Origin of the sequence: Roseibium sp. FZY0029, from assembly GCF_036350355.1 — a bacterium.
In the GTDB taxonomy this organism is placed as follows: domain Bacteria; phylum Pseudomonadota; class Alphaproteobacteria; order Rhizobiales; family Stappiaceae; genus Roseibium.
This window is the reverse complement of record NZ_JAZDVZ010000009.1, coordinates 230,447-283,434: the sequence shown is the minus strand read 5'-3', so window position 1 is coordinate 283,434 and position 52,988 is coordinate 230,447. Positions and strand designations below refer to the sequence as shown.

General features: G+C 60.4%; 43 protein-coding genes and 1 pseudogene (1 of these 44 cut by a window edge). 14 read left to right on the top strand and 30 right to left on the bottom strand.

Annotated features, from left to right (window positions below):
* A pseudogene (locus tag V1T76_RS24095) lies at nt 1-951 on the bottom strand (hypothetical protein); the annotation flags it as partial.
* Nucleotides 952-1,319: 368 nt separating this feature from the next.
* Here V1T76_RS24095 and V1T76_RS24090 point away from each other — a divergent pair.
* Nucleotides 1,320-2,858, top strand: coding sequence for a phospholipase D family protein (locus V1T76_RS24090; RefSeq protein ID WP_330563227.1), 1,539 nt, complete (start codon nt 1,320-1,322; stop codon nt 2,856-2,858).
* Between the two features lie 165 nt (nt 2,859-3,023).
* Here V1T76_RS24090 and V1T76_RS24085 read toward each other — a convergent pair whose 3' ends face one another.
* The 13 genes from V1T76_RS24085 to V1T76_RS24025 form a co-directional block, all read right to left on the bottom strand.
* Nucleotides 3,024-3,797, bottom strand: a complete 774-nt coding sequence (locus V1T76_RS24085; protein ID WP_330563226.1) for an SDR family oxidoreductase — start codon at nt 3,795-3,797, stop codon at nt 3,024-3,026.
* Nucleotides 3,797-4,720, bottom strand: a complete 924-nt coding sequence (locus V1T76_RS24080; protein ID WP_330563225.1) for a dihydrodipicolinate synthase family protein — start codon at nt 4,718-4,720, stop codon at nt 3,797-3,799. Before V1T76_RS24080 ends, V1T76_RS24085 begins: the two co-directional genes overlap by 1 nt.
* Nucleotides 4,717-5,397: an aspartate/glutamate racemase family protein gene (locus tag V1T76_RS24075; RefSeq protein ID WP_330563224.1), complete on the bottom strand. Its 681-nt coding sequence runs from the start codon at nt 5,395-5,397 to the stop codon at nt 4,717-4,719. Before V1T76_RS24075 ends, V1T76_RS24080 begins: the two co-directional genes overlap by 4 nt.
* Entirely contained in the window at nt 5,394-6,818 is a 1,425-nt protein-coding gene (locus V1T76_RS24070; RefSeq protein WP_330563223.1) for an amidohydrolase family protein, read from the bottom strand. Before V1T76_RS24070 ends, V1T76_RS24075 begins: the two co-directional genes overlap by 4 nt.
* On the bottom strand, nt 6,815-8,254 hold the full coding sequence (locus tag V1T76_RS24065) for an amidohydrolase family protein (RefSeq protein ID WP_330563222.1): 1,440 nt from the start codon (nt 8,252-8,254) through the stop codon (nt 6,815-6,817). Before V1T76_RS24065 ends, V1T76_RS24070 begins: the two co-directional genes overlap by 4 nt.
* The gene (locus tag V1T76_RS24060; protein WP_330563221.1) at nt 8,247-9,698 is read right to left on the bottom strand and encodes an ABC transporter substrate-binding protein; all 1,452 of its coding nucleotides are present in this window, start codon (nt 9,696-9,698) and stop codon (nt 8,247-8,249) included. The genes V1T76_RS24065 and V1T76_RS24060 overlap by 8 nt, the downstream gene beginning before the upstream one ends.
* Complete coding sequence (locus V1T76_RS24055) at nt 9,695-10,708, bottom strand: ABC transporter ATP-binding protein (RefSeq protein ID WP_330563220.1); 1,014 nt, start codon at nt 10,706-10,708, stop codon at nt 9,695-9,697. The genes V1T76_RS24060 and V1T76_RS24055 overlap by 4 nt, the downstream gene beginning before the upstream one ends.
* On the bottom strand, nt 10,705-11,694 hold the full coding sequence (locus tag V1T76_RS24050) for an ABC transporter ATP-binding protein (RefSeq protein WP_330563219.1): 990 nt from the start codon (nt 11,692-11,694) through the stop codon (nt 10,705-10,707). Before V1T76_RS24050 ends, V1T76_RS24055 begins: the two co-directional genes overlap by 4 nt.
* A complete protein-coding gene (locus tag V1T76_RS24045) occupies nt 11,694-12,569 on the bottom strand; it encodes an ABC transporter permease (RefSeq protein WP_330563218.1) in 876 nt (291 codons plus the stop codon). The genes V1T76_RS24050 and V1T76_RS24045 overlap by 1 nt, the downstream gene beginning before the upstream one ends.
* A gap of 1 nt (nt 12,570) precedes the next feature.
* A complete protein-coding gene (locus V1T76_RS24040) occupies nt 12,571-13,536 on the bottom strand; it encodes an ABC transporter permease (protein ID WP_330563217.1) in 966 nt (321 codons plus the stop codon).
* A gap of 65 nt (nt 13,537-13,601) precedes the next feature.
* Nucleotides 13,602-15,155, bottom strand: coding sequence for an ABC transporter substrate-binding protein (locus tag V1T76_RS24035; protein WP_330563216.1), 1,554 nt, complete (start codon nt 15,153-15,155; stop codon nt 13,602-13,604).
* Between the two features lie 56 nt (nt 15,156-15,211).
* A complete protein-coding gene (locus V1T76_RS24030; RefSeq protein WP_330563215.1) occupies nt 15,212-15,613 on the bottom strand; it encodes a VOC family protein in 402 nt (133 codons plus the stop codon).
* A 114-nt stretch (nt 15,614-15,727) separates the two neighbouring features.
* Nucleotides 15,728-16,384 (bottom strand): GntR family transcriptional regulator, encoded by a 657-nt coding sequence (locus V1T76_RS24025; RefSeq protein ID WP_330563214.1) that lies wholly within the window; start codon nt 16,382-16,384, stop codon nt 15,728-15,730.
* A 90-nt stretch (nt 16,385-16,474) separates the two neighbouring features.
* Between V1T76_RS24025 and hydA (V1T76_RS24020) the strand changes: the two genes are divergently transcribed.
* Nucleotides 16,475-17,857 (top strand): dihydropyrimidinase, encoded by a 1,383-nt coding sequence (hydA, locus tag V1T76_RS24020; protein WP_330563213.1) that lies wholly within the window; start codon nt 16,475-16,477, stop codon nt 17,855-17,857.
* Between the two features lie 42 nt (nt 17,858-17,899).
* Here the strand turns inward: hydA (V1T76_RS24020) and V1T76_RS24015 are convergent, their stop codons facing one another.
* Nucleotides 17,900-18,586, bottom strand: coding sequence for a FadR/GntR family transcriptional regulator (locus V1T76_RS24015; protein ID WP_330563212.1), 687 nt, complete (start codon nt 18,584-18,586; stop codon nt 17,900-17,902).
* A 173-nt stretch (nt 18,587-18,759) separates the two neighbouring features.
* Here V1T76_RS24015 and V1T76_RS24010 point away from each other — a divergent pair, with 173 nt between their 5' ends.
* From V1T76_RS24010 to V1T76_RS23985, 6 genes are all read left to right on the top strand, one after another.
* Nucleotides 18,760-19,554 (top strand): ABC transporter substrate-binding protein, encoded by a 795-nt coding sequence (locus V1T76_RS24010; protein ID WP_330563211.1) that lies wholly within the window; start codon nt 18,760-18,762, stop codon nt 19,552-19,554.
* A 74-nt stretch (nt 19,555-19,628) separates the two neighbouring features.
* Complete coding sequence (locus V1T76_RS24005) at nt 19,629-20,300, top strand: amino acid ABC transporter permease (RefSeq protein ID WP_330563210.1); 672 nt, start codon at nt 19,629-19,631, stop codon at nt 20,298-20,300.
* Nucleotides 20,300-21,037: an amino acid ABC transporter ATP-binding protein gene (locus tag V1T76_RS24000; protein WP_330563236.1), complete on the top strand. Its 738-nt coding sequence runs from the start codon at nt 20,300-20,302 to the stop codon at nt 21,035-21,037. The genes V1T76_RS24005 and V1T76_RS24000 overlap by 1 nt, the downstream gene beginning before the upstream one ends.
* A 27-nt stretch (nt 21,038-21,064) precedes the next feature.
* Nucleotides 21,065-22,348 (top strand): cysteine desulfurase-like protein, encoded by a 1,284-nt coding sequence (locus V1T76_RS23995; RefSeq protein ID WP_330563209.1) that lies wholly within the window; start codon nt 21,065-21,067, stop codon nt 22,346-22,348.
* Nucleotides 22,345-23,772, top strand: coding sequence for a dihydropyrimidinase (gene hydA, locus V1T76_RS23990; protein WP_330563208.1), 1,428 nt, complete (start codon nt 22,345-22,347; stop codon nt 23,770-23,772). Before V1T76_RS23995 ends, hydA (V1T76_RS23990) begins: the two co-directional genes overlap by 4 nt.
* Before the next feature lie 307 nt (nt 23,773-24,079).
* On the top strand, nt 24,080-24,313 hold the full coding sequence (locus V1T76_RS23985; protein WP_330563207.1) for a hypothetical protein: 234 nt from the start codon (nt 24,080-24,082) through the stop codon (nt 24,311-24,313).
* A 95-nt stretch (nt 24,314-24,408) separates the two neighbouring features.
* Here V1T76_RS23985 and V1T76_RS23980 read toward each other — a convergent pair whose 3' ends face one another.
* The gene (locus V1T76_RS23980) at nt 24,409-24,876 is read right to left on the bottom strand and encodes an ABZJ_00895 family protein (protein WP_330563206.1); all 468 of its coding nucleotides are present in this window, start codon (nt 24,874-24,876) and stop codon (nt 24,409-24,411) included.
* Between the two features lie 345 nt (nt 24,877-25,221).
* Here V1T76_RS23980 and galE point away from each other — a divergent pair, with 345 nt between their 5' ends.
* Nucleotides 25,222-26,250: a UDP-glucose 4-epimerase GalE gene (gene galE / locus V1T76_RS23975; RefSeq protein ID WP_330563205.1), complete on the top strand. Its 1,029-nt coding sequence runs from the start codon at nt 25,222-25,224 to the stop codon at nt 26,248-26,250.
* Between the two features lie 75 nt (nt 26,251-26,325).
* Here the strand turns inward: galE and V1T76_RS23970 are convergent, their stop codons facing one another.
* The 12 genes from V1T76_RS23970 to V1T76_RS23915 form a co-directional block, all read right to left on the bottom strand.
* Nucleotides 26,326-27,135, bottom strand: coding sequence for a glycoside hydrolase family 16 protein (locus V1T76_RS23970; RefSeq protein WP_330563204.1), 810 nt, complete (start codon nt 27,133-27,135; stop codon nt 26,326-26,328).
* A gap of 15 nt (nt 27,136-27,150) precedes the next feature.
* Nucleotides 27,151-28,494, bottom strand: coding sequence for a polysaccharide pyruvyl transferase family protein (locus V1T76_RS23965; protein WP_330563203.1), 1,344 nt, complete (start codon nt 28,492-28,494; stop codon nt 27,151-27,153).
* A 41-nt stretch (nt 28,495-28,535) separates the two neighbouring features.
* Complete coding sequence (locus tag V1T76_RS23960) at nt 28,536-31,337, bottom strand: glycosyltransferase (protein ID WP_330563202.1); 2,802 nt, start codon at nt 31,335-31,337, stop codon at nt 28,536-28,538.
* Nucleotides 31,338-31,343: 6 nt separating this feature from the next.
* Nucleotides 31,344-32,873 carry a DUF6212 domain-containing protein gene (locus tag V1T76_RS23955; protein WP_330563201.1) on the bottom strand — a complete coding sequence of 510 codons (1,530 nt, stop codon included), beginning with the start codon at nt 32,871-32,873 and terminating at the stop codon, nt 31,344-31,346.
* A 233-nt stretch (nt 32,874-33,106) separates the two neighbouring features.
* The gene (locus V1T76_RS23950; RefSeq protein ID WP_330563200.1) at nt 33,107-34,294 is read right to left on the bottom strand and encodes a polysaccharide pyruvyl transferase family protein; all 1,188 of its coding nucleotides are present in this window, start codon (nt 34,292-34,294) and stop codon (nt 33,107-33,109) included.
* Between the two features lie 19 nt (nt 34,295-34,313).
* On the bottom strand, nt 34,314-35,651 hold the full coding sequence (locus V1T76_RS23945; RefSeq protein ID WP_330563199.1) for a glycosyltransferase family 4 protein: 1,338 nt from the start codon (nt 35,649-35,651) through the stop codon (nt 34,314-34,316).
* Nucleotides 35,648-37,909: a hypothetical protein gene (locus tag V1T76_RS23940; RefSeq protein WP_330563198.1), complete on the bottom strand. Its 2,262-nt coding sequence runs from the start codon at nt 37,907-37,909 to the stop codon at nt 35,648-35,650. Before V1T76_RS23940 ends, V1T76_RS23945 begins: the two co-directional genes overlap by 4 nt.
* Before the next feature lie 6 nt (nt 37,910-37,915).
* Nucleotides 37,916-38,710 carry a hypothetical protein gene (locus tag V1T76_RS23935; protein ID WP_330563197.1) on the bottom strand — a complete coding sequence of 265 codons (795 nt, stop codon included), beginning with the start codon at nt 38,708-38,710 and terminating at the stop codon, nt 37,916-37,918.
* A 10-nt stretch (nt 38,711-38,720) separates the two neighbouring features.
* Nucleotides 38,721-39,977, bottom strand: coding sequence for a glycosyltransferase family 4 protein (locus V1T76_RS23930; protein ID WP_330563196.1), 1,257 nt, complete (start codon nt 39,975-39,977; stop codon nt 38,721-38,723).
* Entirely contained in the window at nt 39,977-40,816 is an 840-nt protein-coding gene (locus tag V1T76_RS23925; protein WP_330563195.1) for a class I SAM-dependent methyltransferase, read from the bottom strand. The genes V1T76_RS23930 and V1T76_RS23925 overlap by 1 nt, the downstream gene beginning before the upstream one ends.
* The gene (locus V1T76_RS23920; RefSeq protein WP_330563194.1) at nt 40,813-43,023 is read right to left on the bottom strand and encodes a glycosyltransferase family 2 protein; all 2,211 of its coding nucleotides are present in this window, start codon (nt 43,021-43,023) and stop codon (nt 40,813-40,815) included. Before V1T76_RS23920 ends, V1T76_RS23925 begins: the two co-directional genes overlap by 4 nt.
* Before the next feature lie 108 nt (nt 43,024-43,131).
* On the bottom strand, nt 43,132-43,734 hold the full coding sequence (locus V1T76_RS23915) for a calcium-binding protein (protein WP_330563193.1): 603 nt from the start codon (nt 43,732-43,734) through the stop codon (nt 43,132-43,134).
* 308 nt (nt 43,735-44,042) lie between these two features.
* Here V1T76_RS23915 and V1T76_RS23910 point away from each other — a divergent pair, with 308 nt between their 5' ends.
* The gene (locus tag V1T76_RS23910) at nt 44,043-44,249 is read left to right on the top strand and encodes a hypothetical protein (RefSeq protein ID WP_330563192.1); all 207 of its coding nucleotides are present in this window, start codon (nt 44,043-44,045) and stop codon (nt 44,247-44,249) included.
* Nucleotides 44,250-44,264: 15 nt separating this feature from the next.
* Here the strand turns inward: V1T76_RS23910 and V1T76_RS23905 are convergent, their stop codons facing one another.
* Both V1T76_RS23905 and V1T76_RS23900 read right to left on the bottom strand, forming a co-directional pair.
* Nucleotides 44,265-45,659 (bottom strand): HlyD family type I secretion periplasmic adaptor subunit, encoded by a 1,395-nt coding sequence (locus V1T76_RS23905; RefSeq protein ID WP_330563191.1) that lies wholly within the window; start codon nt 45,657-45,659, stop codon nt 44,265-44,267.
* Nucleotides 45,656-47,404 (bottom strand): type I secretion system permease/ATPase, encoded by a 1,749-nt coding sequence (locus V1T76_RS23900; RefSeq protein WP_330563190.1) that lies wholly within the window; start codon nt 47,402-47,404, stop codon nt 45,656-45,658. The genes V1T76_RS23905 and V1T76_RS23900 overlap by 4 nt, the downstream gene beginning before the upstream one ends.
* Before the next feature lie 335 nt (nt 47,405-47,739).
* Here V1T76_RS23900 and V1T76_RS23895 point away from each other — a divergent pair, with 335 nt between their 5' ends.
* The 4 genes from V1T76_RS23895 to V1T76_RS23880 form a co-directional block, all read left to right on the top strand.
* Entirely contained in the window at nt 47,740-48,279 is a 540-nt protein-coding gene (locus tag V1T76_RS23895; RefSeq protein ID WP_330563189.1) for a MarR family winged helix-turn-helix transcriptional regulator, read from the top strand.
* Nucleotides 48,280-48,294: 15 nt separating this feature from the next.
* Nucleotides 48,295-49,599 carry a glycosyltransferase gene (locus V1T76_RS23890; RefSeq protein WP_330563188.1) on the top strand — a complete coding sequence of 435 codons (1,305 nt, stop codon included), beginning with the start codon at nt 48,295-48,297 and terminating at the stop codon, nt 49,597-49,599.
* Between the two features lie 392 nt (nt 49,600-49,991).
* Nucleotides 49,992-51,878 (top strand): sensor histidine kinase, encoded by a 1,887-nt coding sequence (locus tag V1T76_RS23885; RefSeq protein ID WP_330563187.1) that lies wholly within the window; start codon nt 49,992-49,994, stop codon nt 51,876-51,878.
* Nucleotides 51,853-52,988, top strand: the 5' portion of a protein-coding gene (locus V1T76_RS23880; protein WP_330563186.1) for an EAL domain-containing protein. It continues 1,057 nt past the right edge of the window; only the first 1,136 of its 2,193 coding nucleotides appear in the window; its start codon is at nt 51,853-51,855; the stop codon falls past the right edge of the window. The genes V1T76_RS23885 and V1T76_RS23880 overlap by 26 nt, the downstream gene beginning before the upstream one ends.

Sequence of the window (52,988 nt, the reverse complement as noted above, 5' to 3'; positions counted from 1 at the left end):
AACAAGCGTGTCGCTGGTGCCGCCCGCGACGACATTGCCGATGATCGTCGAACCCGTTCTCAGCTCCAGAATGTTGGTGCCTGAGGTGAATTCGATGGCATTGGCGCGGGTGCTGCCACTGTGGGAGAGCCCGCCGGAAATCGCGCCGCTGTTGACGATGGTGAGGCCAGCGCCCCTGACGCCGGCACCGCCTGCGGCGTCCGCCTGGCCGGCGCCGCCGTTGCCGCCCGTGATTGTGGACGTTGTGGTGTTGATCACCGTCACGCCGGACACCGAGGTGGAGAGGCCGACCCCGCCGCCGCCGCCAAAGCCGACGGATCCTTGGCCGCCGCCGCCGGCTCCGGCTCCACCCTGCCCGCCCTGACCGCCCGTGCCACCCGTGATATCTGTGTTGTTGGTTATCGTCACGGCGGCGTCCACGGCGACGCCATGGCCACCCTCACCGCCGCCGCCGCCGCCACCGCCACCGGAGGGGCTTGCAGTGCCCGCCTCGCCATCGGTTCCATCGCCGCCGTTATTGCCCGTGGTGGGGCTTGTAATCGTTGTCGAAGTTGAGACCGTCTGCCCGTGCGTGCCGCCCGCACCGCCATCGCCGCCAGCACCCCCAGGGGTGCTGCTGGCCCCGGCTCCGCCAGCAAAGCCGCCGGCACCGCCACCGCCGCCACCGCCGTTGCCCGGCTGCGATGACCCCATCTGAGTGGTTCCGTTGTTTCCGGCGCTCCCGGTTAAACCGCCCGCGCCGCCGAGCCCGGGCCTGTAAAAGATACCGCCGTAGGCACCGCCGTTGCCGCCCTTGCCTCCCCTGGCCTGAGCGGTTCCGGAACTCATGGCGGCTGCGGCAACCAGCGCCGTACCGAGCAGGAGAGCGGTCCTGAGAGCGTGTGACGCGCCCGCTCGCTCCGGGTTTGTCGTGTTGCGAGACCCGCAAGCCATTGTGTCGTTGGTGTCCATCGGTCCCCCTCGTCGCGGCGCCGTGTGGCCAGGCGCCGGGATTTCGATACGGAAGCCGGGCGCGGCTCTCTCGCGGCGCAAGTTGTTTCAGCAGCCGTTTTTTGCCGCTGTCGGGGGGGAGCGCTATCCCCTGTTTAGGGGTTATTGTGTGAAATCAATTCTTTGCCGAGCCTGACGCGCTCATGAAGACAAAGGCCGCAATCCGGGCATCCAGGCACGCCTGTCAATGCATACAATGGACCCGCGTGCGATCATGAAGTAACAATTCAAGGTAGAGTTTGCCGATAGCCCCGGTCATTGCCCCAGTCTCCAGCGTCGATCCTTGACGTGGGGTATGAACGCGGGGCTGTTGGCAACGGGTGTCTGTCATGCGGGAAACGATGAGAACCTGGGCCAGCCTTCTCTGTCTTGCAATGCTGCTTCTGACAGCCTGTTCGACGTTGAACCCGGATTATCCACGCGTCGAGACGACCGCTTTCACGGCCTATCGAAGCACCTATCTGGGCCGTCTTTTCCAGGCAGCGGAAAAAAGCCATCCTGGCAGATCGGGCGTCTCGCTCGTCACGACGGGGCGAAACGCGTTCGCCATCCGGGTTGCCATGACGGAACTCGCGGAGCACAGCCTCGATCTGCAATACTACATCTGGGATGCGGACCAGAGTGGGCGCATCCTTGCCCAGGCTTTGTTGCGATGCGCGGATCGCGGTGTGCGCGTGCGCCTTCTCATCGACGATATCAACGTCAACGGACGCGATGAAATCCTCGCCAGTCTGGACGCCCATCCGAACATCGAGATCCGGCTCTTCAACCCCTTCGTCAACCGGTCCTCGCGGGTCTTCAACCTGATCGGAGATTTCGATCGCCTGAACCACCGCATGCACAACAAGCTGATGGTGGCCGACAACGCAGTTGCGCTTCTCGGCGGGCGCAATATCGGCGATCACTATTTCGACGTCTCAGAGGAATCCAACTATCGCGACCTGGATATTGCCGCGGTCGGCCCGGTGGTGCGGGATGCCTCGAGCGTCTTCGACTATTTCTGGAACAGGGACTGGTCGGCACCTGTCGCCGCCAGCGTCAACCGGACCTTCGGTGAAACCGACCTGGAAAATGCCCGGGCAAAACTGGAAGAGACCATCGATACCGAAGGATACCCTTATCCTTTCCGGCAGAGGGTCGCTGCCGTCCGTCAATCGATGTCGGCGCTCACCAGACAATTGGTCTGGGCACCCGCCTTTGTCGTCTGGGACGATCCGGCCGATTTCATCGCGGGGAAAAGCGGTGGCAAGATCCTCAAGGCGCTTGCCGGCAAGGTGGACGGGCTCAAACGCGAACTCCTGATGGAAAACGCCTATTTCGTCCCCACCCAGGCAGGCGCGGACAAACTGAAGCAGCTCACGGCGCGAGGCTTCAAGGTTCGCGTTCTCACCAACTCGCTCAGTTCAAACGACGTGGTTGCCGTTCACGCAGGCTATTCGAAATACCGTGTCGAACTTCTGGAAGCCGGGATAGAATTGCATGAAGTCAGAGCCGATTCCGCGAAGGTCCAGCAGACGCTCTTTTCCACGGAGTCGAAGGCCGGACTGCACACCAAGGCCGCGGTCTTTGACGGTGCCTCGATATTCGTCGGCAGCTTCAATCTGGATCCGCGATCAGCAAACCTCAACACGGAAATCGGTCTCTACGTGGAAAGCCCGGAACTGGCCCGCCGGCTGACAGTGTTCCTGAACGAAGGTGTTTCGCTGAAAAACAGCTACCGGCTCGAACTCGACGAAAACGGCAGGATTATCTGGAAGAGCGAACAGGACGGCGAGATCGTCACCTTCGCCTCGGACCCTGGGTCGACACTGGGTCAGCGTGTCACCTCCGGCATCATCGCAACGCTTCCTGTCGAAGGTCAGTTGTAGGTTGGAAGGCAACCGGTCTGCATCCGATGCCGGAGAAGAAGCGCCAAGCGCATGCTCAACGTCACTTTCCAGCATCGGACGGCACAGTCGAAACCTGCGCGCTTCTGGAATGAAGCCGCGAAGTGCCCTGTTTAACTGCGCCTTTGCGGACCTTCAGACAGTCGCCTAGACCGACCGGATACTTCCACCATCGATGCGGATCTTGCTTCCGGTGACATAGGACGCGCGGGCCGAACACAGGAAGGTCACGACATCGGCGAATTCGTCTGGGCGGCCATAGCGGCCGGCGGGAATTCCGGCAGCAGACTGCGCCGCGACTTCGTCCACCGGTTTGCCGAGACGTTTGGCGGCGGCTGCATCCAGTTCGTCCACACGGGCCGTATGGATGCGGCCCGGCATGGCGATGTTCACCGTGATGCCCTTGGATGCGACTTCGCTTGAAAGCGTCTTCGACCATCCAACCAGAGCAGCCCTCAAACCATTGGAAAGCGCCAGGTTGGGGATCGGTTGTTCAACGCCGGAAGACGAGATTGTCACGATCCGTCCCCAGCCCGCCTTTTCCATGCCGGGCAGGCAGCGGTTGGCGATGTGGATCAGGTTGGCCACCATGGTTTCGAAATTCGCCGTCCAGTCGCCCCTTGCCGGATCGGTCGCCTTCCCGGGAGGCGGCCCACCGGCATTATTGACCAGAATGTCGATGGGGCCTTCGGCCAGAAGCGTATCGAGAAACCGGTCGATGGCGTCCGCGTCCGACACGTCGAGTTTCCGGGCGGTAATCGAGCCTTCGGCGTCCTTCGCCCAATCGGCAATTGCAGTTTCATTGCGCGCTGCCGCGATGACCTCGGCTCCCTCCGCTGCAAGGCTTTTCGCAATTGCAGCGCCAAGGCCGCGGCTTGCCCCGAGCACCAGCGCGCGTTTTCCCTTGATCCCCAGGTCCATCAGTCAAGCTCCTTCAAACGTTGTTCCTGCCGCGCAAGCAGCATATTCACTTCCCGTTGCGCCGCCTGTGTCAGGCCTGCACCCGGCCGCCGCAAGGCGGCACTGGCAATCACGCCGCGTTTGGCCAGCACGTATTTGCGCACGGCTAACCCCAGCCCGGGCTGCTGTTCATAGCGAGCCAGGGGCAGATAGGCATTGAAGAGATCGCGCGCACGGTCGCCCTCGTCCTTCGAACAGTGGTGCACGACGTCGCGCATCATTTCCGGATAGCAGAAGCCGGTCATTGCGCCATCAGCGCCCCGGTCCATTTCTTCCGGCAAAAACACCCCGCCATTGCCACACAGGATCGAAATCCGGCGGTTCAACGTCCCCGCTGCACGCAGGGCAGTGATTTTTTCCAGCCCCGGCCAGTCTTCGTGCTTCAGGCAGACGCAGGTCGGCACCTCTTCCACAACCCTGGCAATTGCAGAAACGGGAATGTGAACGCCGGTCGCTAGCGGGAAATCCTGAAGCACGAAAGGCGTGTCGCCGATGAACTCGGCCGCCTGCCGATAATAATTGACGACTTGCTCGTCGGTCTTGAGGCTGCCCGGCGGGGCGATCATGACACCGCCGGCGCCAAGATCCATGGAAGCCCTGGTGAGTTCGGCCATCTGGGCAAAACCGGGTGCTGACACACCGACGACCATGGGTATGCGGCCATCCAGCCGCGCCAGGATCCGCTTGACGACCTGAAGGGATTCCGCGCCTGTGAGCTTGGGCGCCTCGCCCATCATGCCAAGCGCCGTCAGACCAGTGGCTCCGGCCTCAAGATAGAAGTCCACCATCTTGTCGATGCTTTGCAGGTCCAGCGCGCCGTCCTCCGTAAACGGCGTCACGGCAATCACATAGACGCCCCGCGCCTTTTCCGTCAGTCGGGTCATACCCGTTTCTCCCTTTTATCGTTGCAGGCCGAAAGCATCACCTGGCCGACGGCAGCGGCAGCCGCGGCCTGACACGGGTCGACGACTGGCAGGCCCGTCATGTTTTCCAGTCGTGCCCGGTATTGCGCCATACCGGCGCAACCGGTGATGAGAACATCCGCCCCGAACCGGTCGCGCAGGGTAGTACCGACTTCGCCCAGCCGCGCCAGCGTCCGCTCCTCATCGGCCAGTTCCAGCACGCCCAGCCCAAGCGGCAGATCGGCAGCCAGCCGGTCCGAAATCCCCAGGGCGCCCAGATAACGGATATGTCTCTGGATGGAAGCCCTGCCGAGCGACAGGATGCCGAAACGCTGGCCCATCAGCATTGCCTGCATGTAGGCGCTTTCGGCGATGCCAAGCACCGGCACGTCATGGGCTTCACGCATCGCCGCCAGACCTGGATCGGAAAAACAGGCGACGACAAATGCAGAGGCCCCGTCCCTGAGCGTGTCCGAAAAGGCCAGAAGCGGCTGGACCACACCGTCGACATGGGCCTGCGTTTCAATGCCTGGCGGGCCTTCGTGCAGGGTGTGGCAGGCCAGCGCGACCGGCGACTTTGCCGTGATCGGCGCAATCGCTTCCGCCATATGAGCCGTCACATGTGCCGAGCTGTTCGGATTGATGATGTGTATGGTCATTCCGGCATCTCCAGACTGCGCGGCGCGATGACGCTGAACGCCTGAGCACGCGCGCTTTCCGCAACCTTGATGGCCCGCGTCTGGGCGGCATCGATTTCTGCAAGAGCTCCGTCCGTATCAAGCCCCAGCGCCTTGCCTTCTGCCAGCACCTTGCGCCCGGCAACCCAGACATCGCGAACAGCCCGTTCAGCGGCCGCATAGATCAGGCTGCGCAGGGGGTCGTGCACGGGACGCATCGACGGCGCGCTCAGATCCACGCAAACCACATCGGACCGGGCACCGGGGAAGAGCCGGCCAAGATCCGGCCGCCCCAGCGCCTGAGCGCCGCGAACAGTCGCCGCATGAAAGACCGCCGCCGTGTCGATGTCGGCAAAATCCCCCGACCGGCAACGGGACTGGATAATCGCTTCACGCATTTCTTCCAGCATGTTGAAGGGAATGGTGTCCGTCCCGATGCCGACATTGACGCCCGCGCGCAGGTAGCGGCCGAGGCTCTCCATGCCCTGGCCCGATCGGGCGAAGGTCACCGGACAATGGGCGACATTCGTCCCGCTCGTTGCCAGTGTTTCGAGGTCCATGGCCGTTCGCTCGCGCGTCAACGGATGGTGATCCAGGCAAATGCCGTGCCCCAGGATCACCTCCGGCCCGAGAACGCCGATGTCCTTCAACAGCGCGACCGCGCCCTTGCCGTGCCGGCGATGAAGCTCTGTCACTTCCGCCATGGTCTGCGCCGCATGAACGGTCATCGGCACTTTGCGCGATCTTGCCTCATCAAGTGCAGCGGCCAGAAAATCGGGATGGCAGGTATCGATCTGTGAGGGGGCAACCACCCCGGTCAGCCGGCCTGTCGTGTCGGCGGCAACCCGGTTCAGAACCGACAAGGCCGCTTCTCTTGCCGCCTCGCCCGCAGCCTCGTTCCAGTCGTATTCTAGAGCCTTTTGCGGGCTGAGCCGCCATCTGGCCTGTCGGAAACCGGGGGCAAGCCAGACCCGCATGCCGCTTTGCGCGGCGATACCCAGCCAGTGTTCGTGGTCGCCAGCGATGTCCAGACAGGATGTAACGCCGGACTTCAGCAGCTCCGACAGCATCAGGGTCTGGCAGGCTGCCTTGGCATCCGCATCGGAGTCGATCAGTGTCGAAAACTCGTAAAGCGCGTTGCCCCAGAGTTCGGGCGTACCAACATCGTCGAACAGCCCCTTTGCAAGCGGTTCATCCCCGGAATGGCAATGGATGTTCACCAGACCGGGCATGACCAGCCGATTTCGTCCGTCCACCTCCTGATCGGCCCGCCCCTGCCATTCCGGTCCAACATGCAGGATGCCGTCATGATCGAAGGTCACATCGATGTCGCGCGCATAAACATGCCTACCGCCCTCCCAGCGGATGACCCAGGACGCGCGGCGGATAACGGTAATGCTCATGCGCGGCTCCCATAGCGCTGTGCTTTCCAGAAGTTTTCAGGCACGTCCAGGCCAGCCGCGCTGCCCGTCCGCTCGATCATTCGTTCGGTCTCCAGCGCCGCCTCCCGCAGGATAGTCTCTTCGCGAGCCTTCATTGCCTTGCCGCCTTCCAGGACAACGTCCCCACGGACAAGAACCGTATCGACATCGTTGCCGTTGGCGAAACAGACTAGGCGATGCGTCGTCATGTTGGGCGGATAAAGGTGGGGTCGCATCATGTCGACCAGAACGATATCCGCATCCTTGCCCGGCTCCAGCGAACCGATGGTGCGGTCCATGCCAAGCGCGCGCGCTCCCTCGATAGTCGCCATCTCCAGCGTCCGGCCCGGTGGCAATATCCCCGGGTTGCGATAGTGCCGGCGGTGGTAATGCATGGCCTGCTGCATGTGACGGAACATGTCGGCGGACCTGTCAGGCGCCGTCGCGTCCGAACCGAGCGCAACCGTTACGCCCTTGTCCATCAGTTCGATAGCCGGGCAATAGCCGTTTATCGAAGCAACCGCGGATGGATTGTGGGCGATCCTTGTGCCGGTCTGCGCACAGATATCGATTTCGTCATCATGCAGATTGATGGCATGGGACAGAAGCGCGTTCGGCCCCAGAAGGCCCAGCTTTTCCGCCCTGCGAATAGACCCGCCCTGATGGCCATCCTGGGTAAACACCACTTGCGCAGCCCGCGCTTCCTCCGCAAGACGGCGCGCCTGGGTACAGGCCGCGTCATAATCATGTGCGGACATGGTGTCTTCATGCTCGTCACGCAGCACCGGATAGAGCAAAGCAATGTTCAGACGGCCTTCGTCCTGGCCGTGCCAGCGTCCAAGAAGATCCAGGCATGTGGAGAGCTGGGTCTGAAAGTCGACCTTGCGTGCAGACTTGCCGCCGTCGGCATAGGTCCGCGGATGCGGCGCGCGCGTTGGGCCCACCGCCATGACCGTGCGTCCGCCGAGGGCCCGCACCCCTTCCATATGCGCATCGCCGTAAACGGGGTCGTCCGTGCGCATGATGGTGTCGCCGCCGCCTAGCAGCGATACACCGCAGGTCACGCCGAACCTGATGCGTTCCAGGGCGGCAAGGCTTGCTTCCGCCTTCCAGAATTCCGGAGTCGAACCGGTGGTATAGACTTCACCGCAGAGCGCTTCCCAAGCGTCGCCGTCATGCATGAACATGGTCTTGATAAGCGCATGCCCGGCATGGGCATGAACGTCGACAAGACCCGGAATGATGGCCTTGCCGGTGCCGTCAATCCGCCGAGGCGCATCATGATCCTTGAGGATTTCAGCCGATGGGCCAACCGCCAGAATCCGGCCGTCTTCAATCGCAATCGCACCATCTTCGATGATGCGACGGTCCGGATCCATGGGGATGATCGTACCGCCTACGATCAGGAGATCAGCCATTTTGTGTCCCTTCGAATTTAGGCAGGCCACGCATGTCCGGCACCCCGTCAAGAGGCATGGAAACCCCGGGATGATCTCCGGCAAAAGCAATGGCGCGCATGGGATTGTAGAGCGTCAGCCAGGGCGGATCCTGCTGCAGCAGGTGATAGGCGTCGCGGTAAAGCGCCTCGCGCTCCTGCGTGTCGACAGTTTTCCGGCTTTTGTCGATCAAGGCTTCAACGTTCTCGTTGCGATATCCCTGCCACCATGCTCCGGCGACCCGGCTGTCGATCTTTTCGTAAAGAACCCGGAATGTTGACATCGGACTGGAGTCGAAGACGCAAAGATCCCGAATGTCCTTTCGGCGCACCATATGGGCGTAGTCTTCGCGTTCTTCGTGAATATGCACCTTTAACGTCACGCCAACCGAAGCCAGTTGGCGGGCAAGCACCTCTGTCAGGCGCTGCGCTTCATCGGGAAGCCGGGTCGGGCAATCGACGTCAAGGGTCAGGCCACCGGCATACCCCACCTCTGCAAGAAGCTGCCGGGCTGTCTCCGGATCATAAGAAATACCATCCCCGTTTCCGGCTCCTTCGCCGGCACCAAAATGGGCCGGGCTGACAAACCCGCGCAGCGGTTCGCCTTTGCCGTCAAGGACGTCGCGGACAATGGCCTCCCGGTCCACGGCGAGTGTCAGCGCCTTGCGCACCCGGGCATCGCGAAGCGGCCCTTTCGCCGCGTTCAGAAGATAGATGATTGCAACAGGTGCGCGGTACCTCAGCACCGTCATGCCAGGCCTCGTCACCGCCGCCGGATCGACATTGGCCGCGATCTGGGCGTGACCTTCGGCAACCGCGCAAAGGCGCTTTCCCGCATCCGGTTCGCGCACCCATGTCAGCTCGCTGTTGCCCGGGCGCGGCCAATGCGGAACACCGGATGCGGACACCTGAATGCTGTCGTCCGAACGCGCCGCCAGTTTGTACGGGCCGGTGCCGCAATGTGCCAGCGGGTCTCCCTTATCCAGAGCCTCGAAGGCACTTGGAGCAACGATGAAACCCTGCACCAGCACGTCTGCGAAATCGGCCATCGGTTCGGCCAGACTAACTGTCAGATCAAGACCGTCGGACTGATAGTCCGCCCCGCCGAGATATTGCCTCCAGACAGCGGGAGAGCCGAGGGTGTAGCCCTTGTCTTCCCGTGCCATCCGCTCCAGAGAAGTCTGAACGGCTGTCGCATCGCAGGGCGACCCGTCGTGAAAAACCACGCCCGGGCGAATGGAAAAACGCCAGGTTCGGCCTTCGTCTGAGACGGTCCAGGCCTCGGCGAGTGCAGGGACGAAACCCGTTCCCTCCCTGCGCATCAACGTGTCGTAGATCGCGCCCTGCACGCACAGTTCATCGGCTGCATCGGTACAGTCATGAGGATCACCAAGCATGATGCGCGGCTGAAGAATGCGAATACTCATGTTGTCTCCCGCTGTGGTTCGTCCAGCAGATGGCAGGCGACCTCCTGGCCGCCTCCTGTGTCCTGCAACACTGGACGCTCAACCGCACAGCGCTCCCAGGCGAATGGACATCTGGTGTGAAAACAGCATCCCGACGGCAGGTTCAGCGCCGAGGGAACTTCCCCGCTCAGCTCAAGCTGCTTCGGTTTTTTCGCAGGGTCGAGAGAAGGCGCTGCCGACAGCAGCGCGCGCGTATAAGGATGACGCGGTTTGGCGAAGATCCTGTCGCACGGCGCGGTTTCGACGATCGAGCCCAGATACATGACCGCAACCCTGTCGGCGATGTGATGCACCACGCTGAGGTCATGGCTGATGAAGAGATACGCAAGACCGAATTCGTCCCGCAGATCCATCATCAGGTTGAGGATCTGCGCCTGGATCGACACATCGAGCGCCGACACCGGCTCATCCGCGATGATCAGCTTGGGATTGACCGATAGCGCCCGCGCGATGCCGATGCGCTGACGCTGACCGCCGGAAAACTGGTGCGGATACCGCCCGCCCTGCTCGGCATTCAGGCCGACACGCGCTAGCAGGGCCTCGGTTTTCTCATGCGCCTGTTGCCAACTGCCGGTCTGTTCGGCAAGCGGTTCCGCCACAATGTCGCGCACCTTCTGGCGCGGGTTCAACGAGGCGTAAGGGTCCTGAAAGATCATCTGCATCTTGGCACGGACCGGAAGCAGCTGCCGGGGTGTCAGATCCTGTATCTCCTCGCCTTCGATGCAGACACGGCCGCCAGTGGGATTGTGGATCCGTGCAATGGTCTTGGCGACCGTCGACTTGCCGCATCCGGACTCTCCCACAAGCGCAAGCACCTCGCCTTCGTTGACCTTGAAGGACACACCGTTGACGGCCCGCACGACACGCTTGGGCGCGCGCAGACGTCCCTTTTCGAATTTCAGCCGATCCAGGAAACCGCCGCCGATGTTGAACCGCTGTTCGAGTTTGTCGACTTCAAGCATCGCCGTCATGCCGGATCTCCTTCAACGGGAAAGTGACAGGCCGCCAGTCGCCCCTCGCCCTGCCGGGACAATGCGGGCTCGACTTCGGAGCACAGCGCCTGCGCTCTTGGACAGCGGGCCTGGAAATTGCAGCCCTTCGGCAGGTTGCGAATGTCGGGTACCGCGCCGGGGATCTGATCCAGGCGATGTTTGCGTTCGGAAGGATCCGGGATCGAGGCGATCAACCCGGCCGTATAGGGATGACGCGGGTCATCGATGACCTCGCGCGTCGGGCCGCGCTCCACCACCTTGCCGCAATAGAGCACGGTCACGTGGTCCGCCATTTCCGCGACAACGGCCAGGTCATGGGTAACCAGAACCATGGACGCACCATGCTCGCGCACCTGCCTGTTGATCAGCTTCAGGATCTGCGCCTGGATGGTCACGTCGAGCGCCGTCGTCGGTTCGTCGGCCACGATCAGGCGCGGTTCGGCCAGCATGGCGATGGCAATCACCACACGTTGGCGCATGCCGCCGGAAAACTGATGCGGATAGGAGGACAGGCGGTCGGCCGCCTGGCTGATACCGACATCTTCAAGCATCTGGATGCAGCGCGCGCGCCGCGCCTTCTTGTCGAGATCGGTATGCAGGCGCAGCATCTCGTCCATCTGCCGACCGATGGTCTGCACCGGATTGAGCGACGTCATCGGGTCCTGGAAGATCATGGCGATCTCCTTGCCCCTGATCTTGCGCAGCCGGTCTTCCGAAGCGCCCGCGATGTCTTCTCCGTCAAACAGGATCCGGCCGCTCTCGATCCGGCCAGGCGGATCGATGAGGCCGAGTACGGAAAACCCGACCACCGATTTGCCGCCCCCGGATTCGCCGACAAGACCCATGATCTCGCCCCTGCCGATCTCGAAGCTGACGCCGTCGACGGCGCGGACGGTCCCGGCGAACGTATGGAAGTGGGTGCGCAGATCCTCGACCTGCAGAAGGCTATCCGATTTGGTTTGCATCACTTGAGCCTCGGATTGAGTTCATCGCGCAGGAAATCGCCGAACAGATTGATGCCGAAGACAAGGGCCATGATGAACAGCCCCGGAAAGACGGAGACCCACCAGAGTCCGGAAAACAGGACATCGAAGCCGTTCTTGATCAAAAGTCCGAGCGAGGGTTGGGTAATCGGCACACCGACCCCGAGGAACGAGAGACTGGCCTCGATCAGAATGAAGGTGCCCACCTGAACGGTCGCCACGACGATCAGCGGCGTCGTCACATTCGGCAGGATATGCCGGCGGATGATTTTCCCGTCCCGCAGGCCCGACACACGGGCCGCCTGCACGTATTCGCGGCCCACCTCGGAAAGGGTCTGGCCGCGAACGGTTCGGGCATAGACAACCCAGCCCACCGCCGTCAGCGCGATCAGTACCTTGTCGATGCCGGTGCCGAAGGCGGACATCAGGAACAGGGCGATCAGCATGGAGGGAAAGGACAGCTGGATGTCGGCGATGCGCATGATGAACGCGTCGATGCGGCCACCGAAATACCCCGCCAGCAGCCCGACAAAGGTGCCCAGCAGCAGCGAACACACCATCGCGCTGACACCGATCATGACCGAAATCCGGGTGCCATAGAAAATCGCCGCCAGAACGTCCCGGCCCTGTCCGTCGGTGCCCAGAAGATAGCGCGGATCGCCGCCTTCGAGCCATGCCGGCGGCTTGTAGCTGTCCATCAGATCGAGAGACGCGATGTCGTATGGGTCCTGGGACACCAGCAATGGCCCCGCCAGAACGATGACTGCAAAGAACACCAGGATGATGCTGCCCGCGATGGCAGAACCGTTCCGGCGGTAGTTTGCAAAGAACTCGGAAGAGAAGAACGCCGTCATCATGTCATTTCACCGTGATGCGGGGGTCGATCAGCGTATAGACGATGTCGACGACCAGATTGATCACCACGAAGATCAGCGCCACCAGCATCAGGTAGACGACGATCACCGGTCGGTCTGCGCGGTAGATGGAATCGATCAGCAGTTTGCCGAGACCTGGCCAGGCGAAGATGGTTTCCGTGATCGTTGCAAAAGCAATCAGATCGCCGAGCTGCAGCCCGAAGATGGTCACGACCGGAATGAGCGCGTTGCGCAGTCCATGACCGTAAAGGACACCACGCCGTGAGACGCCTTTGGCTCTGGCAAATTTCATGTAGTCCTGCCGGGTGACCTCCATCATGCCCGCACGGGTGATGCGAAGCAGCATTGCCATGGTCGCGAGAGACAAGGTCAGGGACGGCAGGATGACGTGGCTCCAGCCATCCGCGGTCAGGATCGACCACTGCACCCCCAGGAACGCTTCGGTCTCGCCGCGCCCGGACGACGGAAAGATCCGCCACTTCACGGCAAACAGGAAGATCAGCATCATGCCGACCCAGAAACTCGGCAGGGAAATGCCCAGAAGCGAACCGGACATGATCGAGCGGCTGGAAAAGGTCTTCGGATTGGCGCCGGCATAAACGCCCAGGGGTATGGCAACCAGAGCCGACATCGCCATTGCCACCAGAACGAGTTCAAGCGTGGCGGGCAGCCGCTCCAGGATAAGATCGAGCGCAGGCTCCCTGAACACGTATGAGCGGCCGAAATCGCCGTGCAGCATGTTCTTGACGAAAATCAGATATTGTTCCGGCAGCGATTGGTCGAGCCCCAGGATCCGCCTGGCCTGCGCGATTTCGGCATCGGTCGCGTCAATCGGAACGACCATGAAGACCGGATCACCGGTAAAGCTCATCATCAGAAAGACAATGACGGATACGGCCCAGAGGACGATTGTCATCTGGATGAGCCGCTTGATTATATAGCCCAGCACCTGGCTGTTCTCCCCCGGTTCACCACAGGAGTTGCGGGACGCGAAAAACGCCCCGCAACTGCCGGTTATTCAGCCACGTCCATGTCGTAGGCCCACAGGAACTTGTCGGTACGCGGCGTGAACTTGACGCCATCGCGCAATCCGTAAATGTCCTGCTCGTAGTGAATCGGGATCATCGGGATATCGCTCAGGAGGATCTTGGTTGCGTCCTGAAGGAAGGCATCCCGCTCTTCCACTTTCGCGGTGCTGTCCGCCTTGTCGACAAGGGCATCCACCTCGGCATTGGAGTAGCTGCCGCGGTTTACCTGTCCGTAGCCTTCGCGCTTGTCACGGCTGTAGAACAGGGCGCCGTACATCGGCCCGGCATCGCCGGACGGCACATCCCAACCGGACATGATGAAGCTGGAATTGGGGGTCGGCACGCGGATGTAACCCCAGAAGTTGGACTTCGGCATCACATTGAGTTCGACGGTGACGCCGATCTTGGCCAGCATGCCGGCCAGTGCCTGCGCGATCTGCGCGTCGTTCACATAGCGGTTGTTGGTTGCATCCAGCGTCAGCTTGAAGCCGTCGACACCGGCCTCCGCCATGAGTTCCTTCGCCTTTTCAACATCATAGGGATACATGTCCCGGAAACTCATTCCTTCGACATATCCGACATGGCTGGCCGGGACATACTGGTCGGAAGGTGTCGACAATCCGCCCATGATGGCCCGCTGAATGGCGCTCACATCGATCGCACGCGCCATGGCTTCCCGCACCCGGCGGTCAACCATCGGGTTGTCACCGTCAATGGTCGGACTTTTCTCGCGCATGTCGAGCGCCAGAACGAGGTTCAGCAGGGACGGACGGGTAACGACCTCGAAACCGCCTTCGTTCTTGACCCTGTCCACATCGCGAACTGCCAGATCCTGCACGATGTCGACCTCACCGGTCAGGAGCGCGGCAGTGCGAGTTGCCGGGTTGGTGATCGGGCGGAAGGTGACATTCTCGATCCCGGCTTCCCCCAGGTAGTAGTCGTCAAAGGCCTCCAGCTCGATCTTGTCTTCACGCACCCAGTCGACCAGCTTGTAAGGCCCCGTCCCCATCGGGTTCTTCTCAAGCCCGTCGTTGCCAACCTTGTTCACGTGGTCTTCCGACAGGATCAGGATAGCCGCAAGATCATTCGGGAGAGCGGCATAGGGCGCCGGGGTCTTGATTTCGACCGTCCGGTCGTCAACGGCGCGAAAGCTTTCGATGTTGGCCGCAAGGTTCAACATCAGCGATTCCTTGAGCCGGTTGAGCGTGAACACGACGTCTGATGCCTTCAGCACATCGCCATCATGAAACTTGACGCCCTCGCGCAGCTTGAATTGCCACGTCGTGTCGTCAATCAGCTCCCAGCTCTCTGCAAGCCCCGGCTCGAAGCTCAGGTCCGGTGTCCTGCGAACCAGCGGGTCATAGATATGATAGAACATGATGTTGGAGGACAGCTCTTCGCCGGCCTGTGGATCCAAATGCGTGGCATCCGCCGTCAGGCCGATGGTAAGACTTTTCTCGGCCAAAGCGGCACCTGTAGCAAGAGCGGACAGGCAAACCGAGGCCGTCAGCGCACGAAGCACTGTAGCTATTCTGGACATGTTAAATGTCTCCCTCTGGATTATGGTGGGATGACAGGCGTTGGCCGCCCTTCTGGTTATGCAGCCGCCGTTTCCAGGACGGACTGAATTTCAATCTGGTAGCCCTCGGGATCATCGAACACGAACGCCCGGATCCCCAGTTGGACACTGTCGCGCGGCGCCGTCAGGTTTGAGACGTTCTGCGCACTCGCCCAGGCATGCCAGGCATCGACATCAGGCACGCGCAAGCACAGCTGAACGGGCTTGTGTTCACTGGCGCGTTTCGCGCCACGGCTTTCATCAACGAGGCCGACATGAGCCGCACCGGCAAGGGCATAGATCTTCGACCAGCCCTGATCGATGGCGAGACGAGCGCCCAGCACTCGCTCGTAAAACTCCTGCGCGCGCGGCACGTCATGGAAATACAGGAACGTTATCTGCAACTCCGGCGCGGCCGGTCTTTCCAAGCGAGATGTCATCCTCAGATCCTTTCAGGAACCATTGGTATACCAACGGAACTCCACCTGTCAACGCACAGAAAATCCGCGCAAGTGACTTGCGCGGATCTCAAGGGCGGTTCACCGATGACTGGATCAGGAGAGTCTGTGAATATGCGCCAGGATCGCTTCGCGAGCGTTGTCGATATGCCGGCGCATGGCATTTTCGGCGGCTTCCGGGTCGCGCGCCAGAATCGCGTCGATGATTTCCAGATGCTCGCGCGCACCCGGTTCGAAGCGCGAAGGAATTTCGCCCTTGTCGTATATCCGGGTCTTCAACTTGAGGCCCTGGATCAATTCCATCAGCAGTTTCGACCCTGCGGTCCTGGCTATATGCATATGCAGGTCGAAGTCGAAATCCGCGTGCGTAACGCGGTCAGGTCTTTCATTTTCAAGGAAATTCTGGATCGTTGCCTTGAACTTCAGCCACTCCTCAGGTGGGGAAATGACGTTCGCCGCCTGCCGCGCCGCCTCGCATTCAAGCAACCGGCGCACATGAAGGATCTCCACGATTTCGGAAACGGATATGCGCGAGACCATCGGCGTTCCGCGCGTGCTGCGGGTAACCAGACCTTCCGTGATCAGCCGCGTGATCGCCTCCCGCAAAGGCGTCCGGGACACTCCGAGCTGTTCGGCAAAGGCCCTCTCCTGCAGGTGCGTTCCGGCCGCCAACTCTCCCCTCAAGATCATCTTGCGCAGACGCTCGAGCGTGTTTTCTGTTAAGTTCGGCTCTGCGCTCTGCTGTAAAGACATCAATTTCCTACACCTGCTAGTGCCTGCGACACGTCCAGTTTGCATCCATGGTATACCAATAGTATCCTGCAATGCAAAGAGGAGCATAGCATGACCCCACCCGCTTACGATCTCGTCATCCGCAATGGCACCCTTGGCGATGCCCGAGGCCTCGCCGAAGGCGACATTGCTATCCAGAATGGACGGATCGCCGCAATCGGCCTCAAACTAACCAAAGGGAAAGAAGAAATCGACGCAAAAGGGCAGCTTATCCTGCCCGGCGGGGTCGATACGCACTGTCATATCGAACAAATGTCCGGTGCGGGCATCATGAACGCAGACACCTTTGAAACCGCGACACGGTCCGCGCTTTATGGCGGCACCACCAGCACCGTGTCCTTTGCCGCCCAGCACCCGGGCATGCGCATGCGCGATGTGCTCTCCGATTACAGCAGGCTGGCAGCGGCCGGCGCCATGACTGACTATGCGTTCCACATGATTGTCGCCGACACCTACGGCGAGAACGTCGGCGACCTGAAACAGGCCATTTCAGAAGGCCACCGCTCCCTCAAGATCTTCACGACCTACGACAAGGTTCGCCTGCAGGACCAGGAGATCCTGACGACGCTGCGCACCGCGAAGGAAATGGGCGCGCTTGTGTGCGTTCATGCCGAGAACGATGCCATGATCCGCGAAGCCACAGCCCGGCTTCTTGCCGAGGGCCGCACAGCACCGAAAGACCATGCAGCGTCGCACCCGCGCCTTGCCGAAATCGAAGCCGTGGAGCGCATGTGCCGGTTTTCCGAACTGACCGGCGCAAGGGTGATGATCTTCCACATCTCAACCATCGAAGGCATCGAGATCGTGCGCAATGCCCGTGCGCGCGGTGTGAACATTCACGCGGAAACCTGCACGCACTATCTTTTCCAGACGGAAGACATTCTGGATCGCGCGGACGGGGCCAAATTCCTCTGCAGCCCGCCGCAGCGGACACAAGCCGACCAGGACGCCCTCTGGGCCGCCCTCGGCCGGGAGCTTGAAATCGTCACGTCGGACCATGCTCCCTACCGGATGGACGAAAGCGGCAAGTTCCGCCATGGCCGCGACGCGCCATTTCCCAAGGTCGCCAACGGGCAGCCCGGTCTGGAGCTTCGGTTGCCGCTGCTGTTCGATGCCATGGTTTCCGGCGGACGGAAGGGCCTCGCGCAGTTCGTGGAGCTGACTTCCGCTGCTCCGGCCCGCATATTCGGCCTGACGACCAAGGGCGATCTGATCACCGGGAAAGATGCAGATCTCGTGATCTGGGATCCGGAGCGGCATCATACGCTTCCCGACGCCCTTCACGACAATGTCGGCTACAATCCCTTTGCCGGACAGGAATTGAAAGGCTACCCGCACACGGTCCTGCGCCGCGGGGAAATCGTCGTTCGGGACGGACGGCTTGAGGCACAGCCGGGCAGCGGCCGTTGGCTCAACATGACCTCACCGGCCTGAGAGAAATCCCGCACGAGCCTCCCGGCAAGGCAGAGAGGCTCGTCAGCCGATCTCGAACCCGGCGCACAGCGCGGTGTTGGCAACATGACTGCGCATTGCGGACCGGGCGCCTCCGGCGTCCCCCTTGCGCAGCTCTGCGATGATGGCCCGGTGCTCTGCCAGGGAAGCGCGCATGCGCTGCGGATCCGTGATCGGGATCGGCTGGCGCTGGGTTTCCGTCAGAAGTTTCCGGACCTGATCATAAAGCCCGCCGATCATCCGGTTCTTGCAGCGCCGGGCAATCAGATCGTGAAACTCCAGGTCGGCATCCACGTTGCTGAGGAAATCCCGGTTGGACCACGCCTGCTCCATGAGGTCGGTCAATTGGGACAGACGTTCGAGATCATCCTCAGACAGCCTGCCTGCCGCATGCGCTGCTGTTTCCCCTTCCAGGACAAGCCTTGTCTCGAACACTTCGAGAAGGGAATGTTCCTCGGCGAACTTCCAGTCCGACATGGTCTTGCCCGACCCGGAGCCGACGACGAACGTTCCCCTGCCCGCTTCGGTCTTGATCAGACCGATGGTTTCCAGGGTCAGCAAGGCTTCGCGCAATGACGCCCGGCTGACGCCGAACTCTTCCGACATTTCCCTTTGCGAGGGGATCTTTTCCCCGCTCTTGAGCGCTCCGCTCAGAATCATTTCCTGCAGCTTGCGGGCAATGCTCTGCGGAACCGGCGTACGTGTAATCATCGTTTCTTTCATTTTTCGGACAGCTGGTGTGCCGCTCCGCCTTCTTTTAGCCCGCTGACGCGCGATCAGCATCATTTTAACGCTTGCATCCCATATCAACGATCTGTTTACTGGTCTAACTGGTCAGACCAGTCATACCAGTTAGACCAAAAATAATCATCCAGGGGAATAAAATGTCTCTTCACTCCTTCATCAAAACGGCAGCAACCGTTGGGTTGCTGACGCTTTCCTCCCTCACCACCGCCATGGCCGCGGACCTGACGGTCGGGGCCAACATCGGCAATGTTCCATGGGAGTTTCAGGACGAATCCGGCAAGATCGTCGGCTTTGAAATCGATCTGGCAACCGAAGTCGCAAACCGGCTCGGCAAATCGATCGAGTTTGAAAACATTCCGTTCAACGGGCTTTTTTCGGCCGTTCAGTCGGGCCGGATCGACATTGCGGTGTCCTCGATCACCATCACCAAGAAGCGCCTGGAGTCGGTCACCTTCGCCCAGCCTTACTATGACAGTGACCAGTCTCTGACCGTCGCGGCCGACAGCGGTTTGAAATCCGTTGCCGACATGAAGGGCAAGATGATCGGCGTCGACACCGGATCCACCGGCGACATCTGGGCAACCGAAAATCTCGAGAAATACGGCTTTGGTGAAATCCGCCGCTACGAAGGCCTGGCTCCGGCCATGCTGGACCTGGCCGCCGGCCGCATCCAGGGCTACATCAGCGACATTCCCGCGCTGCTCTACTACACCAAGGACAAGCCGAACCTCGAGGTCGTCGAACGCATCACCACCGGTGAACAATACTCCATGATGTTCGCGAAAGATGCGGAACTGGCGAGCCAGGTGAACGATGTCCTGTCGGAACTGAAGAAGGAAGGCGTGATTGCCGACCTGCATGAAAAGTGGTTCGGCGCACGTCCGGAAGAAACCACTTCGACTGTGACCATCCTCGACATGCCCAAGCTCTAAAGCAAAGCCTGCGCGGGCCGCCTTCTGGCTGGCCCGCGCCCGTCTTTGGTTCCTGACATTCTTCCGGACATTTCATGGATCTTTTCGAAACGTTCTTCAACGTTCCGGTTTTCATCCGAACGTTTCCGCTCCTGATGAGCGGCCTTGTGGTAACCCTGCAAATCGGTGTTACCAGCATCATTGCCGGTCTCGTCCTCGGGCTTTGCCTTTCGCTCTTGCGCATGTACGCGCCAGCCTGGTTGCGGCTGCCTGTCGCCGTCTATATCGACATCTTCCGGTCGATCCCGCTGCTCGTCTTGCTCATCGTCGTCTACTACGCTCTGCCCTTCGTTGGCATCAGGCTATCACCTTTCCTGTCCGCTGCCGTCTCCCTGACCCTCGTGTCCGGCGCCTACACCGCCGAGATCTTTCGTGCCGGCATTCAGGCAATTCCCTCCGGACAGTTCGAAGCGTCCCGCGCTCTGGGGCTGTCCTACAAGGACATGATGATCGACGTCGTGCTGCCGCAAGCGATCAAGATCGTCATACCGCCACTGACAAACAACTGCATCAACGTGATGAAGGACACTGCACTGGCCTCCGTCGTTGCCATGCCGGACCTCCTCAAACAGGCAACGCAGGCCCAGGCTCTTGCCGCCAACCCGACGCCGCTGATTGGCGCTGCCATCATCTATCTCGCCTTCCTGTGGCCTCTGGTTGCCCTGGTGTCGCGCTTTGAAAACCGGCTGGGAAGAAGGGGCGCATGATGCGAAACATCATCGAGATCGAAAACGTCACGAAACATTATGGTGCCTTTGCCGCGCTCAGCGACATAGACCTGACCATCGGCGAAGGCGAGGTCGTCTGTGTCATTGGCCCGTCCGGGTCCGGCAAATCCACCCTGATCCGCTGTATCAACCTTCTGGAGACCTATTGCGACCAGGGCAGTATCCGTGTCGACGGCATTCCGGTGCAACCGGGCCCCACCCTTGGCCAGGTGCGCGCCGAAGTCGGCATGGTGTTCCAGTCGTTCAATCTGTTCCCGCATATGAGCGTTCTGAAGAACGTGATGCTGGCACCCATGCGCGTGCGCAAGACGCCGGCAGCGGAAGCGGCCGCAAAGGCCCGGGAGCTCCTTGGCCGGGTCGGCATTGCCGAACAGGCGGACAAATACCCCGGCCACCTGTCCGGCGGCCAGCAGCAGCGCGTCGCCATTGCCCGTGCGCTGGCAATGGAACCCAGGGTGCTCCTGTTCGATGAGCCGACCTCGGCACTTGATCCGGAAATGGTGGGCGAAGTTCTCGACGTCATGCGCCAGCTTGCCGGAACCGGTGTGACCATGGTCGTGGTGACCCATGAAATGGGCTTTGCCCGTCAGGTGGCGGACAGGGTGATCTTCATGGATGGCGGCCGGATCGTGGAAACCGGAACGCCCGCCCAGATATTCGACACCCCCAAAGAAGAAAGAACCCGCAATTTTCTGAGCGCGGTTCTCAACCACTAAAATAATCAGCCTTTGCTGGAGCCAAACATGCCAAACAAAGAACAACTGGACATCGCCTGGGTACGGGACCAGTTTCCGGGACTGAAATCGGACTGGGTCTTCTTCGACAACGCCGGCGGGTCGCAGATCCTCAATCAGGCCGTTGAGCGGATCAACGAGTTTCTGTTGAAGAAAAACGTCCAGATCGGTGGCAGCTACGAAGTCTCGCAGGCCGCCGCGGCAGCACTTCTGGAAGCGCGGAAGGCCGGTCAGCTTCTGGTCAATGCATCCCGCCCGGAAGAAATCGTCTTCGGCCATTCCACAACCGTCCTGATGCAGAACCTGGTCGAGGCCATGCGCCGCCAGTTGGCACCGGGGGACGAAGTGATCGTGACCGACGCGGATCATGAATCCAACATCGGTCCGTGGCTGCGGCTCGAGGAATTCGGCATCAAGGTGATCTTCTGGAAACTCGACGCCGACAGTCTGACCTTGCATCTCGAAGATCTCGGCCGTTTGATGAACGAACGCACACGGCTCGTTGCGATCCACCACGTCTCCAACATTCTGGGGGAAGTCAATCCGATCCGCGAGATTGCCGACTATGTGCACCAGAGGGGTGCCCGGTTGTGCGTCGATGCGGTCGCCTATGCCCCCCACCGCGCCATCGATGTGCAGGAACTCGACGTCGATTACTACGTCTTCAGCCTCTACAAGACCTTCGGCCCCCACATCGCGATGATGTACGGCAAATACGACCATCTGCTGGAGCTGGACACGCTCTATCACTATTTCTACGGCAAGGACAAAGTTCCGGGAAAGCTGGAAGCCGGCAATCCCAATTATGAACTGGCCTATTCTCTGACCGCCATCACCGCCTACCTTCAGGACCTAGGCAAGAGAAGCGGAGCCCCGGCCTCTTCAAGCCCGCGTGCCCTGATCGAGGCGGCCTATTCGGCCATGGCCGCGCAAGAAACCGCCCTGACCAGCCGGTTTCTCGACTGGGCAAACCGGCATCCGGACATCACCATCATCGGCCGCAATACGGTTGGAAACGGAAATCGCATTTCGACCATATCCTTCACTGTCGAGGGCTGGTCACCGGAAGCTGTGTGCCGCAAGATCGACGGATATCATGTAGCGATCCGCCATGGTGACTTCCATTCCCGCCGCCTGGTCGAACGTCTCGGCCTTGCGGATGCCGGCGGCGTCGTGCGCCTGTCCATGGTTCACTACAATACGCTTGAGGAAGTCGATCGCCTGACCGCCGCCCTGGACGAAACCCTCGGACACAGCGCCTCCGGGACAGAACCTGTGAAAGCATCGGCATGACGGGATATTCCTTCGACACTCTGGTGCGTGGCGGAACCATCGTCACCGCTGCCGACGTCTATCAGGCCGACATCGGCATCAGGGACGGCAAGATCGCTGCAATCGGCCGCGATCTTCCTGAGGCCGATACGGTCATCGATGCAAGCGGCCTGCTGGTGATGCCGGGCGGTATCGACAGTCACGTCCACATCGCGCAGCCATCAGGCGACGGTATCGTGATGGCGGATGACTTCGAAAGCGGCACGAGGTCCGCGCTTCTGGGCGGCAACACGACAGTGATGCCCTTCTGTCTTCAGCAGAAGGGTGACAGCTTGCGTCAGGCACTGGAAGGCTATCACGCTCTCTCCGAGGGCAACTGCTACACCGATGTCAGTTTTCATCTGATCGTCTCCGACCCGACGCCGCATGTCCTCGGTCAGGAAATGCCGGCACTGGCCGAGGAAGGCTATACCTCGATCAAGGTGTTCATGACCTATGAGGGCCTGCGCCTGCGCGATGACGAGATATTGGCCACGCTGGACGCGGCCAAACGCGCCAGGCAGATCGTGCTGGTTCACTGCGAGAACGAAGATGCCATCCGCTACCTGATCGGGCGCCGCGAGGCAGACGGCGATACCGCCCCCTATCACCATGCAACATCCCGGCCGATCGCGGCAGAACGAGAGGCAACGCACCGGGCGCTGTCACTTGCCGAAATTGTCGACACGCCCATCGTGATCGTCCATGTGTCGAACCGCGAAGCCATGGAGGAAATCTCGCGCGCAAGGCTTCGGGGCCAGAAGATTGCAGGGGAAACCTGTCCGCAATATCTGGTTCTGACCGCCGACGATCTGGACCTGGAAGATTTCGAGGGCGCGAAGTTCGTCTGCTCGCCGCCCCCGCGCGACAGAGAAAGCCAGGACGCCTGCTGGTCCGGCCTGGAAACTGGCGTGTTCGACCTCTATTCCTCCGATCACTGCCCGTTCCGGTTTGACGACCCCAGCGGCAAGAAGACCGAGAAGGGAAAACAGTCGTTCAGATGGATCCCGAACGGCATTCCGGGCGTTGCGACCAGATTGCCGATCCTGTTCTCTGAAGGCGTGACGACCGGGCGGATCGACCTCAACCGCTTCGTTGCCCTGACCTCCACCAACCACGCCAAGCTCTATGGCCTTTACCCGCAAAAAGGCACCATTGCGGTGGGATCGGACGCCGACCTGACCTTGTGGGATCCGGAGCTGAACAAGACAATCACCAACGATGATCTCGGCCACGGAGCCGACTACACGCCTTACGAAGGCATGGAAGTGACGGGGTGGCCGGTAAAGGTGCTTCTGCGGGGCAAACTGGCCATGGATGACGGCGCACTGGTGCTCGAAAAAGGCCGGGGCCAGTATCTTCATCGCAAACGAAGCAATCTGGTCACCGGCGGCGCTGGCAAATAGCCCTCTCCCGTTTCTCCGAAACCGGGTTTCAGAAAACCGGACCTCAAGAACGCTGAGACACCGTCCCATCAGCGGGGCACGGATTGACACCATTTGAAAGCTGGCTCAGGATTTTTGCGTCCTGACCGTCGGTTTGCGCGTGCGGGCGCTACAACAGGCAAGGCCATGGCAACGACCAGCCGGCATCAAGGTGCTCCCTCGTTCCCTGGAATCAGGCGTAGCCCATCAAATCCGGTTTGATGAACTCTCTTTGGATCAGGTGTTAAAGTGTGGTAAGCGCCTGCAAAACAACATCAGGAATGCACAATTGAGCGAACTGACCGTAGCCGACGCAACGAACCGCGTTTATGAATCCCTTCAGGCCGACAACCAGGATATCGACCTGCATATCGCAGCGCTCAAGGAAGCGTTGAAACGCGAAGGCCAGAAGGAAGCCGTCTTCGACCCGACGAAGCTCGTCCAGAACAACCGGTCGGGACGCAAGCTCATGCAGGCCTATTTTCGCCAGCGCGGCGTGAAGGTCACATTCGCAGCTTCGTAACCCGAAGCTGCCCTGCCTCCCCGTCTGCCAATACCTGTTCCGATGGCGACAGCGTCGTGTGGCGCTTACGACCAGCCTCCAGCCACTCTCCGGGCTTACTCGAAAACGGTGATGTTCTTTTCCAGTTTCTTGAGGTGAGCCTTCTCGGCGTGCCGTGCGCTGCTCCTGAACACGTAGCGCTTGGCAACCCAGGAGACCGCGAACATGAAGATAAACAACGGCACGATGAGCATCATCAGCGAGGAGACCTGTAGGCCGGACCCGCTTTGTGCAAACAGGCTCCAGAGGATCACCCCGCCAATGAATACGGAAATAACGGTTTCCACGACCGTCATCTGAAAGGACGCCCGCCAGGCGAAACCGCTGTCCGGGATGGCTTCATATCTCTTGTAGAACTGTCGCCCCGCGTCCGTCGCAGCTCCCATGACGGCAGCAATCTGGTTCACCGTACCATTCACGGAAAAACCGGTCAGAGCCCCCAGAAGAGCAGTTACGATCGCCAATGCGATCAACAATCCGGTGAATACGAGCCCAAATCTGACCAATCCAACTTTTCTCTGCACAACAGCCCCCAAGAGACACAAAACTTTCTGGCAGGCACATAGGCAAGCGTACCGGCCCCGACCGGTCGGGGCACAGCAAGCTCGCACGGGACGTCCTGCGACAACCGGCACGCTTATAAAAGCTAAATCTTAAGTTGCAATTTCAAAGGTCGCTTGCATTGATGACAACGCCACGAACAAACACTTCAAAACGCCCCTAAAATATGTTCATTTTGCCTCGATCTTGAGGCCTTATTTCAGCCCAACAAATACTGATGACTGAATGAAATCAAAGAACAATAATCATCTGATATTCAGGGCTGTATTTCCTTTTCGTTTTCACCGTCGAACCCGAAAGAGGTTTGGATGACTGTACTCATTACCGGCGGCGCCGGTTATATTGGCTCGCATTGCTGCGTGGCCTTTCTTCAGGCCGGGCATGACATCGTCGTGGTGGACAATTTGTCCAACGCGAGCCAGGTCAGTCTCGAGCGGGTAGCGGCCATCACCGGCGCGAAGGTGTCTCTGGAAACAGCCGATATCCGGGACCAGTCGCGGATGGAGGAAATCCTCAAGCAGTACCGCTGCACGGCTGTCGTGCATTTTGCCGGCCTGAAGGCGGTCGGCGAATCCACAAAAATTCCCCTCGCCTATTACGACAACAACGTCGTGGGCACCCACCGCCTGCTGTCGGCCATGGCCAATTGCGGCGTGAAGCAGATGATCTTCTCGTCCTCGGCGACCGTCTACGGCGACCCGCAATTCCTGCCTCTGACCGAGGATCACCCGACAAGCGCCGTCAACCCTTACGGCCGCACCAAGCTGATGATCGAGGAAATGCTGCGCGACGTTGCCGCCAGCGATCCCTCCTGGCGCTTCGGCATCCTGCGCTATTTCAACCCGGTCGGAGCGCATGAAAGCGGGCTGGTGGGCGAAGATCCGCAAGGCATCCCGAACAATCTCATGCCCTTCATCACCCAGGTTGCCGACGGTCGCCGGGAAGAGCTTTCCGTCTTCGGCAACGATTATGACACGCCGGACGGAACAGGCATTCGCGACTATATCCACGTGATCGATCTGGTCGAAGGCCATCTGAGGGCGCATGAAGTGCTCGGGTCAGGCGCCGCCCCTTCGAATTGCTTTGCGGTCAACCTTGGCACCGGTAACGGGTATAGTGTTCTGGAGATGGTCAAGGCGTTCGAGCGGGCCTCCAACAGGGAGATCCGCTACTCCATCGCACCTCGGCGCGAAGGCGATGTGGCACAGTGTTACGCAAATACGGAATTTGCTGAAAAGCTGCTGAACTGGAAAGCAGAGCGCGGTCTTGAGGACATGTGCCGCGACACCTGGAACTGGGTCTGCAAGAACCCACGCGGCTACGAAACCGTCGCCTGACCGGGGTAATCCTGTAGGTTTTTGAGCCGGCAAATGATCTTGCCGGCTCATTGCAACTGCCAAGATCGACGGGTCTTAGGTAGAGGTGTTCTGGAACACCCTCACGGTGCGTATGCTGGTCGCAGCTCCGGCAACATCACCGTCATTCTTGCCGGCAAAGGGCGCCACCGCATTGCTGAGAAGCAGTAGCGCCGGCGTGTGGGCAAAATCGTTAGGGGCGTCGAATACCTCCATGTCATCGACATAGAAACGAAATCCCTGCCGGGTCCAGAGCATCCCATAGCGGTGAAACGTATCGTCCAGCCGAATATGGGCCCGGTAGCTGGCAGCCAGCACCTTCTTTTCCGGGCGCCACCGGCGGGCTGATACCTGTACGATGTTCGGATATTTGACCTCGGCCACATCTAGCTCGAAATGGGTATCCCCCTCCGTCGCGCGGTCGGATATCAGCCAGAAGGCGTTGTTGACACCGGCCTCGCGCGCAATGCGCATCTCGCACTCGAAATAACCATAGGTCTGACGGAAGCTTCGGGTCCGAACGTAGCCGCCTGTGAAGGGCCGTTTCGGGTCGGCCTGATGGCCGAGCCTGAGGTCGAGTTCTCCGTCCTGCATCACCACGTTTTTCGGGTAGCGCATGGTCGGATGACCGTCTCCACCGATCCGCATACGCTCCCAGGTCTGCTGAAACCGCTTGAGGTCGTTGAAGTCGTCCTGGAAGGTTAACCGCCAGTCCCCTTCCATACGCTGCAGGGGGGCAGGCAGGTCGTTCGAGGTCAGCGCCAACAAGCGCCGGGGCGACGCAACAATCGCCGCCCCTGCAAGTCCGCCCGCCGCCGCACCGGTCAGAAACCGGCGGCGGCTCAGAACAGGATTATGTCGCTGCATGATCACGCGAACCGGTCAGCTCGCCAGTTTCGTACCGGCCTCCGGCGACGTTTTCTCACGCAGCTTCAGCTCCAGGTTCCACGCACGGCTGCGCAGGGTTTCGATCTCACCGGTCATGAAATCGACCTCGCCCCGGAACCAGTCAGTCACTTCCTCGGTCGACTGGTCGATCTTAACGAGGTTCGGCTTGACCAGCGGCTGCTCGGGCGGCGAGGCCACCGGTTTTGCCAGCACATGGTTGAGGCCGTTCTCGGTCAGGAAGCGATGATATTCTGCGTAGTTCAGACGGTAGACATGCTGAACCTTGGAGAAGTCGGCACTCTCGAAAATCTTTTCCAGGTTGATCGGCATATAGTCTTCGATCTCGACGGACGGGATTGCGAACAACGTCGACAATTCGCGAATGCGGGAATCGTAGGTGAAGAACACGGCCGGGATGCCCTGGTGCAGGCCGATGACGTTGCCGTGCAGGCGGAAGCCGACCAGAACGTCAACATTGTCCCGTGCATCTGCCGCCCATTCGTCGACGTCGAAGAATGCCTGCATCCGCTCGCTCATCAGCGCCTCGACATCCTTGTCGCCCTCCAGATTGTATTTCCCGAGGATCGAGCGGATGTGCTTCTGCTTGGCCTCGCCGGTCTCGAAAATCGCCAGCGTTTCCTCCCGCTCACCCTGCGAATAGAGACGGTTGGCCGGACGCTTGGCGACGGCTTCGATAAGCGCACGCTGCATGCGGTTCGTCTTGGTCGCGTTGGACGCATAGTCGGCGGACAGATACTTGTTAAGCGTCAGACCCACACGCGCATTGGCCGGATCCAGCGGCTTGATCTCGATGGAGGGTCTGAGATTGCGATAAAAGCTGGGGCAGCCGATGATCCGGATGTTCTTGATGCCGATGTCGTTGAAGACCTCGGCGCTGTAGACACCGCGCACGCCGATTGTCTCACATTTGTCGGCAATGATCTTCCATGCCTCGATGCTGCCCTTGGGCAGTTCCAGCTTCTTGTATTTGGCCGCCTGGGCGCCAACCCCCACCGGGACGATCGGTCCCTTGAGCTTCTTCAGGAGTGGAATGACATTGCCGATATCAACCGTTTCGGTGAGGTAGTTGGACCCGCGGATAACGGTGGCGTCGTAATCGCCGGTCGGCCACAGTTTCTCGTCGGCCGCATGGGCGAACTGTACGTTGGTGATCTGGTCGTAGGCCAGCGCCTTCAGCATGGCATCATAGACGAGAACGTCGCCCGTGTTGATCCCGCCACGCGCAAAGGTCGACAGGGGATCGTCGATTTTCAGGAATGCCGACTTGTTGCCCGGCTTGACGGCAGCGCCGCCGTTGAGAACGAAGAGCTTCTTCATGTGAACTGCACCTTTCAAAAATGTGGGCTCAGGCCCTTCGATTACCGAACGGACGTATGCCGTCCCCGTTGCTGAAAGAGCGGCGCCCCCTCAGCTTTTCCGCCCCTGCCCGGCGTATCGGATGAACTGGAAATCTGTGCGACCGGCGCCTTGGTCCGACGGATGCTTTGCAGACGGTCCGGGAACCAGTTGTGCAGCTGTCGCAGGAACGGCTGCAGGCTCTTGTCCCAACTACGCTCGGCACTGCGCTGCGCGGCATTTGCCGAAAGGGACCGAAGCAGCCTTTCCGACTTTGCCAATGTCTCCAGAGCGGTGATCAGGTCGTGGGTCACCACGCCGTCATCGGTGGAGCGCAACAGCAACCCGTCGACCTTGTTCTCGATCAGCTCGCCCACGGCCCCCACATCGGTGGCGACCGGCACACAGCCGAGACGCTGCGCCTCGATGATCGTGAGCGGAGCGCCTTCCCAGCGGGATGGCAGTACGAAGGCATCCGCCCAGGCCAGCAACCTGCTGAGCCGGCGGCTGTCATAGATCGGCGGATCGACCCGGATACCAAGTTCGGCGAACCGCTCCTTCCAGGAGCCGCCTGCCCCGGCGTCCATGACATCCGATCCGACGATGCGCCAGTCGATGTCGACGCCCTTGCGTTTCAGGGCGCGCGCCGCAGCAAAGATCCGCTCGATGCCTTTCTGCCTGTCCAGCCGGCCCAGGAATACCGCCCGCAAGCGGCCGTCGCGGTCCTGCTGGCGGTTGTTCGAAAGACGTTTGACCTCTTCCGGGGCCATCGGGTAACCGGCGGCATTTGGAATATGGAGCAGCTTGGCAACCGGCACGCCCATGCCGTGCAGCCATTCGGCCATATCCCGCGAGCAGGTCAGCACACTGTCGTAGATGTGCTCATAGGCGAGCGTCAGATAAGGGTGACCTGCCGGACGGCCGAGTTCGGAACTGTCCAGCACATGCACATAGTTGACAACCTTGACCCCGCGCCGGCGAAGCTCGCCGAAAATGGCGTTGGCCGGGGCAAGCTGGTTGTTGATCACCACGTCGAGACCGGACAGGAAGCCGAGAACCTCTTCGGCCCGCGCGTGTTCGTCATGTCCCATCAGCAACTCATGGCCCGAGAACATGTTGGGGCCACCCCACAAAGGATAGTCGTCGGCCAGGAAGTTGATGGTGTCGAACACCCCGTCGTTGTCGGAGATATGGTTGTAGACAGGTTTGCCGAACACATAGAGATGGACTTCGCAGCCGGCCTTTTTCAGAACCCGTGCGGCCGCGTAGGCAACCTTCTCGACCCCGCCGAACGTCGCGATCGGCAACAGCAGACCGACCCTGAGCGGTGCACCCTCGCGGGCAAGACGCGGCATGACCGGCGATGCTCCCGCACTGTGGCGCAGCAGCTCGTAATACTTGCTGCGGTCCGGGAAATAGGCGGAACGCCATATCCAGCGCTTGCCGGGTCCATGCCGGTAACCGGATTCGCGCAACGCCCCCAGCGTCGCCAGCAGACTGTTGGTGGCGGACAGGGCCGTGCCCTGAATATCTTCCGCCGAGAACGGCCCGCGCACAACGACTTCGGCAATCTTGGGTGCCGGGTTGGCGCCGCGCAAAGTGCGGATCCAGTCGTCGGACTTGTCCTCGACGCATTGCTTCATGATGTCGAGCGAGCACATCCATCCAAGCGGCTTCTTGGCAAGTTCCTTGCCTTCGCCCAGCTCATTCACCTCGATCGCGAGCCGGTCCTTGTCGCTTTCGAACCGGAGCGCGACAAAGTGGTGGGACGCCGACAGGCGCTCGGTCAGCCACAAAACGTTGTGCAGCAGACCGCAGCTTTTCAGTGCTTCCCTGTGTGCAGGCGACATCCACAGCCAGAACGGCGGCACACCATAGGTTTCCGGTTCGGCTTGTGCCGCCCAGAAGGTCTTCACGAACTCCTCGATGCTGCGCTTCTTGTGCGCAACCGCCGGGTCCGTGAACAGGTCGACCAGATAGGTGTCCGCTCCGAACGCGACGAACCGGGGCGCTTCCTCGTGCTCCCAGCCAAGCAGTGTCTCGGTGGAAAACAGCTTCTTGTGCTTGTCCTTGATGTAGCCAAGGATGCTGTCGCGGGTGCGGTTGGAATCCCGCAACATGCTTTCGGCGCGTTGGCGGTACTCGAAGCCGAAGAAGGGATAGTTCGATCCCTTGAAGCCATGAGAGATCGCCTGCAGCCAGAAATCCCAATCCTCGAAGCCGGACTTCATGCTCTCGTCGAAACGAACCCCGGCGTCGAGGAGGGATCTGGAGACCAGGCTGCCGGCCTCGCAGATGTTGTCGAAGGTCACGTGCAGAAGGCGCGAATAGTCTGCCGTGTAGTTGCCGTTCCATTCGATCCCGAACTTGTCGATATTGGGATAGACCCAATCCACCCCGTCGCTGGACCGCATGAAGTCCAGCAGCACCCGGATCGCCGACGGCGTGATCCGGTTGTCGGCATCCAGGAAGTAGACCGCCTCCAGATCGGAGAAGCTGCGCAGGGCAAAGTCGATGCCGTAGTTGCGCGCCGAACTCAGTCCGCCATTGGCTTTCCTGAGGTAATAGACATTGTCATAGGCAAGCGCATAGGCCCGGCCGGTCTGCGCCGTCTCGGGAAAGGGGCAGCCATCGTCAACGACGACAACCGCGATATTGAACGGGGCCTGCTGGGCCAGCGCCGCATCGATGGCCTCGGTCAGTAGGACCGAGTGCTTGTAGACCGGAATGACGATGGCGACCGTGGCTGATGGCATGCCGGAACCGCCGAACTGTGCGTAGCGCACATTCGGCAGGCCCGGTCTTGAGCCAGTGTGCTGGAGCATGCCCACCTACCCGCTCACGACGGCGCGGAAATTGGCGAATTTCGCCCAAGCAAAATCGTTGCCGGTCGCTTCGCTCATCCGGGTGGCAAAATAGACGTTCTGCCAGACCCCGATCCGCTCGCCGGCAAAGGCACTCAGATGCGCCGTCTCGCCGAAACTGACGGTTTTCCAGCCGGAGAACGCTTCACCGACTGCCGGTTCCCGCTCGCCCTTGAAGAGCGCCTTGGCCGCGCCAAGATCCTTTGCAACCACGATGGCGAAATCGATGTCCGCCGCCCGGCTGTTGTCGATGAAAGCTTTGGCCGACATGCGGATCACCTGCGGCGGACAGGCCGCCGGCAGTTGCCCGATCGTCATGCCTTCCGCAGGCGGATGGCAACCGATGGCCCGTTCTGTCGGCAGCGGCATGATGGCTTCGAAGTCGAAGGATACCTCATCGGAATTGGCAAGGCTTGCATGCTCCAGAATGCCTGGGGCAATCGGCATGTCGCGGAAGCCTTCGTCCTGATTCACCTGCTGAGACTGTGCCGGAATGTAATTCGCATGCGGCGGCATGGAAACGCCCGGAATGCCGCCCCAGACCTGAAGCGCAAGGCTGTTCTTGAGAACCGACAAGCCATTGGCCGCGTCCCGTACCTGGAACATCTCGACCGGCTGCAGGCCACCGACGGACAGCAGCGGCACTTCGTCTTCCGTCTCTTCAACCTGCAGGCGGAATTCCAGCGTTCTGCGCAACCCCGCCGTCGAGCGCGACAGACCGAAGATGTTCCAGCCGGTGGAAAGGTCACCGCTGGAGAAATGCCAGGTATCGACGATCCTCTGGTCCTCCAGCGTCATCAACTGGGCGCGCAGCTTGATGTCGGGGCGGCTGCCGGTCTGTTCAACATGCACCGCCACGCCGCTGACACCGGAGCTCGGCACCGGCAGGATCTGGCTGACGCCGTCGATGGACGCGCTTGCCAGCACATTCGGATTGAGCGGATTTTCCGCCGGTTCGTTGCTGAACAGGAGATCCAGCGGTTGCAGACCATGCCGGTTGAGAAACGCCTCGAGAGCGGCGAACCGGTTCTGCAAATCGTCGTTCAGGCTTCGAAGCGTCTTCAGCTCCTTGCTGGACAGAACCAGTCGCCGCGCACCCGATTTCACGTGGTCGGCCACCAGCCCGACCATTGAGGAGACCGCCTCCACTTCACCACCCCGGCCCCAGCCGATGACCGGCGGCAAGTGAGCGGCCCCGCGCTGCTGCAGCCACTTCAAAAGCTCGTCCTTGGCCTCTGTGGCGGCCGGATCCACGATCACGGCCAGCGGCAGAAGGGGAGCTTCCGACACCTGGTAGCGGCCGGCGCTCTCGTCGGAAAACAGGGCGAAATCGTCCTCGACACCTTCAAACCAGACCGTCTTGACCGCCTCGAGCAACGATCCTGGAATGTCCTGCCTTGAAACGCCGACGACGATCAACGTCATCTCTTTCAGCAACACCATCTCGCGCGCAGCGTTGTGAACGGGAAACGTGTCTTGTGTGGCCACGACTGTCATGCAAGCCCCCATCTGAACTGTGAAGCGTCTCCCTGCCGGAGCCCGCCTGCCTAATTAATATACATGCACATTATTTGCGTTTTATTATGACAACAATGCGGCGCACAAATAATTATGTAAATACATTTATCTATTTTCCGCCTATAATATAAATATTCCTGCGTAAATCTTGATACTTTACGCTAATTATACGATTAATATACTTCGATATTCGAAATGAATTCATTAGAAAATCATACAAGAGCAACCAATCGCCGTGGCTGAGCCTGCATACGCTCCTGCATTGCGTGCGGCACGCCGTTTTCGCTCAGGAAGTCGCTCATGGCGTAATAGGTGGCCTCATAGGCCCGGTTGAACCGGTCGAAGAGGCCTTGATCCCAGTAGTCGCTCAGGCGGAACACCTTCTCGCTGAAGACATCGAAACTCGGAATCCGGAAGGTCTCGGCAAATTCGCGCGTGCGGCTGTCATAGGTGAAGTAAAGCGCCGGCACCCCGTTGGCCAAAGCCATCAGATTGCCGTGCAGGCGATAGCCGAGCACCAGGTCGCAGGCTTTGACACAGGCGTCGTAGTCGGCAACCACGTCCGAATAGAACATGGCGTTCCGGTAGAGGCACTCGATGTCGTCATCCAGATACCACTCGCCAACCCAGGCGTTTTCCCGAAGCGATGCAATCGCCTGGTCCTTTTGCCCGGGCGTTCCGAGCACCATCTTCTTTTCCTCAAGCTCCCCCTGCGCCATCAGAACCGTATCGAAGCGCGCCGCGACCGACTTGATCAGGTCGCGGTGAAACGTGAGATACTGCCGGATATCCCTGGCATAGGCCGGCGACACTTCGCGCCGCACGGTCAAGCCGACTTTCTTGATCCGGTCGATCTCAGGCAGCGTGATCCGGAGGCCCGGATCGTTATGGCGAAAGGCCGTCGGGCAGCCGATGATCCGCGTGTTGGAAATGCCGATGTCTTCCAGCACCTCGGCAGTGTAGGCACCACGAACGCCCACCGATGTCGTTGAAGCCGCGATCAGGCGCAGGACGTTCTTCGTCGCCTCCGACAGCACCAGCTTGCCATCGACAGGCGCCTGGGCACCGATGCCGAAGGCCAGCACCGGCAGTCCGAGCCGTTGCAGCACCTGCTCGGCCATTTCCCAGTCCATGTCGCCGTGAATGTAATTGGAGCCGCGCAGCACGACATAGTCGAATTCTTCCCGCAGACGGTCCACTTCCGCCGGGTCGAATTCCCGGATCGTCAGGGTTTCCAGCCGGTCGTATTTCAGCAGCTTCAACGAGGAATCGAATACGAAGGCATCGCCGATGTTGTGATAGTGGTCCAGATTCCGCTGAATGTCCTGATGGCTGTACCAGCGGACATTGTTGTGATCGTAGACTTCGCCGGACGGTATCATCACCAGAACGCGTGTCATTCCATATTCCTTTGTCTTCTCAGGCGCTTTGCTTGAGGGCACCGGGACGAGACGCGAGGCCGCCATCGAGAACCTCGCGATATAGGGTCACGTGCTCACCGGCACTTTCCAGATGTGTTTTCGGGGGGCGGATTCCCGCCCGGAGACGCTGCCACAGACCTGGATCGCTTAAGGCTTCGGCCATGCGATCGGCCAGATCTTCCGGGCTTGCCGGGCGGGCATGCAGCCCGTCAGCGCCGTCGCGCACCTTTTCGGCCATACCGCCGATGCCGCTGCAGATAACCGGACGCCCGTGGAAGAATGCTTCCTGGATGATCACCGGCGAGTTTTCCCACCACACCGACGGCATCATCACCCAGTCCGTCTGCCGGATCAGCGAAGGCATGTCCTTGTTCTGGTAGCTGCCGGCAAACCGCACGCGCGGTCCCGCCGCCTCCAGCAACTCGCCAATGCGGCTTCGAAATGCTTCGGGCTGACGCTCCAGATTGCCGCCATGGATGGTCAATGCAGCGTCGTCTCCCCAGACGCTTTCGGGAATGCGCTGAACCGCATCCAGCAACACGTCCACACCCTTGTAAGGGGTCATCTGGCCGAAGAACCCGAAACGGCTCCGGCGCCCACCGGCAGCCACCGGACGGGGCGCGGCGGGCTCACCCACGTTCAGGCCGTTTTCGATAACGGTCATCCTGTCGGCCGGTAGCCCCCAGGCAACATAGCGGTCGGACAGAAAACGGCTCGGCGAAATATAGCCATCGGCAAGTCCCAGCATCGACTTGATGAACTGCCGGCGGCGCAGGAAGCTGGCCGGTGAAATCTCCGGAAAGCAGCCGTTGCAGGCAATCGGCGAGGCCGCATCGCAAAGCTTGTGGCCACCTGCTTTGACCATCTGACCATGATGATGGCAGATGGAGAGGAACTCGTGAAAGGTCACCAGGATGACTGCATCGGGCAAGGCGTCACGCACCGTATAGAGCGCCTCGAGGCCGAAGCCGATGAAATGATGGAAGTGCACCACGTCCGGACGCAGGGTGCGCACGAACCGGCGCAGATCCCTGGAAAGATCTCCCGTGTTGCGGTTGGACACCAGGAACGGGTCGTAATCGTCGGCATGAAAGAGCAGCTCATCGTCGGCATCGTCCACGCCCATCAGCGCGGATTGGCCGTGCCGGGGGTAACCGTCTCCAACCCTTGCCAGGAAGAACGATTGCGTTCCCGGCAGGGATTTCAGGCCCTGATGAAGATTGTAGGACGCCACTTCCGCCCCGCCCAGCGATAGCGTCGGGTGGCCATGAGAAATGACGAGTACCCGAAGCGTCTCACCGGTCGACGATGTTCTTTTCTGAGAAGAAGCCGTCATGCAATGTCCTCCGCCAGATCGGGGAGAACCGGAGACCAGATCCGCTCGAAACTGCGGCGGTCGAGTTCGCCAACCAGCTTCTTCCAGGACCGCTCGCCCGGGCGGCCGTCCTCGGCATGGATCATTTCCACCTGGGGCACCCACAGCGAACCGATGCCCGAAAGCTTCAGCCGCAGGGCGGCATCAAGCCCCTTCTCATCCGTGCCGAGATACTTCCGGGAAAAGCCACCGGCTTCCGCAAGAGCCGATTTCGGCAGGACGCAGCAATCGAACGGGGCAGCGGCAACCGGACTGACCTCCGCACCATGAAGGGTCCGGCGCGGATAACCGAGATAATGCTGCTTCAGCAGATGGCGGCCGTCTTCCGGCTCGATCCAGGCACCGCCCCATCTGATGGTATCGTCTTCGTAGAGCAGCGTGGGAGCCACGATGCAGGCCGCCTCGTGTGCCTGAAACGCTGCGAGCAAGGGTTCCAGCCATCTCGCCGCGCGCGGCAGCACTCCGGACGACAGGCACACGACCGTCTCCGACGGAGAGGCCTCGACGCCCGCCTGAAGCGCATCGAGCGCGTCCTCGACGTGGTCCGCCAGCACCAGGCGGACGGCGAGACCATAAAAGCCGGCAAGCTGTCTGAAGTCCTCAATCTGCTCCACCACATCTTTCCGGGAAGCAACCAGGACGACAGGCGCTCCCCGCAGCACCGGATCGAGAGCACAGAGAGACAACAGCACGCGCGACGTTTCGAAATTGCCGTCGAGACCGATCACGAGAGCAAAAACGGCGCTGTCCGCGACAGGCCCGAAGTCGATCGTTTCGACAACAACGGGATCGGGTGCGTCGCTTGCCTGGAGGACCGGCAGGAGATGGCGTTCCAGAAAGTCGGGACGGAAGGCGGCTGCCGGATCCAGCCCGGACAAAAGCCGGCGAAGCGCCGAGCGCGGCGAGGCCCTGCCGAGAGCCAGCGGCGCAAAGGCGGCACGGCCGTCTTTCAGCACGATCTCCAGATAGGTCCCCTCCGAACCCGACATTTCCTCCGCGGGCACGTGAACCAGGAACCCGTGCCGCTGAAGCGCGTCCGGCCCGCTGAGAAAGGGCGAAAGGGCTTCAAAGGCACTGGTCACATCCGGCCGTGGCTGCGTCGTCCAGCGAGTGTCGAGCCGACAGCTCTTGCAGCCCGAGCGCAAGAGCACCGCCTCGACCCGGTCTTCCGGATTAAGCAGCCAGCCCGACAACAGGACGCCGGCCCGATCCAGCGAAGCGCTGAAATCGATACCGACCCTGACCGGGACGTCGAGCTCGCTAACCGTTTCCCGGCCGTCGAACCGCCGGCCCGCAAGCTCCAGCCGGGCCCTGCCGTCACCCGCGGGGGAGAGCTTCGGCAACAGGGCCCGTATGTGGGAGGGAAGAGCCCGGGCCGGCGGCATCGTCCTGTGTTCGTGAACCTCGACCACGCTCCATCCCGCGCGGCCACGAAAGAAAACCTTGCGCAAAAGCCCGGCATCAAGCCCGCCCTCGACTTCCAGCAAACCGGCAAAACCATAGGCCTTGCCGCCGGTATCCTTGCGCTCGAACAGACTGCCTGCCAGCTCGCCCAGCTTCAGCGCCCCGTCGAAAACAAACACCCGATTGGTGCCTGCCGGCATGCCCTTGGCCCACCCCTGAAGATAGATGTCTCCGGCATCGAAGACGCCCAGAACCTCAATGAAGCCGTCACGCCCCGCAACCGCGTCGACAATCCGCGCGGCCGTTTGCATGGCCTGAGGCGCCGCACCGGCCAGCAGCAGTGCCTGAACCAGGCCGTCAACGATGTCGGACACCGATTGCGGCGTCAGGTCGCCGATACTTTGCAGGAAGCTTTTCAGATCCGCTGCCTGATGCCGGACACCGAAGCGATAGGCGTGGCCCTGGCTTCGAATGGTTACCCGCTCGGGCCGCGAAACCGGACTGTTGGCGAGAGAAAGGATCGCAACGAAGGGGCGTTTCTTGCCTGAAAGCCGGCTACCGGCCGGCAACACGGAAACCGTGCAAGGCACCGTCAACTTTGGATCTTCGTTGAGGATGGCCGGCAGCCCACCGGCGAAGGCTTCTCCCACACCGGCAATCAACAGCGTTTCGCGGTCAAGGCTCACATGGAGAACCGAATGACCGTCAAGCGGAACCTGAGGGCTCGCTGCCCCCTGCCCCTTGAACGCGGATGCCTGCCGCTCTGCACCTGAGGGCAGCTTCTTCACGCCTTCCAGGGTGACGACAGGCTCCATTGGTCCTTACCTCCACAAGCCGCCGGCAGCGGCGAACATCATGCCGCCGACAAAGCCGAGCAGGATCGCCAGCACCAGCATATGAACCTTGAGGTTGTTGCGGCTCTGCTCCCCCAGAGCCTTCAGGCGATCATCGAAGCCCTTCAGCGTGGTATCGAAGCGCAGCAGAAAGACTTCCAGTTCCTTGACCCGCTGAGAAAGGTCGCCCTGGCCGCTCTTGAGAATGGACATGGCCTCGCCGAGCTCGCCCTCACTGGAGGCCAGCGCGTCGATCCGCTGCACGGTCTCGCGCAGCACCGCGGTCGCATCCCGCTGGCCGATGGCGCTTTGGCGCTGTGCCACGATCAAGCGGTCGACCTTCTCCATCACCACCGCCAGAGGCATCGCGACGGCAGCCTCCGCCGCGCGTTCCTCGGCGCTTGGGCGCGGCAACTTCAGCTGCGCTTCCCCCTTGGGGGTTTCCGCCACCACTGTCAGGCCGCCGGGTGCCGCGGCAACTGCCTGAGGCAACTCGATGTCGAACGCATAATTGCCGTCGCCGATGCCGTTGCGCTTGAGGTCGATGCGCTGGGTTTCGGCAACCTTGCTGAGCACCCGCTCGCCGTCATGGAAGACGTGGATGGTCATACGGTCGCTGGGGCTCGATGCATCCCAGGCCCAACCGAGCAACCGTCCGTTTTCGAATGCGTCGACACGCCCCTGCAACCTTGCGGTCACGGCTTGTTCCTTGCCGTCCGCACCGGTTTGCTGCGGCTTTGCATCCGTTCCGGGTTTCACCTGTTCGAGAGGGGTTACGCTCATGCCGATCTCCTCAGGCTGCTGGTTCGCGTGCTGCGTTCTGCCTGTCGGCAAAAAGGCGCAGATACTGTTCGGCAACAGCGTCGACAGAAGGCGGTTTCCGGGTGTTGGCGGCAAGCTTTCGGTACTGCGCGGCGTCTCCGGCAGCTGTTGCCATGGCAATGGCAAGTCCAACCGGATCGTTCTTGCGCACATGCAGACCATCGACACCGTCCCTGACAGCCTCGGCCATGCCGCCGACGCCGCTGGCGATCACCGGTCGCCCGTGTTGCTGCGCCTCGGCGATGACAAGCGGTGCGTTTTCCCACCAGAGCGACGGCACCACCACCCAGTCGACAGGCTCCATGAGGCTGGCAACATCCTCAGGCTTGTAGGGCCCCAGACGCGACACCCTGGGCGCGGTTTCCTCAAACAGCGTGTCGATGCGCTTGACGAACTCCTGGTTCTGGAACGGTGCACCGCCATGAACCCGCAGCTCGAAATCCATGTCTTTTTCCACCAGCAGCTTTGCCGCCTGCAGCAGCACCTCGACACCCTTCCAGGGTGTCAGATTGCCGAAGTAGCCGAACACGGTCTTTGGCGTGTCGGCGTCCGCGCGGCCGGCAGCCGGCGTCACTTCCGGCCGCCCATTTCGGATGATCCGGATCTTTTCTGCTGGCAGCCCCCAGCGCACATAGACGTCGCGCAGAAAGGCACTTGGCGATACGAACTCGTCAACCGCCTCCAGATGCGTCTTGATGAACCGCTCGCGCAGGCGCATGTCGTTCGGCGTTGCCTCCGGCAGGCACCTGCACAAGCCGCCAGGCCCGAGAGCCGAGCAGGTCTCGTCCGCCGTTTTCATCAGGACGCCGTCATTGGCGCAGATGGCGTAGTAGTCGTGCAGCGTCATCACGATCCGCACATCGGGCAAGACCCGGCGGATAAGAACCGGCAACTCGACACCGAACAGCAGCAGGTGGTGGATATGCACCACGTCGGGCCGGAAATTTTCCAGCAGTGTGCGCATATCCGGCACGAAGGCCTGCAGGTCGATCTGGCTCATGTTGAAGCGGTCGAAATGACCCGCCCACATCAGCAACTCGTCACCACTGTCGCTGATCGCCTGAAAGCTCGTGCCCGGATGCGGGTCGCGGTGCAGGTGATTGGTCGCACCGACGAACAACGACTGGTGTCCGGCCTTGCGGTAGGCCCTGGCCAGTTCGAGCGCGACGGTTTCCGTGCCGCCGGGGTGAAGATCCGGATGATTGTGCGCAAAGACGAGGATCCGCATTACGACACCCCCCGGGAGGTTTTCACGGCAACGAAAAAGTCCTGATAATGCGGAGCCCCGTTGCTGCCGCGCCAGTGTCCGAACCGCTTCAGGGCGATTTCGAACCCGGCGATCTCTAGTGCCTTGTCGAGGAAACCGTCGTCGAAGGCGACGGCTGCGAGCGGTGCTCGCGGATTGGCATACCAGGCAGGGCCTTCGCCATCCCGGGCGAACTCGACACGCGGGCTCAAACCTGCCCCCCGGTCCGGCGCGATCACGAAGGCAGACAGGAACAGCCTGCCACCCAGTTCCATGAGCCGCGAGATTTCGCGGAAATAGGGCAGGATTTCCTCGGACGGCAGATGCGTGACCACCGAGGTCATGATGGCAAAATCGAACGAGCCGTTGGCAAACGGCAGGGCGATCTCCGTGCCGCGGATATAACCGTCGGGATTGTAGAGTGCGTTGGCGATATCGAGATGCATGAAGCGGAAATTGGGATAGACCGACCCGATATTGCGCGTGCACCACTGAATGCCTGCGGAGGCAGGATCTATGCCTACATATCTGGCAGCTTCGGGATCGAGATATTGCGTCAACGGCACAGCCATGCGGCCGATACCGCAACCGACATCAAGCACCCGTTCGTGCGTGTTGAGACCGCCGAGTTCGATAAAATGCCCCAGGAACTCCGTTCCGATGGCAAGATAATCACCGTCACCGACGAAGTTGTCCTCGCTCGGGGGAACGGGCAGGAACCGGTTGCGGCCGATGTGGCTCTGCAGGTCTGCAAGACGCTCGCTGTTGAGTGGCGAGGAGACCAGGCTGGCAGCGTCCTTGATGAGAACCGGCGAATTCATGCAGTCAGCCCCTGTTCACGCCGCTCCGCAGCTTCCATAAGGGCAACGATGTCGTTCTGCCATCGGGATTGGTGGAGCCAGCGATTGTATTGAGAGGCGACGCCGCGCGTGTAGTCTTCGTTCTTGCGAATGGAGACGCGCTCGAAGTGATAAAGTTCGACGTCGCCAAGATAGTAGATCTTGCGGTTCAGCTTGCGCAGCTTCAGGCACAGGTCGCTGTCTTCGTAGTCACCGACGATGAAGTCCGTCGTGAAGCCATTGACCGCCTCGAAATCAGCCCTCGACAGCACCAGGCACGCACCGGTGACCCCCGGCACCTCGCGCGAGGAACTGGCCTCGGGGAACTGGCGCGGAAACCCCTTGAAGTAGTGATGGTTGAACCAGCGGCCCTTGTCGTCCTGAATGAACTTCAGGCCGGCATGCTGAATGGCGTTGTCTGCATAAAGCAGCTTGCCGCCGACGGCCGCCACCTGCTCGTCCATCATCAGACTGGCGCAGAGCTGCTCCAGCCACCCGGCCTCCACCGGCACGACATCGGAATTGATCATCGCCAGATAGCGTCCGCGCGCCGCCTCGGCGCCGGCATTGCACGCAAGCGCATACCCGCCGTTGCGCTCCATGACGACCAGGCGCACGGGAAGGCCGTAGAGAAGATGGAACCCGGCCAGCAGATCTTCGACATGGGTCACCTGCTCGGGAGAATCGAGCACGTAGATCACTTCGGCGTTGCCGGCCAGCCAGGCGTCGGCAGAGAAAGCCGCAAGCTGCGCCTTGATGAATTCGAACACCTTGTAGAGCGGGATCACGATGGAGACCGTGGGCTCGGCCAGGGGGGTGCCGAACCGGACTTCGGACGGCGCGCCGACCGTCTGCCGGAACCTTGACTGGATATTGGCCAGAACATGCGACAGGCAGCCCGAGAGAACTTCGTCGCTCGCATGGCGCGGCGTCACCACTGAGAGCGCCTTTGCCCTTATGCCGGGAACGTCAGCCGGCTGCGGTGGCGGCACCAGCGCTTCCCGCTCTCCCGATGCCAGGCGCACCTCGAACCGGGGCTGCAGGTTGTGCTGCAGCACCCTGCCGACATGCGCAAACGCAACAAAGCGCCGGATGGTGTAGCCGCCCTGTGTTTCCGGCAGAACCCCGTCAAACGTATGCAGCTTGAGTGGGACCGGCGCTGAACTTCCGGCGAGAATGTCGATACCCTGATAGACATGGCCGGGATCGCGCAACCAGCCACCGACCAGGACACCGGTTTCACAGGCAACAGCCGTCTCCACCGCGCAGAAGGAACCCGTTTCCGACAGCGTGCCGTGCCGCCGCGCAGGCAAGGGATCATTCACCTGCAGGTCGCGAATTGCCGCGCGCGCTGCATCGGATTTCGTGCCGACATCGGCCACCAGATAGTCCCGGACCTCCGGCAGCTTGCGGGAATTGGCAGCCCACCATAGGCCGACCGTGCGTTTCACGTTGTCCGTTGCCAGCCTGCGGATCGCCAGTCCCCAGTTCCCGGACAGCACCAGAAAAGCATTTGCGGGCGTCTGCGGCATGTCGACGGTGCCCAGAAACAACCTGCTCTTGCCGCTGTTGTAGGGCGTGTTGCACACCGCGCTGTCAAGACGCACAACACCCGCATCGCCGATCAGCACAGCGGTCTTGATGTCCGTGCTGTCGCTGTTGATGAGGGTTTCCAGCAACCGGACGGAGCCGATGCTGGCTACAGCCTCCACAACAGGCGGCGTATCGTTGACGGAGCGCAGCAGGTCCCGTGCGAAATTGACGAAGCTGCGCGAACGCCCCAGCCGGAACATGCCGGACCAGGCGCTCAGAAAAGTGGTGACGAAAACTGCGCAGGCGGCCTGACTGAGACCGTTGGTGATGGCAAAGGCATCGGCTTGAGGGCCTGGCTGCGTGGCATCGACGGCAAGTGTTGCCTCCGAGCCGACCGCGCCGGCGCTGAGCTTAAGACTGAGCCGGGCTTTCTCCTTCAGGGAAACAGCCCAAACCACACGGGAACCGCCATCCAGCCGGGCCAGTCTGACACTCGCGATGGAGCCGAAAGGCAGACCGTTCTGCTCCACCAGCCGGGGCGCTGCATTGACCTGATGGGCAGGGTCCCAGACCAGCAGGAGAACCTCCGGCGTAAGCTGGAAGAAATGCGGCGACTCAAACTTCGCCTCGGCGTACTTGCCCAGGGTCTCGAGCATCTTTGTCCATCACTGTTGACGACCTGAGTCACAAACGCCCCAGATCAAAGGCCGGTCAAAGGCCGGTACCCGGGCACACGGAAAGCCGCGTGCCCGGGTGCGGGATCATCAGGAAACCACGATGTAGCCGTCGGGATTGTCCTGAAGATCGTCGGCATCGACGTTGTTGAGCGTGACGGTATCGCCGTTGCCGAGATCGATGACGGTGTTGTTGCCCACCTGCGTCGCCCGCGCGGCGACATCGGCGGCGGAGGAGACACCGGTATCGTTGATGTTCGTGGAAATCTGCACCAGATCGCCGACCTGGAAATCCATGACGATGTCGTTGCCACCACCGCCTGTGAAGACGAAGACATCGTGATCGCCGCCGCCGAACATCAGATCGTTGCCGGCACCGCCGTCAATGATGTCCGTTCCTTCGCCGCCGAAAATGATGTCGCCGCCTGCGCCGCCTTCGATGTAGTCGGAACCGGCACCACCAAAGATGGTGTCGCTGCCTTCACCACCCAGAATGACATCTTCGCCACCCTGCCCGAAAAGCTTGTCGGCACCCTCTCCACCGACGATCAGGTCACCGCCGCGACCACCGAAGAGGAAGTCGTCCCCTTCATTGCCGAGCAGAATGTCCGATGAACCCAGTCCGAATATAAAATCCTGGGCATTTGTACCTTGCAGGAAATCCTGGAAAGCACTGCCTTCAATCGTGGCCATGTAGCTAACTCCTGAAGTTCGCCTCGTTAAATTGACGCCCCGCGAACCGCGGCACACCGCACTGCACAAACCCCGTATTTTGCAGCGCAAGAAGTACAATACACAATTACTAAACACTTCAAAGGGACGAATAGTGAAAAAAATAAGGCAATATTTTGAATGACATAAAACAATTCTACTTTCTATTGAATAGTAATTCGAAAGTGCAATTCTTTTGCTTGTATTTTATTTCAAAATTCAAAATAAAATCGATGAAACTAGCCAATCTCCTATAGATTGAAATCCAATTCTTACGATTTTTCAGATGCTTGAAACTGGCAGAAGTTTGCGGGAAAATTGCACTCAACCGGGATTCTGCAAAAACAAACGACATAGTCGTTTTGCAACGCAGCATTCGCGTTAAAGGTGTATTTTCTGAAGATTTCAAGACACGCAGACCGGCGTCGGATAACGACGGTAACCCCGGCGAGGTGATGAACGAACACCACCACCTCGCCCAAAAAAATTTTGGCTGATCTAAAAAATGCGCCTCAATCTTCCCTGAAAGCGCGATCGAGGCTTTCCGTGATGGGTTCGAGCAGATACTCCATCGCCTTGCGGGCTCGCCTCACGATCAGGACTTCCGCCGGCATGCCCGGGTAAAGGGTCAGGGCAGGTTTGCCCTCAAGCTCACCCGAGAGAACCTGCGCACGCACGATATAATACGCGGCCTGCGTCTGTGGATCGACGGTCTGGTCGGCAGCGACATAGGTCACCTCACCGCCCAAGGGGCTGGTGGTCTGCCGGTCGTAGGCGGTCAGCCGGATGCGCGCTTCGGAGCCGACACGAACGGAATCGATATCGTTGAGGTTCATCCGGACCTCGACAAGCATCTTTTCGTCACGCGGCACGATATCCATGATCGCCTTGCCGGGCTCGACCACGCCGCCCGGTGTTCTCATCTCTATGTTCGAGACGATGCCGGCCTGCGGAGAATGGACCACCAGCCGGTCGAGCACATCCTTTGAGGAAATGATCTGCTCGTTGGTGACGTTGAGCTCAAGCTGCGCTTCAAGGATCTTTCCGGCGATATCGCTTTGCCATTCCTGTTCGGCTTGCAACAGGCCCACCTCGGCGCCCTGCCGGGCTTTTTCGGCGCGCGCCTTCTGGGCCGCGAGTTCGCCGCCGTCGCCGATCATCTGGCTCAGTTCCAGCTGAACCTCGCTAAGAATGGCTTTTGACGTGAACCCTTTCTTCTCCAGACCGCTGAGCGCACCGACCCGCTCCTCCAGCAACTGGCGCCGATGACCCGTGGCCTCGATCTGGGCCTGATTGGCTTCGATCTGGGCGACATATTGCTCGATCTCTTTCTGCTGAAGGGCAATCTTGCCTTCATAGACCTGGCGGCGCTTTTCGAACACGCCCTTCTCGGCCGCAACCACTTCGGCAATCAGGGGGTCGTCGCTGTTTCTGATCTCCTCCGGGAAAACAATCTCTGTCGCCAGGTCCCGTTCTGCTCTGAGACGGGCGAGCCTTGCCAGAAGGCTAATGCGCTTACCATTGAGCTGCGCCAGTTCGGCACGCGCCCTTGTGTCGTCCAGTTCCACCAGCGGCTGGCCGGCGTCGACGAAATCCCCTTCCTGAACCAGCAACCGGCGCAGGATCCCCCCTTCCAGGTGGCTGATGGTCTTGCGCTTGCTGTCGACGATGACCTTGCCGGTCGCAACCGCCGCACTGTCGAGATCGGCCGTAAAGCCCCACAGCAGAAACCCACCGAAGCCGATGGCAACGGCCAGCGTCGCCGCCAGCAAGGGTTTGCGCAAGCTGGGTGGGCGGCTGTCGTCCGCCTTCAGGGCGGCCAACCAGTACGGCTGTCCGGATATGGAAGCTGCCTCGGCAGAAGATGAGGCTGCCGGAGAAGTTGCGCGCTCGGAACGCCTGGTCATGCCACTTCTCCACTTGCCGGCAAGGCACGGGGTGCCGCAGGAGCCGGGAGGCGCCTGGAAATGCTGCTGACGACATCCGTGCGATCGCCGAACTGGCCGATCCGGCCATCTTCCAGCACCAGGATCTTGTCGGCCGCTTCCATGATTGCGGGCCGGTGCGCGATGACAATGACAATCGCATCGTCCGCTTTCGCCTGTGAAATGGCACGCAGCAGGGCAACCTCCCCTTCCGTATCCAGGTTGGCATTGGGTTCGTCGAGCACCAGAAGGCGCGGACGGCCAAACAGGGCCCGCGCAAGGGCGACGCGCTGTTTCTGCCCGCCCGACAGGGTGTAGCGGTTGTCACCGACGGGGGTGTCATATCCGAGCGGCATCCGGCCGATCATCTCATGAACTCCGGCGGCCCGCGCCGCATCGATCACCATCTGCGGCTCTGACTCATACATACGCGCAATGTTGTCACGCACGGTTCCGTCCAGAAGCGAAACCGATTGCGGCAGATACCCGACCATCGCCCCGAAGGACGCCCGCTCCCAGAGATAGACATTGTGCCCATCCAGGAAGACGCCACCGGTGGTTGGCTGCAGAACACCGACCAGCAGGCGGGCAAGCGTCGATTTGCCGGCCGCCGACGGCCCGACAATCCCCAGCACGTCGCCAGGTTCGAGCGTGAATGAAATGCCCTTGATGACCGGTACCGGCGCATTGGGCGGCGCATAGACGAGCTTGTCCACCTTGAGCGACCCCTGACTGGGCGGGGTCGGCACGGTCTGGCGAATGGAAGAATGGTTCTCCAGCACCTCACGCACCCGGCCCCAGGCCGTTGAGGCGAACACCCACTGGCGCCAGTTCTCCGTCAGATTATCGAAGGGGGTCAGCAGGCGCCCCGTCAGAATGCTGGCGGCAATCATCGTGCCGGCGGTCACTTCACCCTTGATCACGAGGTCGGCGCCGAGTGCCAGAACCGCGATCTGCATGCCGAACCTGAGGCTTCGCGTCATCGCATGGATCGCCTTGCCGCGCCGGCTTCCCATGGCCATCAGCTCCGTGGCGTGCAGTTGCCCCTTGCGCCAGCGGCGCGTCAGCGCGGGCATCAGACCCATTGCCTCGATCGTCTCGGCATGGCGAAGCGTGGAGGCAATCGTGGCGACATTCTGAATGTTGGCGGTGCTCGCTTCCTTCAGGAGCGAGCGCGTCAGCATGTCGGACAAGAGATTGAGCCCGATCAGCGTAACTGCGGAAACAACCGCCAGCAACCCGTAGAGCGGGTGCAGGGCGAACAGCACAAGCAGGAACAACGGCACCCACATGGCCTCGAGCGGCGCGCTGATGGCGTTGCTGGTGACGAAGGTGCGCAGGTCGTTCAGATCCCTCAGCACTTCGGACGCCATACCGCCGCCTTTTTCCAACGACGACTTCACCCCCGCCTCGATTGCCGTCAGGTTGAGACGCCGAACCAGTTCGCTCCCCATTACCTGAAAGATCTGGCTGCGGATATATTCCAGAACCGCAAACAGGATCAGCCCGCCACAGGCGATGATCAGTAACATTGTCAGGGTATCGAGGCTCTGACTGTTCAGAACCCGATCATGAACCTGCAGCATGAACAGCGGCACGATCATCTGCAGCAGCGTGATAAAGCCACTGAGGGCCGCGGCCGCCGCGAGACCGGTTGCAAAGGTGACACGCGCCTCCCGTATGAGGCGGAACGGATCGATTGCATCCGGTGTTGTCTTGTCAATCATTCAAGAATCTCCGAATCCTCAACCGATGAGTGTGTTCGCAGGTGCGAAAAAAAGCGATTTTGCCCAGAAAACGACACATCTTTTCCATAGGAATGACGAAAGCTTATAGACTAACTTGGGGTATCTAGTGACTTTAATTATGGCAATCGATTGACGACGAGAAGAAATGCAAAAACAAAACTAATGAATGCATCAATATGCATAAAAAGGGAGCAGAATAGCGATGAGATTATTTCGAATTTAGTTCGAAATTAGGTGGGAGTTTGGGGCAAATGCACAAAGTCTTGGAAGACGTAGCAAGTGAAATGAACGGGCACGTATCACGAGTTGAACCTATGGTTGAAGAAACTCTCAATCATTCAGGATACGAGGAAAGAGAAAGAAGCGCGGCCCTGGCCTCTCAGGCGAACCATTTCGAGCTCGTCAGAGTCATCGAACGGATGTACCGCCGCTATCTGGACCGTCTGCGCGTCGACCTGATCCGGATCGGTGCGGACGACATCTCTCCCGCTCATGCCATGCTGCTGTTCACCATCGGGGATGACGATCTGTCGGTGAGAGACCTGATGGATCGCGGCCACTACCTGGGGTCGAACGCATCCTACAGCCTCAAACAACTTGTCCAGTCCGGCTATGTCGACCGGACAGCCTCGGCACGGGACAGGCGCTCCGCACGCATCCGGCTGACGGACAAGGGCAAGACGCTTTGCAGGGCCATCAAGGCTGCCGACGAAGTCAATCAGAACCAGATCGTCCGCTCCGAAAAGGACCTCAGGGCGCTTGAGGATACATTTGCCTTGCTGCGCAAGCTGGAGGTTCTCTGGGCAACAGACCTTCAACAGTCTCCCATGCGTCTGGACGGGTCCCGTTTCTGAACGAAGGGTAGGCGCATGCACATCGTGTTCGTGCACAGGCATGGTCCCGGTCAGTTCGTTCATCTTGCACGGCGCCTGATCGCCGACGGCTGGACCGCAACGCTCATCTGCGAAACCCTGGATCGCCCGGTGCCCGGCCTGCGCGTTCTGCGCTATCAGGCCGGCCTGCATCCGTCTGGCGGTACAGGCGGACGGCCCTCGGTGCCCTATATCGAGGCAGGCCGAAAAGTCGCCGACATCCTTCACCGACTGAGCCTGACCGGGCGCAAGCCCGACATCGTTATGGGACATATCGGTTGGGGCGGCATGATGTTCGTCAAGGATGCCCTGCCGGACGTTCCTGCGGTGGGATTTTGCGAATATTACTTCCAGCCCCGGGGGGGAGACGCCGGCTTTGCTCCGTCCGACGAAATGACACTGCAGCAACGCCAGACAATGAGACTTCGCAATGCCATTCAGCTCTCCACCCTGGAACAGCTTGATGCCGGCATCAGCCCGACCGCCTGGCAAAGAAGTCGTTACCCCGCCGAATATCAGTCCAAAATCGTCGTTCAACACGAAGGCATCGACACGACCCGTGCCCGTCCCGATGCAATGGCCGGCTTTCGTCTGCCGGACGGCAGATACCTGAGCGCAGGCGACCCCGTGGTCACCTTTGCGGCACGGGACCTGGAACCCTACCGGGGATTTCCGCAATTCATGCAGGCCGCCGCCCAGGTTGCGCGCGACAACCCGGATGCCACATTCGTCGTGGCAGGCGGCGACGGCGTCAGCTACGGCCGCGCTCCAACGCGCGGCGAGACATGGCGCGCAAGGCTCCTTCAGGAAACCGGATTACCCGGGGACCGGATCCACTTTCTGGGCCAGATCCCGCACAAGGATCTCCTGTCTCTGTTTCAGGTGTCGGCGGCCCATGTCTATCTGACCTACCCGTTCGTCCTGTCGTGGTCGTTCCTGGAAGCCATGGCCTGCGAAGCACCTATCATTGCCTCGAAAACAGCTCCGGTGCAGGAGGTGGTCCGTGACGGCGTGGACGGAAGACTGGTCGATTTCTGGGACACTGGTGCCATTGCGGCGGAAGTTTGCTCCGCGTTGCAGACAACGGCTGGCCGGCACGAAATGCGCAGGGCGGCCCGCCGCACCGTTGTTTCAAGATATGAACTGTCTGGCTGCGTCCTGCGTCTTCAGGCATTGCTGAGCAAGCTGTCGAGCTGGTCGGCACAGCCGCACTCAGCTCCCGGTTCAATCAAAACCGGGCCAATCACGACAGGGCCAGCCACCGGCAGGCAGCCGTCTGACCCGCACTGGCGCGGCGTTTAAGCCGGATAGCCTCCCAGCACAACGTCTTGCCTCCAGGCGCGAAACCGATGGGTTTTGCCAGGGTCCCATTGCCGCCCGGCGGACCACCAGCGGTTGGCTGCTCCTTTCCTGAAAAAACTGAACCTGATGGGGTTTGCTCACCGGGCAGCCAAGATCCCCTGACGCCGGAGTTTGCAACAACACCGGGCTCAGGACACTGTTCCCGACCTTCCGGACAACATCTGAAAGAATTACCATAGTTAAAAACATCGATAGAAATATTCACAAACAACGACAAAGAAAATACTATTTGCCAATCAGTTTATTCTACGAAATTAATAACTTCTTTGTCGGTTTAACAAATGATGGGAGCAACCGCAGCTTAGGAAACACAGAAGAATAAACAGAGCTCCATGCCCTACACCTTGGTCAAATTTAACCGAACGAGGTTCTTTCTATCCAGGTTTCTGCTTGCGGCCGCGCTCCTGTTTGTCATTCTCCAGACGTCGTTTTACGTGTCGGAAAAATCGAACTTCGAGGAGCGCCGGGCGTCAATACTGGCCGCATTGGAGCGCGCGGAAACCATCATTCAATCCGAACTGTCGGCATTCGCGACGGATCTTCACATTCTGTCGCACGACGACAGGCTGCTCGATTTTGCTATGGGAAATGAGGACATGTACCAGCCCACCTTGCGGGGGTTCATGTCTTTTACCGAACACAAGTCTTCGATCGCGCAACTTCGTATTATCAGCGGCGAAGGCAAGGAAATCATTCGAGTTGACCGTACAAACGGTCGCCCGCATGAAGTTCCGGAAGAGAAACTTCAGGAAAAATCAGGCAGATACTATTTCAACGAGGCTCTGGAGCTTAATACGGGGCAAATCTATTTTTCCCCTATAGACCTGAACGTGGAAAACGGACAGATCGAAACGCCCTGGCGGCCGGTACTGCGTCTGGCGACCCCGCTACAGGCTGACGAAACTGGCACGCGCAGCGTTCTCGTCATGAATATCAATGCGGAAAGTTTGCTGAACAATGTGAACGTTACGCAAGCGACCACGGCAAGCAAAATTCAGCTGGCAAACATGGACGGATACTGGCTGCTGGGAGTGCCGGACTCCAGGCTTTGGGGATTCATGTTCGGACGGGAGACCCGTTTGGGCGCGGAAAATCCCCAGCTTTGGTCCAGGATCACTCAGAACAGCGACGGCGACTTTGATCAGGACGGTGTCCATTACGTTTTCCGCACGATCTTGGAAGGAAGTTCTGCGCCCTCCGTGGCTGAGCACATCACCCCGACAAGCAGAAACGTTTCCCTGATCGCCTTCTCAGAACTCCGGTCACCGACACTTGCAGGCAGCTGGAACGCCGCATCGGCGCTGCTCACGGCAGTGCTGATGGCTGTGCTCGCCGCGATCTGCTTTGCCTGGGCGCAGGCAGCCGGCGCCCGTCACCTTGCGGTGCTAGGCAAGGAGGCGGCGCAAGCGGAAATGATGCGCCGGGAACGCCTTGCAAGCCTGGGGAGCCTCGTGGCCGGGATCGCCCACGAACTGAACACACCGATCGGCAGCGCTGTCCTGGTTGGCAGCACACTCTCCAGCCGCGTTCAGGAAATTCTGGAGATGATCAAGTCCGGCAAGATCCTTCGGTCCGATTTACAGGTTTTTGAAAGGGATCTCGGTTCCGGCATGGCAATTCTGCTGCGCAATCTCGAGCGAGCTGCCGATCTCATCGGTCACTTCAAGCAGATGGCCATGGATCAGACCAGCGAACGGCGACGGGAATTCGAGCTCAAGGACTGCGTCCAGGATGTTCTGGCAAGCATCTCGCCGCAAATCCGCAACAAGAAGATCGTCATCGTCCGGAAGATAGAGCCCGACCTCAACCTCGTTTCCTTTCCCGGCGCTTTGGCTCAGGTGCTCATCAACCTCATCACCAATGCCCAGATGCATGCCTTTGGCGATGATCAGTCAGGCCAGATCACGATCACCGGCAAGGCCGTCGGCGCCGACGAGATCGAACTTGTTGTTGCCGACAACGGCCAGGGCATTCCTGAAGATCTGAGACAGCAGGTGTTCGAACAGTTTTTCACCACCAAGCTCGCTTCCGGCGGCAACGGACTCGGCTTGAGCATCGTTCGCAATATCGTCGAATCCGTTCTGGGAGGCACAGTCTCAGCCTCCAACGCACCGGGCGGTGGTGCGACGCTGACAATCCGTTTCCCGAGGGTCTCCCCTTATGGCGCGACAGACTACGCACAGGAAAAAGTAGATGCCGAACCTAAGCAAGCAGCCTGATAGCCTTCTGCTCGAAGTGGTGGAGGAGCGCTCGTCAGTCCGCTCGAGCCACACCGCAACGCCCTGGAAGATCCTCATTGTCGATGACGACAAGGACGTCCATGAGGCAACCCTCTACGCCTTGACGAACGAGACGTTTTTCGGCCGGCCGATCGAATTGTTACATGCCTATTCCGCAGCCGAAGCCCGCGCCAGAATGGCCGAGTTCGATAATGTCGCCCTGGCAATCATAGATGTTGTCATGGAAAGTCAGACAGCGGGCCTGGACCTGATCCACGACATGCGCACTGCCGGTCTTGAGGAGATGCGGATCATCCTGCGAACCGGGCAACCTGGCGTCGCGCCGGAGCTTTCCGTCGTTGCCCGATACGACATCGATGACTATCGCACCAAGACGGAGCTGAGCCGCAATCACCTGATCACGGTCGTTACCTCCTGCCTTCGCACCTACAATCAATATCGCGCGATCAATTCGAGCCGCAAAGGCCTCGAAATGATCATCAAGAGCACCCAACAGCTGTTCAAGCCGACCAATCTGGAAATGTTTGCCTGGGGCATGCTGCTCCAGGTCGCCACGCTGGCAAAAACCAGCCCAAAGGGCTTCGTTTGCGTCTGGCAGGCCGACAGCTCTGTGCTGGAAAGTGAGATGCTCTGTGCCGCTGGCCCGTTCCTGCACTTTTCAGGAAGACGCGTCAGCGACGTTCTCGATCAGAAGCTCATTGATGATCTGAGCTCTCTGATCGACCAGGAGGGGGCCGTGCTGTCCGGAAACCACCTCTTCCTCTCGATCAGCAACAGATCACGCCGGAAACTCGTCGCGGTGATCGAGCTTGACGGTCCCGTAACGGAAACCGAAATGTCGCTGGTGAAACTCTACTGCGGCAACATCAAGATAGCTTTCGACAATATCTCTCTTGTCGAGCGTCTGGACGAACTGGCCTTTCTCGACACCACGCTTCAGGTTCCCAATCTGAACGCCTTTTATCGATCCTTCGAAGCCTGCCTGAAACGCACGAAAACACCCTTGGGCCTGGGGCTGATCCAGATCGACCGTTTCGACGAATTGATCGCAGACCACGGTCTGCACATGGCACTGGAGTGCCTGCGCCA

What these genes read in the sequence shown, in the direction of transcription:
- V1T76_RS24065 (WP_330563222.1), bottom strand. Translation starts at nt 8,254, where the DNA reads ATGGCTGATCTCCTGATCGTAGGCGGTACGATCATCCCCATGGATCCG.
- V1T76_RS23940 (WP_330563198.1), bottom strand. Translation starts at nt 37,909, where the DNA reads ATGGAGCCTGTCGTCACCCTGGAAGGCGTGAAGAAGCTGCCCTCAGGT.
- V1T76_RS23900 (WP_330563190.1), bottom strand. Translation starts at nt 47,404, where the DNA reads ATGATTGACAAGACAACACCGGATGCAATCGATCCGTTCCGCCTCATA.
- V1T76_RS23890 (WP_330563188.1), top strand. Translation starts at nt 48,295, where the DNA reads ATGCACATCGTGTTCGTGCACAGGCATGGTCCCGGTCAGTTCGTTCAT.
- V1T76_RS24080 (WP_330563225.1), bottom strand. Translation starts at nt 4,720, where the DNA reads ATGACCCGACTGACGGAAAAGGCGCGGGGCGTCTATGTGATTGCCGTG.
- V1T76_RS23885 (WP_330563187.1), top strand. Translation starts at nt 49,992, where the DNA reads ATGCCCTACACCTTGGTCAAATTTAACCGAACGAGGTTCTTTCTATCC.
- V1T76_RS24060 (WP_330563221.1), bottom strand. Translation starts at nt 9,698, where the DNA reads ATGAGTATTCGCATTCTTCAGCCGCGCATCATGCTTGGTGATCCTCAT.
- V1T76_RS24025 (WP_330563214.1), bottom strand. Translation starts at nt 16,384, where the DNA reads ATGTCTTTACAGCAGAGCGCAGAGCCGAACTTAACAGAAAACACGCTC.
- V1T76_RS24050 (WP_330563219.1), bottom strand. Translation starts at nt 11,694, where the DNA reads ATGCAAACCAAATCGGATAGCCTTCTGCAGGTCGAGGATCTGCGCACC.
- V1T76_RS23915 (WP_330563193.1), bottom strand. Translation starts at nt 43,734, where the DNA reads ATGGCCACGATTGAAGGCAGTGCTTTCCAGGATTTCCTGCAAGGTACA.
- V1T76_RS24030 (WP_330563215.1), bottom strand. Translation starts at nt 15,613, where the DNA reads ATGACATCTCGCTTGGAAAGACCGGCCGCGCCGGAGTTGCAGATAACG.
- hydA (WP_330563213.1), top strand. Translation starts at nt 16,475, where the DNA reads ATGACCCCACCCGCTTACGATCTCGTCATCCGCAATGGCACCCTTGGC.
- V1T76_RS23965 (WP_330563203.1), bottom strand. Translation starts at nt 28,494, where the DNA reads ATGAAGAAGCTCTTCGTTCTCAACGGCGGCGCTGCCGTCAAGCCGGGC.
- V1T76_RS24010 (WP_330563211.1), top strand. Translation starts at nt 18,760, where the DNA reads ATGTCTCTTCACTCCTTCATCAAAACGGCAGCAACCGTTGGGTTGCTG.
- V1T76_RS23905 (WP_330563191.1), bottom strand. Translation starts at nt 45,659, where the DNA reads ATGACCAGGCGTTCCGAGCGCGCAACTTCTCCGGCAGCCTCATCTTCT.
- V1T76_RS24075 (WP_330563224.1), bottom strand. Translation starts at nt 5,397, where the DNA reads ATGACCATACACATCATCAATCCGAACAGCTCGGCACATGTGACGGCT.
- V1T76_RS23895 (WP_330563189.1), top strand. Translation starts at nt 47,740, where the DNA reads ATGGTTGAAGAAACTCTCAATCATTCAGGATACGAGGAAAGAGAAAGA.
- V1T76_RS24000 (WP_330563236.1), top strand. Translation starts at nt 20,300, where the DNA reads ATGCGAAACATCATCGAGATCGAAAACGTCACGAAACATTATGGTGCC.
- galE (WP_330563205.1), top strand. Translation starts at nt 25,222, where the DNA reads ATGACTGTACTCATTACCGGCGGCGCCGGTTATATTGGCTCGCATTGC.
- V1T76_RS23930 (WP_330563196.1), bottom strand. Translation starts at nt 39,977, where the DNA reads ATGCGGATCCTCGTCTTTGCGCACAATCATCCGGATCTTCACCCCGGC.
- V1T76_RS24085 (WP_330563226.1), bottom strand. Translation starts at nt 3,797, where the DNA reads ATGGACCTGGGGATCAAGGGAAAACGCGCGCTGGTGCTCGGGGCAAGC.
- hydA (WP_330563208.1), top strand. Translation starts at nt 22,345, where the DNA reads ATGACGGGATATTCCTTCGACACTCTGGTGCGTGGCGGAACCATCGTC.
- V1T76_RS23950 (WP_330563200.1), bottom strand. Translation starts at nt 34,294, where the DNA reads ATGACACGCGTTCTGGTGATGATACCGTCCGGCGAAGTCTACGATCAC.
- V1T76_RS23925 (WP_330563195.1), bottom strand. Translation starts at nt 40,816, where the DNA reads ATGAATTCGCCGGTTCTCATCAAGGACGCTGCCAGCCTGGTCTCCTCG.
- V1T76_RS23920 (WP_330563194.1), bottom strand. Translation starts at nt 43,023, where the DNA reads ATGCTCGAGACCCTGGGCAAGTACGCCGAGGCGAAGTTTGAGTCGCCG.
- V1T76_RS23970 (WP_330563204.1), bottom strand. Translation starts at nt 27,135, where the DNA reads ATGCAGCGACATAATCCTGTTCTGAGCCGCCGCCGGTTTCTGACCGGT.
- V1T76_RS23935 (WP_330563197.1), bottom strand. Translation starts at nt 38,710, where the DNA reads ATGAGCGTAACCCCTCTCGAACAGGTGAAACCCGGAACGGATGCAAAG.
- V1T76_RS24005 (WP_330563210.1), top strand. Translation starts at nt 19,629, where the DNA reads ATGGATCTTTTCGAAACGTTCTTCAACGTTCCGGTTTTCATCCGAACG.
- V1T76_RS24070 (WP_330563223.1), bottom strand. Translation starts at nt 6,818, where the DNA reads ATGAGCATTACCGTTATCCGCCGCGCGTCCTGGGTCATCCGCTGGGAG.
- V1T76_RS23955 (WP_330563201.1), bottom strand. Translation starts at nt 32,873, where the DNA reads ATGACAGTCGTGGCCACACAAGACACGTTTCCCGTTCACAACGCTGCG.
- V1T76_RS23960 (WP_330563202.1), bottom strand. Translation starts at nt 31,337, where the DNA reads ATGCTCCAGCACACTGGCTCAAGACCGGGCCTGCCGAATGTGCGCTAC.
- V1T76_RS23945 (WP_330563199.1), bottom strand. Translation starts at nt 35,651, where the DNA reads ATGACGGCTTCTTCTCAGAAAAGAACATCGTCGACCGGTGAGACGCTT.
- V1T76_RS23995 (WP_330563209.1), top strand. Translation starts at nt 21,065, where the DNA reads ATGCCAAACAAAGAACAACTGGACATCGCCTGGGTACGGGACCAGTTT.
- V1T76_RS24090 (WP_330563227.1), top strand. Translation starts at nt 1,320, where the DNA reads ATGCGGGAAACGATGAGAACCTGGGCCAGCCTTCTCTGTCTTGCAATG.
- V1T76_RS24055 (WP_330563220.1), bottom strand. Translation starts at nt 10,708, where the DNA reads ATGACGGCGATGCTTGAAGTCGACAAACTCGAACAGCGGTTCAACATC.
- V1T76_RS24035 (WP_330563216.1), bottom strand. Translation starts at nt 15,155, where the DNA reads ATGTCCAGAATAGCTACAGTGCTTCGTGCGCTGACGGCCTCGGTTTGC.
- V1T76_RS24045 (WP_330563218.1), bottom strand. Translation starts at nt 12,569, where the DNA reads ATGATGACGGCGTTCTTCTCTTCCGAGTTCTTTGCAAACTACCGCCGG.
- V1T76_RS24015 (WP_330563212.1), bottom strand. Translation starts at nt 18,586, where the DNA reads ATGATTACACGTACGCCGGTTCCGCAGAGCATTGCCCGCAAGCTGCAG.